Origin of the sequence: Pseudomonas yamanorum (assembly GCF_013386765.1) — a bacterium.
Classification (GTDB): domain Bacteria; phylum Pseudomonadota; class Gammaproteobacteria; order Pseudomonadales; family Pseudomonadaceae; genus Aquipseudomonas; species Aquipseudomonas yamanorum_A.
In genome coordinates, this window is the sequence record NZ_JACARE010000052.1 from 1 (window position 1) to 55370 (window position 55370).

At 60.7% G+C, this 55370-nt stretch carries 61 protein-coding genes and 1 tRNA gene (1 of these 62 running past the window's edge); 41 read left to right on the forward strand and 21 right to left on the reverse strand.

Annotation, left to right across the window (positions count from 1 at the left end):
* Nucleotides 1-207: 207 nt before the first annotated feature.
* From HX875_RS29220 to HX875_RS29235, 4 genes are all read right to left on the reverse strand, one after another.
* Nucleotides 208-1110, reverse strand: a complete 903-nt coding sequence (locus tag HX875_RS29220; RefSeq protein ID WP_177048103.1) for an alpha/beta fold hydrolase — start codon at nucleotides 1108-1110, stop codon at nucleotides 208-210.
* The gene (locus HX875_RS29225; RefSeq protein ID WP_177048105.1) at nucleotides 1110-1892 is read right to left on the reverse strand and encodes a class II aldolase/adducin family protein; all 783 of its coding nucleotides are present in this window, start codon (nucleotides 1890-1892) and stop codon (nucleotides 1110-1112) included. Before HX875_RS29225 ends, HX875_RS29220 begins: the two co-directional genes overlap by 1 nt.
* Before the next feature lie 151 nt (nucleotides 1893-2043).
* Entirely contained in the window at nucleotides 2044-2730 is a 687-nt protein-coding gene (locus HX875_RS29230; protein ID WP_177048107.1) for an LrgB family protein, read from the reverse strand.
* Nucleotides 2720-3106, reverse strand: coding sequence for a CidA/LrgA family protein (locus HX875_RS29235; protein WP_177048109.1), 387 nt, complete (start codon nucleotides 3104-3106; stop codon nucleotides 2720-2722). Before HX875_RS29235 ends, HX875_RS29230 begins: the two co-directional genes overlap by 11 nt.
* A gap of 99 nt (nucleotides 3107-3205) precedes the next feature.
* On the opposite strand from HX875_RS29235, the gene HX875_RS29240 reads away from it, so the two are divergent.
* On the forward strand, nucleotides 3206-4102 hold the full coding sequence (locus tag HX875_RS29240; RefSeq protein WP_088427075.1) for a LysR family transcriptional regulator: 897 nt from the start codon (nucleotides 3206-3208) through the stop codon (nucleotides 4100-4102).
* Here the strand turns inward: HX875_RS29240 and HX875_RS29245 are convergent.
* Entirely contained in the window at nucleotides 4083-4538 is a 456-nt protein-coding gene (locus HX875_RS29245; RefSeq protein WP_003208486.1) for a flavodoxin, read from the reverse strand. The two genes, HX875_RS29240 and HX875_RS29245, sit on opposite strands and share 20 nt — an antisense overlap.
* Nucleotides 4539-4651: 113 nt before the next feature.
* On the opposite strand from HX875_RS29245, the gene HX875_RS29250 reads away from it, so the two are divergent.
* Nucleotides 4652-5119: a PAS domain-containing protein gene (locus HX875_RS29250; protein WP_177048111.1), complete on the forward strand. Its 468-nt coding sequence runs from the start codon at nucleotides 4652-4654 to the stop codon at nucleotides 5117-5119.
* Between the two features lie 58 nt (nucleotides 5120-5177).
* Nucleotides 5178-5783 (forward strand): hypothetical protein, encoded by a 606-nt coding sequence (locus HX875_RS29255; RefSeq protein ID WP_177048113.1) that lies wholly within the window; start codon nucleotides 5178-5180, stop codon nucleotides 5781-5783.
* 2 nt (nucleotides 5784-5785) lie between these two features.
* Here the strand turns inward: HX875_RS29255 and HX875_RS29260 are convergent, their stop codons facing one another.
* Nucleotides 5786-6742 (reverse strand): MerR family transcriptional regulator, encoded by a 957-nt coding sequence (locus HX875_RS29260; protein WP_371321506.1) that lies wholly within the window; start codon nucleotides 6740-6742, stop codon nucleotides 5786-5788.
* A gap of 215 nt (nucleotides 6743-6957) precedes the next feature.
* On the opposite strand from HX875_RS29260, the gene HX875_RS29265 reads away from it, so the two are divergent.
* From HX875_RS29265 to HX875_RS29290, 6 genes are all read left to right on the forward strand, one after another.
* Nucleotides 6958-7518 carry an antibiotic biosynthesis monooxygenase gene (locus HX875_RS29265; protein WP_177048117.1) on the forward strand — a complete coding sequence of 187 codons (561 nt, stop codon included), beginning with the start codon at nucleotides 6958-6960 and terminating at the stop codon, nucleotides 7516-7518.
* Between the two features lie 57 nt (nucleotides 7519-7575).
* Nucleotides 7576-8286, forward strand: a complete 711-nt coding sequence (folM, locus tag HX875_RS29270; RefSeq protein ID WP_177048119.1) for a dihydromonapterin reductase — start codon at nucleotides 7576-7578, stop codon at nucleotides 8284-8286.
* 20 nt (nucleotides 8287-8306) lie between these two features.
* Nucleotides 8307-8867: a GTP cyclohydrolase I FolE gene (gene folE / locus HX875_RS29275; protein WP_177048121.1), complete on the forward strand. Its 561-nt coding sequence runs from the start codon at nucleotides 8307-8309 to the stop codon at nucleotides 8865-8867.
* Between the two features lie 2 nt (nucleotides 8868-8869).
* Nucleotides 8870-9241, forward strand: a complete 372-nt coding sequence (folX, locus tag HX875_RS29280; RefSeq protein WP_177048123.1) for a dihydroneopterin triphosphate 2'-epimerase — start codon at nucleotides 8870-8872, stop codon at nucleotides 9239-9241.
* A 99-nt stretch (nucleotides 9242-9340) separates the two neighbouring features.
* A complete protein-coding gene (locus HX875_RS29285; protein ID WP_177048126.1) occupies nucleotides 9341-9637 on the forward strand; it encodes a DUF1244 domain-containing protein in 297 nt (98 codons plus the stop codon).
* The gene (locus HX875_RS29290; protein WP_177048128.1) at nucleotides 9630-9968 is read left to right on the forward strand and encodes a HopJ type III effector protein; all 339 of its coding nucleotides are present in this window, start codon (nucleotides 9630-9632) and stop codon (nucleotides 9966-9968) included. Before HX875_RS29285 ends, HX875_RS29290 begins: the two co-directional genes overlap by 8 nt.
* Nucleotides 9969-10154: 186 nt before the next feature.
* Here HX875_RS29290 and trxB read toward each other — a convergent pair whose 3' ends face one another.
* Entirely contained in the window at nucleotides 10155-11117 is a 963-nt protein-coding gene (gene trxB / locus HX875_RS29295; RefSeq protein ID WP_177048130.1) for a thioredoxin-disulfide reductase, read from the reverse strand.
* 293 nt (nucleotides 11118-11410) lie between these two features.
* Between trxB and cysZ the strand changes: the two genes are divergently transcribed.
* Both cysZ and HX875_RS29305 read left to right on the forward strand, forming a co-directional pair.
* A complete protein-coding gene (cysZ, locus tag HX875_RS29300; protein ID WP_177048132.1) occupies nucleotides 11411-12166 on the forward strand; it encodes a sulfate transporter CysZ in 756 nt (251 codons plus the stop codon).
* 64 nt (nucleotides 12167-12230) lie between these two features.
* Nucleotides 12231-13409: a glycosyltransferase family 4 protein gene (locus HX875_RS29305; protein WP_177048135.1), complete on the forward strand. Its 1179-nt coding sequence runs from the start codon at nucleotides 12231-12233 to the stop codon at nucleotides 13407-13409.
* Between the two features lie 94 nt (nucleotides 13410-13503).
* On the opposite strand, the gene HX875_RS29310 is transcribed toward HX875_RS29305, so the two are convergent.
* The 3 genes from HX875_RS29310 to HX875_RS29320 all read right to left on the reverse strand — a co-directional run bounded on the left by HX875_RS29310 (nucleotide 13504) and on the right by HX875_RS29320 (nucleotide 15946).
* Entirely contained in the window at nucleotides 13504-14607 is a 1104-nt protein-coding gene (locus HX875_RS29310; protein ID WP_177048137.1) for an NADH:flavin oxidoreductase, read from the reverse strand.
* A gap of 235 nt (nucleotides 14608-14842) precedes the next feature.
* Nucleotides 14843-15325, reverse strand: coding sequence for a glutathione peroxidase (locus HX875_RS29315; RefSeq protein ID WP_177048139.1), 483 nt, complete (start codon nucleotides 15323-15325; stop codon nucleotides 14843-14845).
* Between the two features lie 135 nt (nucleotides 15326-15460).
* Nucleotides 15461-15946: an FKBP-type peptidyl-prolyl cis-trans isomerase gene (locus tag HX875_RS29320; protein WP_003208457.1), complete on the reverse strand. Its 486-nt coding sequence runs from the start codon at nucleotides 15944-15946 to the stop codon at nucleotides 15461-15463.
* Between HX875_RS29320 and HX875_RS29325 the strand changes: the two genes are divergently transcribed.
* From HX875_RS29325 to HX875_RS29335, 3 genes are read left to right on the forward strand one after another with little or no spacing between them, the layout of a single operon-like run.
* Entirely contained in the window at nucleotides 15915-16253 is a 339-nt protein-coding gene (locus HX875_RS29325) for a DUF3565 domain-containing protein (protein WP_177048141.1), read from the forward strand. The genes HX875_RS29320 and HX875_RS29325 overlap by 32 nt on opposite strands.
* A gap of 60 nt (nucleotides 16254-16313) precedes the next feature.
* Complete coding sequence (pta, locus tag HX875_RS29330) at nucleotides 16314-18413, forward strand: phosphate acetyltransferase (protein ID WP_017476010.1); 2100 nt, start codon at nucleotides 16314-16316, stop codon at nucleotides 18411-18413.
* Nucleotides 18414-19313, forward strand: coding sequence for an acyltransferase (locus tag HX875_RS29335; RefSeq protein ID WP_177048142.1), 900 nt, complete (start codon nucleotides 18414-18416; stop codon nucleotides 19311-19313).
* A 191-nt stretch (nucleotides 19314-19504) separates the two neighbouring features.
* Here HX875_RS29335 and cysN read toward each other — a convergent pair whose 3' ends face one another.
* The 3 genes from cysN to HX875_RS29350 form a co-directional block, all read right to left on the reverse strand.
* Nucleotides 19505-21403, reverse strand: coding sequence for a sulfate adenylyltransferase subunit CysN (gene cysN / locus HX875_RS29340; protein ID WP_008432291.1), 1899 nt, complete (start codon nucleotides 21401-21403; stop codon nucleotides 19505-19507).
* 9 nt (nucleotides 21404-21412) lie between these two features.
* Nucleotides 21413-22330 (reverse strand): sulfate adenylyltransferase subunit CysD, encoded by a 918-nt coding sequence (gene cysD, locus HX875_RS29345; protein ID WP_177048144.1) that lies wholly within the window; start codon nucleotides 22328-22330, stop codon nucleotides 21413-21415.
* A 272-nt stretch (nucleotides 22331-22602) separates the two neighbouring features.
* The gene (locus tag HX875_RS29350; protein WP_010177002.1) at nucleotides 22603-23361 is read right to left on the reverse strand and encodes a Nif3-like dinuclear metal center hexameric protein; all 759 of its coding nucleotides are present in this window, start codon (nucleotides 23359-23361) and stop codon (nucleotides 22603-22605) included.
* Between the two features lie 103 nt (nucleotides 23362-23464).
* Here HX875_RS29350 and algW point away from each other — a divergent pair, with 103 nt between their 5' ends.
* The 3 genes from algW to HX875_RS29365 all read left to right on the forward strand — a co-directional run bounded on the left by algW (nucleotide 23465) and on the right by HX875_RS29365 (nucleotide 27571).
* Nucleotides 23465-24619 carry a Do family serine endopeptidase AlgW gene (gene algW / locus HX875_RS29355; RefSeq protein WP_010177003.1) on the forward strand — a complete coding sequence of 385 codons (1155 nt, stop codon included), beginning with the start codon at nucleotides 23465-23467 and terminating at the stop codon, nucleotides 24617-24619.
* Between the two features lie 108 nt (nucleotides 24620-24727).
* Nucleotides 24728-26839, forward strand: coding sequence for a TonB-dependent siderophore receptor (locus tag HX875_RS29360; RefSeq protein WP_177048146.1), 2112 nt, complete (start codon nucleotides 24728-24730; stop codon nucleotides 26837-26839).
* 12 nt (nucleotides 26840-26851) lie between these two features.
* Nucleotides 26852-27571, forward strand: a complete 720-nt coding sequence (locus HX875_RS29365) for a DUF4198 domain-containing protein (RefSeq protein ID WP_177048147.1) — start codon at nucleotides 26852-26854, stop codon at nucleotides 27569-27571.
* 133 nt (nucleotides 27572-27704) lie between these two features.
* Here HX875_RS29365 and hemH read toward each other — a convergent pair whose 3' ends face one another.
* Together hemH and HX875_RS29375 are read right to left on the reverse strand one after the other, a co-directional pair.
* Entirely contained in the window at nucleotides 27705-28730 is a 1026-nt protein-coding gene (hemH, locus tag HX875_RS29370; RefSeq protein WP_177048149.1) for a ferrochelatase, read from the reverse strand.
* A gap of 14 nt (nucleotides 28731-28744) precedes the next feature.
* The gene (locus HX875_RS29375; RefSeq protein ID WP_177048151.1) at nucleotides 28745-29644 is read right to left on the reverse strand and encodes a TIGR01777 family oxidoreductase; all 900 of its coding nucleotides are present in this window, start codon (nucleotides 29642-29644) and stop codon (nucleotides 28745-28747) included.
* Nucleotides 29645-29853: 209 nt separating this feature from the next.
* On the opposite strand from HX875_RS29375, the gene HX875_RS29380 reads away from it, so the two are divergent.
* The 12 genes from HX875_RS29380 to HX875_RS29435 all read left to right on the forward strand — a co-directional run bounded on the left by HX875_RS29380 (nucleotide 29854) and on the right by HX875_RS29435 (nucleotide 39860).
* Nucleotides 29854-30840 carry an NAD(P)/FAD-dependent oxidoreductase gene (locus tag HX875_RS29380; RefSeq protein ID WP_177048154.1) on the forward strand — a complete coding sequence of 329 codons (987 nt, stop codon included), beginning with the start codon at nucleotides 29854-29856 and terminating at the stop codon, nucleotides 30838-30840.
* Entirely contained in the window at nucleotides 30837-31052 is a 216-nt protein-coding gene (locus HX875_RS29385; protein WP_177048156.1) for a TIGR02450 family Trp-rich protein, read from the forward strand. The genes HX875_RS29380 and HX875_RS29385 overlap by 4 nt, the downstream gene beginning before the upstream one ends.
* Before the next feature lie 114 nt (nucleotides 31053-31166).
* Nucleotides 31167-32138: a YbgA family protein gene (locus tag HX875_RS29390; protein ID WP_371321507.1), complete on the forward strand. Its 972-nt coding sequence runs from the start codon at nucleotides 31167-31169 to the stop codon at nucleotides 32136-32138.
* A gap of 3 nt (nucleotides 32139-32141) precedes the next feature.
* Nucleotides 32142-33071, forward strand: a complete 930-nt coding sequence (locus tag HX875_RS29395; RefSeq protein ID WP_177048157.1) for a MerR family transcriptional regulator — start codon at nucleotides 32142-32144, stop codon at nucleotides 33069-33071.
* Entirely contained in the window at nucleotides 33072-34517 is a 1446-nt protein-coding gene (phrB, locus tag HX875_RS29400; protein ID WP_177048159.1) for a deoxyribodipyrimidine photo-lyase, read from the forward strand.
* Nucleotides 34510-34932, forward strand: coding sequence for a nuclear transport factor 2 family protein (locus HX875_RS29405; protein WP_177048161.1), 423 nt, complete (start codon nucleotides 34510-34512; stop codon nucleotides 34930-34932). Before phrB ends, HX875_RS29405 begins: the two co-directional genes overlap by 8 nt.
* Entirely contained in the window at nucleotides 34929-35711 is a 783-nt protein-coding gene (locus HX875_RS29410) for an SDR family NAD(P)-dependent oxidoreductase (RefSeq protein ID WP_177048163.1), read from the forward strand. Before HX875_RS29405 ends, HX875_RS29410 begins: the two co-directional genes overlap by 4 nt.
* Complete coding sequence (locus HX875_RS29415) at nucleotides 35708-36955, forward strand: NAD(P)/FAD-dependent oxidoreductase (RefSeq protein WP_177048165.1); 1248 nt, start codon at nucleotides 35708-35710, stop codon at nucleotides 36953-36955. The genes HX875_RS29410 and HX875_RS29415 overlap by 4 nt, the downstream gene beginning before the upstream one ends.
* Nucleotides 36952-37758, forward strand: a complete 807-nt coding sequence (locus HX875_RS29420; protein WP_177048167.1) for a DUF1365 domain-containing protein — start codon at nucleotides 36952-36954, stop codon at nucleotides 37756-37758. Before HX875_RS29415 ends, HX875_RS29420 begins: the two co-directional genes overlap by 4 nt.
* Nucleotides 37745-39016, forward strand: a complete 1272-nt coding sequence (locus tag HX875_RS29425; protein ID WP_177048169.1) for an SAM-dependent methyltransferase — start codon at nucleotides 37745-37747, stop codon at nucleotides 39014-39016. The genes HX875_RS29420 and HX875_RS29425 overlap by 14 nt, the downstream gene beginning before the upstream one ends.
* Nucleotides 39009-39500: a DUF2878 domain-containing protein gene (locus HX875_RS29430; RefSeq protein WP_177048171.1), complete on the forward strand. Its 492-nt coding sequence runs from the start codon at nucleotides 39009-39011 to the stop codon at nucleotides 39498-39500. Before HX875_RS29425 ends, HX875_RS29430 begins: the two co-directional genes overlap by 8 nt.
* Nucleotides 39501-39554: 54 nt before the next feature.
* Nucleotides 39555-39860 carry a YkgJ family cysteine cluster protein gene (locus HX875_RS29435; protein WP_003208416.1) on the forward strand — a complete coding sequence of 102 codons (306 nt, stop codon included), beginning with the start codon at nucleotides 39555-39557 and terminating at the stop codon, nucleotides 39858-39860.
* A 134-nt stretch (nucleotides 39861-39994) separates the two neighbouring features.
* Here HX875_RS29435 and HX875_RS29440 read toward each other — a convergent pair whose 3' ends face one another.
* The 6 genes from HX875_RS29440 to hemA all read right to left on the reverse strand — a co-directional run bounded on the left by HX875_RS29440 (nucleotide 39995) and on the right by hemA (nucleotide 45361).
* Nucleotides 39995-40513 carry an acyloxyacyl hydrolase gene (locus HX875_RS29440; RefSeq protein ID WP_177048173.1) on the reverse strand — a complete coding sequence of 173 codons (519 nt, stop codon included), beginning with the start codon at nucleotides 40511-40513 and terminating at the stop codon, nucleotides 39995-39997.
* A gap of 112 nt (nucleotides 40514-40625) precedes the next feature.
* Complete coding sequence (murI, locus tag HX875_RS29445) at nucleotides 40626-41420, reverse strand: glutamate racemase (RefSeq protein ID WP_177048175.1); 795 nt, start codon at nucleotides 41418-41420, stop codon at nucleotides 40626-40628.
* Entirely contained in the window at nucleotides 41413-42168 is a 756-nt protein-coding gene (locus tag HX875_RS29450) for a molybdopterin-synthase adenylyltransferase MoeB (RefSeq protein WP_177048177.1), read from the reverse strand. The genes murI and HX875_RS29450 overlap by 8 nt, the downstream gene beginning before the upstream one ends.
* A complete protein-coding gene (prmC, locus tag HX875_RS29455) occupies nucleotides 42165-42992 on the reverse strand; it encodes a peptide chain release factor N(5)-glutamine methyltransferase (RefSeq protein WP_177048179.1) in 828 nt (275 codons plus the stop codon). The genes HX875_RS29450 and prmC overlap by 4 nt, the downstream gene beginning before the upstream one ends.
* Nucleotides 42993-44075, reverse strand: coding sequence for a peptide chain release factor 1 (gene prfA / locus HX875_RS29460; protein WP_177048181.1), 1083 nt, complete (start codon nucleotides 44073-44075; stop codon nucleotides 42993-42995).
* Nucleotides 44072-45361: a glutamyl-tRNA reductase gene (gene hemA / locus HX875_RS29465; protein ID WP_008432265.1), complete on the reverse strand. Its 1290-nt coding sequence runs from the start codon at nucleotides 45359-45361 to the stop codon at nucleotides 44072-44074. The genes prfA and hemA overlap by 4 nt, the downstream gene beginning before the upstream one ends.
* A gap of 303 nt (nucleotides 45362-45664) precedes the next feature.
* Here hemA and HX875_RS29470 point away from each other — a divergent pair, with 303 nt between their 5' ends.
* The 12 genes from HX875_RS29470 to sctJ all read left to right on the forward strand — a co-directional run.
* A complete protein-coding gene (locus tag HX875_RS29470; protein ID WP_177048183.1) occupies nucleotides 45665-47389 on the forward strand; it encodes a tetratricopeptide repeat protein in 1725 nt (574 codons plus the stop codon).
* Nucleotides 47390-47393: 4 nt separating this feature from the next.
* Entirely contained in the window at nucleotides 47394-48011 is a 618-nt protein-coding gene (lolB, locus tag HX875_RS29475) for a lipoprotein insertase outer membrane protein LolB (RefSeq protein WP_177048184.1), read from the forward strand.
* A gap of 1 nt (nucleotide 48012) precedes the next feature.
* The gene (gene ispE / locus HX875_RS29480) at nucleotides 48013-48864 is read left to right on the forward strand and encodes a 4-(cytidine 5'-diphospho)-2-C-methyl-D-erythritol kinase (protein ID WP_076014967.1); all 852 of its coding nucleotides are present in this window, start codon (nucleotides 48013-48015) and stop codon (nucleotides 48862-48864) included.
* A gap of 36 nt (nucleotides 48865-48900) precedes the next feature.
* Nucleotides 48901-48975, forward strand: a tRNA-Gln gene (locus HX875_RS29485).
* A 45-nt stretch (nucleotides 48976-49020) separates the two neighbouring features.
* A complete protein-coding gene (locus HX875_RS29490) occupies nucleotides 49021-49962 on the forward strand; it encodes a ribose-phosphate pyrophosphokinase (RefSeq protein WP_003208392.1) in 942 nt (313 codons plus the stop codon).
* 136 nt (nucleotides 49963-50098) lie between these two features.
* Entirely contained in the window at nucleotides 50099-50698 is a 600-nt protein-coding gene (locus HX875_RS29495; protein WP_177048187.1) for a 50S ribosomal protein L25/general stress protein Ctc, read from the forward strand.
* A 165-nt stretch (nucleotides 50699-50863) separates the two neighbouring features.
* Nucleotides 50864-51448 carry an aminoacyl-tRNA hydrolase gene (pth, locus tag HX875_RS29500; RefSeq protein WP_003208389.1) on the forward strand — a complete coding sequence of 195 codons (585 nt, stop codon included), beginning with the start codon at nucleotides 50864-50866 and terminating at the stop codon, nucleotides 51446-51448.
* Nucleotides 51449-51471: 23 nt separating this feature from the next.
* Complete coding sequence (gene ychF, locus HX875_RS29505) at nucleotides 51472-52572, forward strand: redox-regulated ATPase YchF (protein WP_076014965.1); 1101 nt, start codon at nucleotides 51472-51474, stop codon at nucleotides 52570-52572.
* 411 nt (nucleotides 52573-52983) lie between these two features.
* Nucleotides 52984-53922 carry a sigma 54-interacting transcriptional regulator gene (locus HX875_RS29510; RefSeq protein ID WP_177048189.1) on the forward strand — a complete coding sequence of 313 codons (939 nt, stop codon included), beginning with the start codon at nucleotides 52984-52986 and terminating at the stop codon, nucleotides 53920-53922.
* A gap of 160 nt (nucleotides 53923-54082) precedes the next feature.
* Complete coding sequence (locus HX875_RS29515; protein ID WP_177048191.1) at nucleotides 54083-54289, forward strand: hypothetical protein; 207 nt, start codon at nucleotides 54083-54085, stop codon at nucleotides 54287-54289.
* 223 nt (nucleotides 54290-54512) lie between these two features.
* Nucleotides 54513-54773 carry an EscI/YscI/HrpB family type III secretion system inner rod protein gene (locus HX875_RS29520; protein WP_259197547.1) on the forward strand — a complete coding sequence of 87 codons (261 nt, stop codon included), beginning with the start codon at nucleotides 54513-54515 and terminating at the stop codon, nucleotides 54771-54773.
* Between the two features lie 5 nt (nucleotides 54774-54778).
* Nucleotides 54779-55370: the 5' portion of a type III secretion system inner membrane ring lipoprotein SctJ gene (gene sctJ, locus HX875_RS29525; protein ID WP_177048195.1), read on the forward strand. It continues 209 nt past the right edge of the window; 592 of the gene's 801 nt are visible here — the first part of the coding sequence; it begins with the start codon at nucleotides 54779-54781; its stop codon lies off the right edge, out of view.

The following is a 55370-nucleotide window of genomic DNA, read 5'->3' on the forward strand; positions in this document are numbered from 1 at the left end:
CCGGTTTAGCCGCGACGGGGCAGGGACGCCCCGTCGCGGCGGCCCGCGGAGCAAGCCCGGAGTGAGGGAACGCCGAGCCTAGGCGAGGCGCCGACAGGCGGGGCAGAGCGTTTTGGTTACTTTTGCGCTTTTCAAAAGTGACCCGCTGTAAGAGCGGAACCCTAAGTAGCCGTTACCGCACCAACGGATATGCCCCCCATCAAAACCTCAAGAATAAGCCACCCGAGAAACCCCAACCCCAAGCCCCTCCCGAAACGCCAAGTAATGCTTCAACACCTGCACCGGCGCCTCAATCTGCGGGTAGTGTCCAATATTCGCCAACACCACCGTATCCGCATGCGGCACCAACTCACGATAGCGCTCAACCATGTGCCCCCCGGAAATCGGATCGACCTCCCCATCAATCACCCGCAACGGCACCTGCCCCCGTTGCATCGCCGCCACCCAACGCTCCCGCTGCTGGCGACGCTGGGGAATATAGCCAATCAACTTGTGCAAAATCCGCGGCCCATCCTGGCTCTCAATCAAGCTCCAGAAATCATCCAGCGCACTTTCACTGGGCCGAGTCGCTGGCCCGAAAATCTGCCCAAAACTGTTGGCCAACGCATTACGCCCAAACGCCCGCCCGATCATCCACCCCAACGGGCTCAGCAACAACTTTTGCACCAACGCCGGCCGATGCGTCTCCGGAAACAACCCCCCGTTGAGAAACACCCCGCTGGCCATCTGAAACCGACCTTCGTAATGCCGCGCCAGCAGCTCCTGCGCAACGCTGTCACCGTAATCATGGGCCAACACATGCACCGGCTGCTGCACCCAAAGATGCTCCAGCAACGCCTGCTGCAAATCCGCCTGTTCCAGCAGGCAATAAGTGTGATCCAGCGGCTTGGCCGAATCGCCGAACCCCAGCATGTCGCAGGCAATCACCTGATAACGCTGGGCCAGCGGCTGCCAAAGGTAATGCCAATCCCAACTGGCAGTCGGAAAACCATGGATCAGCAGCAACGGCTCGCCCTGCCCTGCCACCCAGTAACGAATGGTACGGCCGCGAAACTCGAAGCTCTGGGCGCGCTGGCGCCAGATGCGCAGCGGGATCTCGGCGAGTGGCATCAGCTTTTATACCCGGGGTCGAGTGCATCGAGTTTGCGCAGCAACGCCGGCCACGCCAGCGCCCCGCCCATGCCCTGGGCACTTTTGGTGACCCCGGCGATCATCGCCCGGGCACCGGCCAATATCTGTGGCGCAATCGTGATCAATTCAGCGCCACCGTTCTGCGCCATCACCTGGATATCGCAGGTGCGCTGAAAGATGAACATCATCAGGAAGGTGTCGGCGATGCTGCCACCACAGGTCAGCAGGCCGTGGTTGTGCAGCATCAAGAAATTATTTTCGCCAAGGTCGGCCTGCAAGCGGGCCTTTTCCTCGTGGTTCAGCGCCACGCCTTCGTAGGCGTGATAAGCCAGGCTGGACAGCACAAACAAGGATTGCTGGCTGATGGGCAACACGCCCTGCTTCTGCGCGGAAACGGCGATGCCGGAAGCGGTGTGGGTGTGCAGCACGCAAACCACGTCGTGGCGAACTTCGTGTACCGCGCTGTGGATGGTGTAGCCCGCCGGGTTGACGTCGTAGGGGCTGTCCATCAGCTTGTTGCCGGCCTGGTCGACCTTCACCAGGCTCGACGCGGTGATCTCGTGGAACATCAGCCCGTAGGGGTTGATCAGAAAGTCTTCGGTGCCCGACACCTTGGCCGAGATGTGGGTGAAAATCAGGTCGTCCCACCCATGCATCGCCACCAGGCGATAGCACGCGGCGAGGTCGACGCGAGCCTGCCATTCGGCCGCGCTGACCTGATCTTTTACGCTGTGTGTCGATTGAACAGTGGCTAGGCTCACGGCAATGACCTCCTTGGCGCGTTTTCTTATTATTTTTTTGAGTGAAGGCGCAGTCTAGTTCAGAGCTTGAGGCCGCCGTAGTTGCATTGGCAGCCAGCTTGATGGCCGAACGGGTCAGTCCTCAGAATAGTTCGAATTTGTTCAACGCGTGTCAGAGAAGCGACGCCAATAAAGGCGCAGCGAATAAGTTGAGCAACCCGGTGAGCACCATCACCAGCCCCGCCACCGAGCCTTCCTCGCCCCCCACTTCATGGGCCCGGCTGACACCCGCGCCATGGGCGCCCACGCCAAACAAGGCACCCCGCGCCAACGGCGTGCGCAACGGCAGCCACTTGAGCAGTACGCCGCCGAGCATGGCACCGAATACCCCGGTGAACATCACGAACACGGCCGTCAGCTCCGGCACGCCGCCCAGGTCGGAAGACACCGGCATGGCGAACGGTGTGGTGATGGAACGCGGCACCAGCGACATCGTCACCGAGCTGTCCAGCGCCAGGGCCTTGGCCAGGCCATAGGAGGTGGCGACGGACGCCACGCTGCCCGCCACCATCCCCAGCAACAAGGCGGACCAATGGCGCATCAGCAATTGGCGCTGCTGCCAGATCGGAATGGCAAACGCCACGGTCACCGGGCCCAGTACCAGCATCAGCCAGTGGGTGTCGGTGGAGTATTCGGCGTAGGCGGTTTTCATCGGCACGGCTACCGCCAGCAAGAGCGCGGGAACCAGGATCAGCGGCGACAGCAGGTAGCGCCCGGTGCGCCGGTAGATCCAGCGGCTGAAACCGTAGGCGCCCAGGGTCAGCGCGAGCCAGAACATCGGCATCAGCTCAAGCCTCATGGCGCAGCTTCCAGCGGCAGACGAATTCCACGGTAAACGCGGTCACCAGCATCACCGACAAGGTACTGAAACCGATCACCAGCATGATCCGCCAGCCGTCGTGTTTTACCAGGCCGCCGTAGTCCAGAAGACTCATCAACGCCGGAATGAAGAACAGCAGCATCTCCGCCATCAGCACACCGGCGCCCAATTGCAGGGCTGCCGGTTTCACCAGGCCGGTGGCAAACGTCAACAACAGCAGGCCGAGGCCCACCACACCGCCGGGAATAGGCCAGCTCAGCCAGGCGGCCAGTTGGCAGCCCAGAAAGTAAATGGCCAGCAGGACGATCAGTTCAGTCAGCAACCGACCGACGAGTTTGAAGGTAAAACGTTTCATGAGCTTTGGGTCCTCGCAGGGCTCCCATTTTAAAGAGGCCCCTGGCATCCCCACAGCGAATTGTTAGACTGCAAGCTATTCCAAACTGGAATCAGGTCAATGGAATTCAAACAACTGCGCAGCTTTGTCGAAGTGATCCACCGGGGCGGCTTTACCCAGGCCGGCAAAACCCTGCACATCAGCCAGTCCGCCGTCAGCAAGCAGGTGGCACAACTGGAGCAAAGCCTGGGCACACCGCTGCTGGATCGCCTGGGTTCGCAGATTCGCCTGACGGCTGCCGGGCAGGTGGTGTTGCAGCGGGCAGAAGCGATGCTGCGCCAGCAAGCCGAGTTGCTCAGCGAGCTGGATGACTTGAATCAACTGACCCGTGGCGAGCTGCGCATGGGCCTGCCGCAGTTGGGCGGCGACACGCTGTTTGCCGGGCTGTTTGCCGAATACCGGCGGCGCTACCCGAACGTGACCATCCAGTTGCTGGAAGGCGGCAGCCGCAATATCGAGCAGGCGATCTTGAGTGGAGAGTTGGAAGTGGGCGGCAGCCTGATGCCCAGCGACCCGGCGTTCGCCTGGCAGGCATTTTGCGATGAGCCGCTGGACGCCCTGCTGCCGATGGACCATCCGCTGGCTGATAACGCGCAGATTCGTCTGGAGGAGTTGGCTGACACGCCGTTTTTGATGTACCAGCGCAGCTTTGTATTGAACGACCGCCTGCTGCAGGCCTGTCAGCAACTGGGCTTTACCCCGAAGGAAAGCGGGCGCAGCGGCCAGGCGGATTTTCTCGCGGCCCTAGTGGCCGCCGGCCAAGGCGTGGTGCTGCTGCCCAGCGTGGTAGCTCGGGGCCTGGTGCGGCCCGGAGTGGTGCGCCTCACGCTCAAGGCGCCCGACTACCTGCGCTGGGACATTGCCTTTATCTGGCGTGAGGGCGCCTATCTGTCGAAAGCCGCCCAGGCCTGGCTGGCGTTGTTGCGGGAGTTTCCGGTCAACCGCGCAGTGCAGTGACCAGCTCTGCCAGCCACGGCTCGGCGTCGGCTTCCGGGGTCACGCTTTCGCTGGCGTCCAGGCGCAGCATCGGCAGCACTTCGTGCACGCCCAACTCGGCAAACAGCTCGCGCATTTGCTCGCCGCCGCCGCAGAAGGTGTCGCCATAGCTGGCGTCGCCCAGGCCGATCACCGCGCCCGGCAGCCCGCGCCAGGCGGCCGGCAGTTGGTCGCGAATGGTCGAATACAGCGGCTGCAGGTTGTCGGGCAATTCGCCCATGCCGGTGGTGGAGGTCACGGCCAGAAAGGCTTCAGGGGCGAAGCCCTGTACGTCGGCCAGGGTTGCCCGCGGGTTGTGCCAGGCGTCGAAGCCGGCCGCGTTGAGGATGCTGGCAGCGTGACGGGCGACTTCTTCAGCGGTGCCGTACACCGAGCCGGAAAGGATGGCGACTTTCATCAATCTGATCCTGTAGCTGACTAAAAGCCTGGGATATTAACAGCTGAGGCCAGTGGACAGGCGGCCGGCATGTCTTAAACTGCAAACTCCAACAATAAGCCATGGACTGCTCAATGATTAACGCCAAGCTGATGCAACTGGTGATCAACGCTTCCAACGACGGCATCGTGGTTGCCGAGCGGGAAGGCAAGGACAAGCCACTGATCTACGTAAACCCGGCTTTCGAACGGCTGACCGGCTACACCCTCGACGAAATCCTCTACCAGGACTGCCGCTTCCTGCAATCGGGTGACCGTGACCAGCCGGGGCTGATGGCCATTCGCGAAGCCCTGGAGAGTGGCGGCTCCTGCCGGGAAATCCTGCGCAATTACCGCAAGGACGGCACGCATTTCTGGAATGAGCTGTCGTTATCAACGGTTTACAACCAAGCCGACAAGCAGACCTATTTCGTCGGCGTGCAAAAAGACGTGACGGTACAGGTCAAGGCCCAGCAGCGTGTGGCGCAACTGGAAGCTCAACTGGCAGACCTCAGGGCGGAGCTTGAAGCAGTCAAGGCGACGAGCGGATCTAACAAAAACTAGAAAACGCGGTCTTTAGAGAGATAATGGCGTTTTAATACCTCTCCCTTGAGCAAGATCAATGCAACGCGACGCGCTTTTGACGCAGGACGAGCTGGATTTTATTCAGACCATGCACCATAACCCGCAGCTCAACGTGCGGGATGCGTCGTCGAGCCTGACGGTCAATGGCGGCGCGCAGATTCGTGATCTGCTCACACGCCTGGCCGCCCATGACCATGTCACCCTCCAGGCACAATTCGACAACCAGCAAATGACCTTTCCGCTGCAATTGGTGGAAGACGAGTTTCATGCCGTGCATTTGCGCCTGGGCGTGCCGAGTATTTTCGAAGACGGGCCGATGATCCGCCCGTGGCGCCTGGCGCTTGAAGAGCCGGTAGCGCTGGAAAATATCAAGGGGCAGCCCGGTGCACTGAGGGTGCACGAGGTGTCGTTCAAGGGATTGCTGGTGGAAATTCGCGGGCGGCTCAAGGCGCCCAAGACCTTTTCGCTGTGGTTCAGCCCGTCCGGCTACGAGCGCATCTCGGTGCGTGGCACCCTGGAACGGGAAAATGCCCGGGGCCTGTTCGCCTACCGTCTAAGCCAGAATGACGTGGATGAAACCGAGCGCCTGCGCCAGTTCATCCTGCAGCAACACCGCCTGTTTCACCCCGAAGTCCACGCCTGACGTCAGGTATCCAGGTTGCCGCGCAGAAACTGCCGCAGGCGACGCTGCATCAGTCGCCCTTCATTCCCCAGGCAACCGACGGGCGTGCCCTCCAACTGCTCCTGCGCCAGTTCCGACGCATCGCCGGCCAGCAGCAGCGGGCAATCCAGGGTCAAGGCCAGCCGCTCAAGGCGCCGGGGCAATTCGTTGGTCGGCGAGTGATTAGAGAACACCACAAGGGCCTGTGGTTTGGTTTTTTCACAGACAAGGGTCAATTCATCCATCGGCTGCCCCACGGCCAGGACCTTGACCGCCAGCTCGTCCCCGCTCATCAGCAAGCCTGCCACCAATAGTTCAAGCTCCCGGCATTCCCCCGCAATGGCCGCCAGCAACACCCGCGGCGCCGCAGAAGCACAGCCTGTCTGCAGGCGTTTCCAGGTGCGGCTACGCAGGAAACCATCAAAGAACAGCCATTCACTGGTTTGGCCAAAAAGCCCCTGGTGCCGCAATAGCTGCTGCCAGAGCGGCATCAGGATGTCCTGGAACACCACCGCGACCGGGTAGGCCGCGAAAATCTGGCCATACAACCGGTCCAGCTGCCGGTCGTCGAAGGCACCGACGGCCGTTCGCAGTTGCTGCTGCCATTGGCTCCATTCCTGCTCGGCGCCGGCTGGCTGGACGGAAGCCGCGTCGACTGGCGGCTCATCGCGGGCAAGGATTTTCCCAACCTTGCTCACCGCCACGCCGCGCTCAATCCAGTCAAGAATGCGATGAACGGTCTCGATATCGGTGCGCGAATACAGGCGGTGCCCGCTTTCGGTGCGAATCGGCTGGATCAGCCCGTAACGACGCTCCCAGGCACGCAGAGTGACCGGGTTGATGCCTGTCAATCTTGCCACTTCGCGAATCGGGAACAGCTCGCCGGAATCAGCGGGGTCGCCAAACGCAATTTCAGGGGCGGGAGCAGTCATTACGGACATCTGGGCACTGAATCATCGGTGGAATGTTGGATCCCATTTAACGCCCATACAGCTGTCCGATTCAAGGTCTTCAGTTAACCGACCAGTGCCGCTGGCGTATTTTTTCAAAACAGGAATAATCCTTGCCTGTTTTTTCAACGTGGCTGCTTACCCCGCAGCTTCGTTCGTGCGCCACCTACCCGGCCCAGCGCACCTGATCCTTATGGAGATACACGATGTCTACCTCCCCCGTTACCCTGATGGTTGCGCGCCGCGTGGCCAAGGGTCGTTATGAAGAGTTGATGGCCTGGCTGCGCGAAGGCGAGCAATTGGCCACGGACTTTCCCGGTTACCTGGGCTCCGGCGTGCTTGCACCGCCGCCCAACGATGATGAATTCCAGATTATTTTCCGCTTTGCCGATGAAAAGACCCTGCACGCGTGGGAGTTTTCCGCGTCCCGCAGTGCATGGCTCAGTCGTGGCAGTGAGCTGTTTGCTGCACCGTCTGAGCACCGCGTACGCGGTATAGATGGCTGGTTTGGTGCCGCCGCCGCACGACCGCCGCGCTGGAAGCAGGCCGTGGCGATCTGGCTGGCATTTTTCCCGGTGTCGCTGCTGTTCAACTTTGGCCTTGAGCCGCTGCTCGGCGAGTTGGGTTTGTTGAGCCGCGTGCTGGTCAGCACCCTCGCGCTCACGCCATTGATGGTTTACTTCTTTATCCCGTTGTCGACCCACCTGCTGGCCGGCTGGCTGCATCCGACCCCGGCCCGACCTAAGGCCAGCGAAGCCACCGCTTGAGTACAACGGAGGCCGCTCGCTGGTATAGTTTTAGCCTGCCAGCGACCCGAGCCTCCCATGTCTTCCACTCCCGCCCCGATCCTGATCACCGGTGCCGGCCAACGTGTCGGCCTGCATTGCGCCCTGCGCCTGCTGGACGAAGGGCAGCCGGTGATTTTCAGCTACCGCAGCGAACGCCCCGGCGTGCAGACCTTGCGCGAGCGCGGTGCAATCGGCGTGTTTGCCGATTTTTCCAACGAAGCCGGTATTCTCGCGTTCATCGACGAACTGAAGACCCACACCCAAAGCCTGCGGGCGATCATTCATAATGCCTCGGCCTGGGACGCGGAAACACCCGGCAATGAGAGCAGCGCGTTCATCGGCATGTTCAGCGTGCACATGCTTGCGCCGTACCTGATCAACCTGCATTGTGCCCACTTGCTGCAACGCTCCACGCCTGCGGATATCGTGCACATCAGCGACGACGTGACCCGCAAGGGCAGCCGCCAGCACATTGCCTACTGCGCCACCAAGGCCGGGCTCGACAGCCTGACCTTGTCGTTTGCTGCGCAGCTTGCACCGGATATCAAGGTGAACGGCATTGCCCCGGCGATGGTGATGTTCAACGAGGGCGACGACGCGGCCTACCGCGCCAAGGTCCTGGCCAAGGCGGCATTGGGCATCGAGCCCGGCCCCGAGGTGATTTACCAGAGTGTGCGTTACCTGCTGGATAACCCGTATGTCACCGGTACCACCCTGACCGTCAACGGCGGGCGGCATATCAAGTAAGCCGTTTGCGAGGATGTTGTATGACTTTATCCCTGCCCCACTACTACCGCGAGATCCTCAAGGGCCTGGGTGAAGACCCGGAGCGCGAAGGCTTGCTCGACACGCCAAAGCGCGCCGCCAAGGCCATGCAGTACCTGTGTCATGGGTACGAGCAGAACCTGGAGGAAATCGTCAACGGGGCGCTGTTCGCTTCCGACAACGACGAGATGGTGATCCTCAAGGACATCGAGCTGTATTCGCTGTGCGAGCATCACCTGCTGCCCTTTATCGGCAAGGCGCATGTGGCCTATATTCCGACCGGCAAGGTCCTCGGCCTGTCGAAGCTGGCGCGTATCGTCGACATGTTCGCCCGGCGCCTGCAGATCCAGGAGAACCTGACGCGGGAAATCGCCGACGCCATCCAGCAAGTCACCCAGGCATCCGGCGTGGCGGTGGTGATCGAAGCCAAGCACATGTGCATGATGATGCGCGGTGTCGAAAAACAGAATTCAACCATGAACACCTCGGTGATGCTCGGCGCCTTCCGCGAGTCGAACACCACGCGCATGGAGTTCCTGCAACTGATTGGACGGAGCAAGTAGCAATGCCACAACTTCAGCCAGGCATGGCGCGCATCCGGGTCAAAGACCTGTGCCTGCGCACGTTTATCGGGATCAACGAGGATGAAATCCTCAACAAGCAGGATGTGTTGATCAACCTGACCATCCTGTATGCCGCCCAGGAAGCCGTACGCGACAACGACATCGACCACGCGCTGAACTACCGCACCATCACCAAGGCCATCATCGCCCACGTGGAAGGCAATCGTTTTGCCCTACTGGAGCGCCTGACCCAGGAAATCCTCGACCTGGTGATGAGCAATGCGTCGGTGCTGTACGCCGAAGTCGAAGTCGACAAACCCCATGCGCTGCGTTTTGCCGAATCGGTTTCAATTACCCTGGCGGCCAGCCGCTAAGCTTTAAGCTGGAAGCCACAAGCTTTAAGCTAAAAGCCAACCACTATCCAGACTTGCAGCTTCAAGCTTGCCGCTTGAAGCTGTCTCGCAGAGACCCCCATGACCGATCAACAACGCCTCGAACTCGAAGCCGCCGCCTTCCGCCGGCTGGTGGCCCACCTGGACAGCCGCAAGGATGTGCAGAACATCGACCTGATGAACCTCTCGGGCTTCTGCCGCAACTGCTTGTCCAAGTGGTACAAGGCCGAGGCCGACGAGCGCCACATCGAGCTGAGCCTGGATGACGCCCGTGAAGTGGTGTACGGCATGCCGTACGCCGAGTGGAAAGCCCAATACCAGCAAGAAGCCAGTGCCGAACAGCAAGCGGCATTCGCCAAAGGAAAAACCCATGACTGACCTGAACACCCTGCGCGCCAGCCTCAACAGCGGCGAACACGCCTTCGCCGACACCCTGGCCTTCGTGGCCGCCGGTTACGATTACCAGCCACAGGCCTTCACCAATGGCGGCGTGGAGAATGCCGCCGGGCAGAACGAAGGCTCGTGCAAGACCCTGGGCCTGGCGTTGCTGGAAGGCTTGAGCGACCAGCAAGCGCTGTTGGCGTTTGGCGAGCATTACCGCTCGGTACTGGCCACGCCTGAGGGCAGTGACCATGGCAACATTCGTGCGCTGATCGAGCATGGGTTGGCGGGTGTGAAGTTCACTCAGCAGCCACTGACCCGACGCTGATTCAATTGGATAACCCGGTTTAATGTGGGAGCTGGCTTGCCTGCGATAGCGGTGGTGACTGACACACCGCTATCGCAGGCAAGCCAGCTCCCACAGTGATTGGGTTATCACTTCTGGAATGCGGTGCGGCATAAATCGCGGACATAAAAAAACCGGCCTCGCAGCCGGTTTTTTTGTTTCAGCGGTTTAGAACGAAGCGTCCTTCAAACCGTCGAGGTAACGCTCGGCATCCAGCGCGGCCATGCAGCCCGCGCCGGCGGAGGTGATCGCCTGGCGGTAAACGTGGTCGGCCACGTCACCGGCGGCGAAGATGCCTTCGATGTTGGTGGCAGTCGCGTTGCCTTCACGGCCGCCCTGCACGATCAGGTAACCGTCTTTGGCATCCAGCACGCCTTCGAACAGCGAGGTGTTCGGGGTGTGGCCGATGGCGATGAACACACCGTCAACTTTCAGCTCGTCGAAGCTGCCGTCGTTGTTCTTCAGGCGAGCACCGGTCACGCCCATGTTGTCGCCCAGGACTTCATCCAGGGTGGCGTTGAGCTTGAGGATGATCTTGCCTTCGGCAACGCGGGCATGCAGCTTGTCGATCAGGATCTTCTCGGCGCGGAAAGTCTCGCGGCGGTGAACCAGGGTCACGGTGCTGGCGATGTTGGCCAGGTACAGTGCCTCTTCCACGGCGGTGTTGCCACCACCGACCACAGCCACGGGCTTGTTGCGGTAGAAGAAACCGTCGCAGGTCGCGCAGGCGGAAACGCCCTTGCCCATGAACGCTTCTTCCGACGGCAGGCCCAGGTAACGCGCGCTGGCGCCGGTGGCGATGATCAGCGCGTCACAGGTGTACACGCCGCTGTCGCCGGTCAGGCTGTATGGCTTTTTCGAGAAGTCGACTGCGTTGATGTGATCAAACACGATTTCGGTTTCGAAACGCTCGGCGTGTTCTTTCATGCGTTCCATCAGCACCGGGCCGGTCAGGCCGTGGACGTCGCCGGGCCAGTTGTCGACTTCGGTGGTGGTGGTCAACTGACCGCCCGCTTGCATGCCGGTGATCAGCAGCGGCTTGAGGTTGGCCCGGGCAGCGTAGACGGCAGCGCTGTAACCGGCAGGGCCGGAACCGAGAATAATCACTCGCGAATGACGGGTATCAGACATGACTCACTCCTATCGACCGCCCGGACTACAGAACGGCTGGAATAAAAAAGGACCGCGAAGCACTTGGGGAAGGCTTGAACTCGCAGATCCTGAAAATAATGGGTGCAGCGTATAGAGGGTGGCAAGATTAAGGAAATACGGAATAACAATCCAGCTCATAGGTGGTCTCTATCCCGTGCCCTCTATTAATCGACACCTTTGTTACCGTTAATGTCGTGATGCGGGCCGTGCTTTCCCGGTCCTCGCAAAGCCGGTAAGGTCGGCGCGTTCGCCCCCATTGCCCGGAGTTACCCATGCCCGCCCCCGTTCTTTCAGGCCCCCAATACCTGCGCGAAGGCCTCAAACTGGTACTCAGCCCCGGCCTGCGCCTGTTTGTGCTGCTGCCGCTGGCAATCAACCTGATACTGTTCGTCGGGTTGATCTACTTCGCCGGCCATCAGTTCAGCCTGTGGGTCGATACGCTGATGCCGACACTGCCGAGTTGGCTGAGCTTCCTCAACTATCTGTTGTGGCCTTTGTTCGTGGTGCTGGTGGTGCTGATGGTGTTTTTCACCTTCACCATGCTTGCCAATATCATCGCTGCACCGTTCAACGGCTTTCTGTCGGAAAAGGTCGAAGTGGTGGTGCGCGGCACCGATGATTTTCCGGCGTTCAGCTGGGGCGAACTGGCGGCCATGGTCCCGCGCACCCTGGCCCGGGAAATGCGCAAACTGGGCTACTTCCTGCCCCGGGCCATCGGCCTGTTTATCCTTTCATTCATCCCGGTGGTCAACTTGGTGGCCGCGCCATTGTGGCTGCTGTTTGGCGTGTGGATGATGGCGATCCAGTACATCGACTACCCGGCGGATAACCACAAGCTGGGCTGGAACGAAATGCTCGCCTGGCTGCGTCAGAAGCGCTGGCAGAGCATGAGTTTTGGCGGCATCGTTTACCTGGTGCTGCTGGTGCCGGTGGTCAACCTGCTGATGATGCCGGCGGCGGTGGCCGGGGCCACGCTGTTCTGGGTGCGTGAACAAGGCGCCGAGGCTCAGGCCCTTAAAAAGGCCTGAGTCGTCATAAATCCATCATCCAAAAGACACAATGACGACATGGCCCACGCCGACACTGTGGGTCATGACGACAGCTTCGCTCCACATCACCCTGATCACCGAAACCTTCCCGCCAGAGATCAACGGGGTGGCCAATACCCTTGGCCGCCTGTGTGAAGGTTTGCGCGCGCGCGGGCATCAAGTCGAACTGGTTCGCCCGCGCCAGGGCAGCGACCAGAGCCGGCCCAGCGACGACGGCCTGATGCTGTGCCGCGGCTGGCCACTGCCGGGCTACCCGGGTCTGCAATGGGGCCAGTCATCGATGCACAAGTTGCTGCGGCGCTGGACTCGTCAGCGCCCGGATGTGCTGTATATCGCCACGGAAGGGCCGCTGGGTTTGTCTGCGTTGCGGGCCGCGCGGCGCCTGGGCATCAGCGTGGTGAGTGGTTTCCATACCAACTTCCAGCAGTACTCCAACCAGTACGGCCTGGGTATGCTCAGCCGGATGCTGACCCACTACCTGCGCTGGTTCCATAACCGCTCGACCTTGACCCTGGTACCCAGCGCCAGTCAGCGCCTGGAGCTGGAACGCCGCCATTTCGAGCGCCTGGGCATGCTCGCCCGGGGTGTCGACAGCCAGCTGTTTCACCCGGCCAGACGCGACAATGCGTTGCGGGAAAGTTGGGGGTTGAACAGTGAGCAAACCGCGGTGCTGCACGTGGGCCGCCTGGCACAGGAGAAAAACCTCGGGTTGCTCAAACGCTGCTTCGAGACGTTGCAGGACACTTATCCACTGCGCCAGATGAAACTGATCATTGTCGGTGATGGCCCGCAACGGGCAACGCTGGAAAAGGAACTGCCGGAAGCGATTTTCTGCGGCACCCTGCGCGGTGAAGAGCTGGCCCGGCACTATGCGTCCGGGGATCTGTTCCTGTTCCCCAGCCTCACCGAAACCTTCGGCAACGTAGTGCTGGAAGCCATGGCTTCAGGGTTGGGTGTGGTGGCGTACGACCAGGCGGCCGCGACCCAGCACATTCGCCATGGCTACAGCGGCGTGCTGGCGATGCCGGGGGACGAAGAGGCGTTTTGCGATGCCGCCAATTGGCTGCTGGAAGAGCGCGAGAGCCTGCGGCGGGTGCGGCTCAATGCCCGGCAACACGCCAGCCGTCAGGGTTGGCCGGCGATTGTCGAGCAGTTTGAGCGGCAGTTGCGCGGGGTATGTGGCGAGCAGCCGGTGATTGCAGGGGAATCACGCTTGATCTGACGCAGGTATTCGCGGGCAAGCCCGGCTCCCACATTGGAATGCGATTAACTGTGGGAGCCGGGCTTGCCCGCGATAGCGTCAGACCAGACGCCGCTTACACCAACGTCGTCAACGCCTCACGACTGAACGGCAGGATGTCGCCTTCACGGCCTTCGCGAACCTTCAGCGCCCAATCCGGATCCACCAGCAGCGCACGGCCCACGGCGACCAGATCAAACTCGTCGTTGTTCAGGCGCTCCAGCAGGTTTTCCAGGCTGGCCGGTTGCGCAACCTTGTCGGTGTTGACCATGAACTGCAGGAACTCGCCATCCAGGCCCACGCTGCCCACGGTGATGGTCGGTTTGCCGGTGAGCTTGCGGGTCCAGCCGGCCAGGTTCAGCTCGGAGCCTTCGAATTCCGGCTCCCAGAAACGGCGTGTGGAGCAATGGAAAATATCCACGCCGGCGTCAGACAGCGGCTTGAGGAATTCACCCAGCGCTTCTGGGGTTTGCACCAGGCGCGCGGTGTAGTCCTGCTGCTTCCACTGGGAGAAACGCAGGATGATCGGGAAGTCCGGCCCAACGGCAGCGCGGATGGCCTGGATCAACTCGATGGCGAAACGCGAACGGTTGGCCAGGTCGCCACCGTATTCGTCGGTGCGCTGGTTGGTGCCTTCCCAGAAGAACTGGTCTATCAGGTAGCCGTGGGCGCCGTGGATTTCCACGCCGTCCATGCCGATGCTCTGGGCATCCTTGGCAGCTTGGGCGAAGGCGGCGATCACGTCCTTGATGTCTTGCACGGTCATGCCGTGGACGACGACGTTGCCGTCCTTGAGTTTTTCGGTAGGGCCATAGGCCGGCACGCTGGCATCCGGCTCGGTGCCGATGCGCCGTACGCTGCCCACGTGCCACAGTTGCGGAACGATCTTGCCGCCTTCGGCGTGCACCGCGTCGACCACTTTCTTCCAGCCGGCCAGGGCGGCTTCGCCATAGAAGTGCGGGACGTTCGGGTAACCGTTGGAAGCCGGGTGACCGACCACGGTGCCTTCGGTGATGATCAGGCCTACGCCGGCAGCGGCGCGGCGGCGGTAGTACTCGATCACTTTGGAATTGGGCACGCCGCCCGGGGAGAACGAACGGGTCATCGGCGCCATGACCACGCGGCTCGGCAGTTGCAGTGCACCGAGCTGGAACGGTTTGAACAAAGCTTGGACAGGCATGGGAGCACTCCATAAGAAAAGGAATTTATGATGTGGATAATATGGAGTGCGCAGCGTGCTGGATAGCACTATTGATCGGGGTGATTAAGGGGTAAAAGCGGGAGGGCATGGGGGGCTGCTTCGCAGCCCAGCGGGAGCAAGCTCCCTCGCCACAGCAAGCTTCCTTGCCACAACAAGCGCCCTCACCACAGCAAGCTTCCTTGCCACAGAAGCTCACTCGACAGTGCTGAACGTATCAGTTCAAGGCTTTTTCGATGGCCTGCACGATGGCAGGGTCATCCGGTGGTGTGCGCGGGGAGAAACGCGCCAGCACCCGGCCGTCTTTGCCCAGCAGGAATTTTTCAAAGTTCCAGGTGATGTCCCCGGGAAACTCGGCGCCCTCGCCCGCCAGCAAGCGATACAGCTGATGGCGATCGTGGCCATTGACCTCAAGCTTGCTGCCCAAGGGAAAGGTCACGCCGTAATTGAGGCTGCAGAATTCCTGGATTTCTTCTTCGGTACCCGGTTCCTGCCCGGCAAATTGATTGCACGGCAGCCCGAGTACGGTGAAACCCTGGGCTTTGTATTGCTGATAGAGGTTTTCCAGCGCTGCGTACTGTGGGGTCAAACCACATTTGGAGGCGACGTTGACCACCAGCACGACTTGCCCCTTGAAGGGCGCCAGAGGCAGCTCCTGACCATCCAGGGCTTTGAGTTTAAGGTCGTGGAAAGCACTCATGACGAACTCCAGATATCCCATGTTCTTCGTAACGGCCATTCGAGATTACAGCCGCCAAGTCGGCAAGAATAGCCGCCAAATGAAAAAGGCGCCCGAAGGCGCCTTTTTCCAACTGACAGAGCGTCGCTCAGTCAATTAATGGTGGTGACCACCTTCGCCGTGCACGTGGCCGTGGGCCACTTCTTCCTGGGACGCGTCACGGATAGCGACGATCTTCACCTGGAAGTTCAGGCGCTGGCCAGCCAGCGGGTGGTTGCCGTCGACGGTCACGTCGTCGCCGTCCAGGTCGCGGATGGTGACGATTTGCATCTGGCCGTCCGGAGCGGAAGCGTGGAACTGCATGCCCACTTCCAGCTCGTCGACACCTTCGAACATGCTGCGGCTCAGGGTGCTGACCAGTTCGGCAGCGTATTCGCCGTAGGCATCTTCAGGTTCTACGGCAACGGTCAGTTCGTCACCGACCTCTTTGCCTTCCAGGGCCTTTTCCAGGCCCGGGATGATGTTACCTGCACCTTGCAGGTAGACCAGCGGCGCGCCGCCGGCAGAACTGTCGATGACCTCACCAGCGTCGTTGGTCAGGGTATAGTCAATGGAGACAGCCTTATTGGCGGCGATCGGCATGGGGCGAGACCTTTTGCAGAAGAATGAAGAACGGACAAGTCTAAACAAGGATTTGCCCGAAAGCGAACACAACCCGGACGGACGGGGTCGAACAACTGACCCGACGGTCGTCAGATTTCACCAGGACGAAGACCAGCACTGGGTCGTCGAGCTTTCCTGCGGCCACACCCAGCACCTGCGCCACCAGCCGCCCTGGCAATCCCGCGCCTGGGTCACGGACCCGGCGCAACGCCTTGAAAAAATAGGCCAGCCCTTTGCCTGTGGCTGGTGTGCTCAAGGCCCGGTTAGCGATAACCTTAGGGATTGAAATTCGGTTACAGGCCAGACATAGGCCCGGACCCATGCCATGCACCTTTAGAGAATCCGCATGCAGACTTTTTTTATCGCGCCCACCGATTTTGGTGTGGGTCTGACCTCCATCAGCCTTGGGCTGGTGCGCACCCTTGAACGGGCCGGGCTGAAAGTCGGCTTCTTCAAACCGATTGCCCAGCCGCACCCCGGCGACACCGGCCCCGAGCGCTCCACCGAGCTGGTGGCCCGCACCCACGGCCTCAAACCGCCGCAGCCCCTGGGCCTGGCCCACGTAGAGCGGATGCTCGGCGACGGCCAACTGGATGAGCTGCTGGAAGAAATCATCACCCTTTACCAGCAAGCCGCCGTGGGCAAGGACGTGCTGATCGTCGAAGGCATGGTGCCGACCCGCAGCGCCAGCTACGCGGCCCGGGTCAACCTGCACCTGGCCAAGAGCCTGGACGCCGAGGTGATCCTGGTCTCGGCCCCGGAAAACGAAGTGCTCACCGAACTCTCCGGCCGCGTGGAACTGCAGGCCCAGCTGTTCGGCGGCCCGAAAGATCCAAAAGTGCTCGGCGTGATCCTCAACAAGGTGCGCACCGACGAAAGCATGGAAGCGTTCTCGGCGCGCCTCAAGGAGCATTCGCCCTTGCTGCGCAGCGGCGATTTCCGCCTGCTGGGCTGCATTCCGTACCAACCGGAACTCAACGCCCCACGCACCCGCGACGTGGCCGACCTGATGGGCGCGCAGATCCTCAACGCCGGTGATTACGAAACCCGGCGCATGACCAAAATCATCATCTGCGCCCGCACCATGCGCAACACCGTGGAACTGCTCAAGCCCGGCGTGCTGGTAGTGACGCCCGGCGACCGCGACGACATCATCCTCGCCGTCAGCCTGGCTGCCATCAACGGCGTGCCGCTGGCCGGCCTGCTGCTGACCAGCGACACCCTGCCCGACCCACGGATCATGGACCTGTGCCGTGGCGCGTTCCAGGCCGGGCTGCCGGTGTTGTCGGTGAGCACCGGCTCCTACGACACTGCCAACCAGCTCAACAGCCTGAACAAGGAAATCCCGATTGATGACCGCGAACGTGCGGAGATCATCACCGATTTCGTCGCCAGCCACCTCGATGCCCGCTGGCTGCACCAACGCTGCGGCACGCCGCGGGAAATGCGCCTGTCGCCGGCGGTGTTCCGTTACCAACTGATCCAGCGCGCCCAGGCCGCCAACAAGCGCATCGTGCTGCCCGAAGGCAGCGAGCCGCTGACCGTGCAGGCCGCCGCCATCTGCCAGGCACGGGGCATTGCCCGTTGCGTGCTGCTGGCCAAGCCGGCAGACGTGGAAGCCGTAGCCCGCGCCCATGGCATCGAACTGCCCGAAGGCCTGGAGATCCTCGACCCCGACCTGATTCGCCAGCGTTACGTCGAGCCCATGGTGGCCCTGCGCAAAACCAAAAGCCTCAACGCGCCGATGGCCGAGCAGCAACTGGAAGACACCGTGGTGATCGCCACCATGATGCTTGCGCTGGATGAAGTCGACGGCCTGGTCTCCGGCGTCATCCACTCCACCGCCAACACCATTCGCCCGGCCTTGCAGTTGATCAAGACCGCGCCGGGCTGCACGTTGGTCTCGTCGGTATTCTTCATGCTGTTCCCGGAGCAAGTGCTGGTGTACGGCGACTGCGTGATGAACCCGCACCCCAGTGCGGCGGAACTGGCGGAAATCGCCCTGCAAAGCGCCGACTCGGCTGCCGCGTTCGGCATCACGCCACGGGTGGCGATGATCAGTTACTCCAGCGGTGATTCCGCCACGGGCGAAGAAGTCGAGAAAGTCCGCGAAGCCACCCTGCTCGCCCATGAAGCCCAAAGTTCGCTGCTGATCGACGGCCCGTTGCAGTACGACGCCGCTGCCAACGAAACCGTGGCCCGGCAACTGGCGCCCAACAGCCTGGTGGCGGGCAAGGCCACGGTGTTTGTGTTCCCCGACCTGAACACCGGCAACACCACCCACAAGGCGGTGCAGCGCAGCGCCGATTGCGTGAGCCTGGGGCCGATGCTCCAAGGCCTGCGTAAACCGGTAAACGACCTGCCCCGCGGGGCGCAGGTGGACGACATTGTGTACACGATCGCATTGACCGCGATTCAAGCCGCCAACCGACCTATGGATGTCTAAATGCTGGATTTTCTACCTGCCGCCGTGCGCGGGGTGATCGCCTCGCTGTTGCTGGCGTTGAACACGATCCTGCTGTGCTCGTTCCTGTTTATCGTGGCGCTGTTCAAGGCGTTGCCGTTTGCCAAGCGCTTCAGCGAATGGCTGATGAACCAGACCCACGAGGCCTGGATCAGCAACAACAAGGCCTGGATGAACCTGGTACGCCGCACCCGCTGGCACTTGAAGGGCCTGGAAGGCCTCGACTATCAGCACTCGTACCTGGTGACCAGCAACCACCAAAGCTGGGTCGATATCATGGTGCTGCAATACGTGCTCAACCGGCGTATTCGCCCGCTGAAGTTCTTCCTCAAGCAAGAGCTTATCTGGGTCCCGGTGATCGGCCTGGCGTGGTGGACACTGGGCTTCCCGTTCATGAAGCGCTACACCAAGGCGTACCTGGAAAAGCACCCGGAGAAGAAAGGCAAGGATCTGGAAACCACCCGCAAGACCTGCGCGAAGTTTCGCCACAACCCGGTGGGCATTTTCAACTTTGCCGAGGGCACGCGGTTTACCCCGGGTAAACATGCCCAGCAGAAATCGCCGTTTCGCTATCTGCTCAAGCCCAAGGCGGGCGGCATTGCGTTTGTGCTGGATGCCATGGGCGAGCAGTTGAAGTCGCTGGTGAACGTGACCATTCACTATCCTGGCGGGCGCCCCGGTTATTGGGATTTGCTGTGCGGCAATGTGAAGGACGTGGTCGTGCAGTTTGAGGAAGTGCAGATTCCGGCCGAGTTCATCGGCAAGAATTATGAGCAGGATGGGGAGTATCGGTTGGCGTTCCAGGGTTGGATCAACCGGTTGTGGGAAGAGAAGGATGTGCTTCTCGAACAGCTTCACAAAGACTTCCAAGCCCGCCGCTAATCAACATGTGGATGCAAATTTAATGTGGGAGCTGGCTTGCCTGCGATAGCGGTGGGTCAGCTAAAACTGCATGCACTGACAGACCGCTATCGCAGGCAAGCCAGCTCCCACAGTTGACCGAGTTGGCCTTGATGATGTGAAAAAGCCCGCCACCGAGTGATCGGTGGCGGGCTTTTTTGTGCGCGTAAAGCTTAGATCGCGCCGCGCTGACGCAGCAGCTCCAGCACTTGCTTGACGCTGTCTTCCAGCGACAGTGCCTGGGTGTCGATCACCAGGTCGGCATTCAACGGCACGTCATACGGGAAGGACTCACCCGGGATGTTATCCCCGCCCGCCGCGTACAAACCTTGCGGGTCACGCTCGGCGCACACCAGCGGCGAAGCCTGCACGTACACGGTCAGCAAACGATCACCGCCGATCAGCGCCTTGGCCTGCTCACGCCCTTCTGCATCCGGTGCAACGAACGCAGCCAGGGTCAACAAGCCCGCTTCGTTGAACTGACGCGCCACATGCGCGGCACGACGCCAGTTCTCGGTACGCCCGGCACGGTCCTGCGGCAAGCCCTTGTTCAGGTCGTGGCGCAGGTTCTGGCCATCCAGCACAAACACCGCACGGCCCATGTCGAACAGCTTGCGTTCAACCGCGTAGGCCAGGGTGCTTTTGCCAGCGCCCGACAAACCGCTGAACAGCACGGTGGCCGGTTGCTGGCCGAAGCGCTGGGCACGTTCTTCAGTAGCCACGTGCGCCAGCTTGCCATGCTGCGCCGCGCTGCCATGGGTCACCGGCGGTGCGATGATCATGCCGGCGGCCACGGTGCCGTTGGTCAAACGGTCGATGACGATGAACGAACCGGTGGTGCGGTTGCTCGCGTAACCGTCCAGGGCAATCACTGTGTCGAGGCTGACCTTGACCCGGCCGATCTCGTTCAACTGCAAGGCGCTCGCCGGGCCTTCTTCCAGGGTGTTCACATCCACGCGATGCACGATGCTGGTGATGGAACCCGGCACATAGCTGGTGGCGCGCTTGATGTCGTATTTCTTGCCCGGCAGCATCGGTTCTTCGGCCATCCACACCAGCATGGCGTCGAAGGCGTCGGTCACTTGCGGCACGTTGTCGGCGTGTACCAACAGGTCGCCACGGGAGATGTCGATCTCGTCTTCCATGGTCAGGGTCACGGCCTGGCCGGGGCCTGCGTTTTCCAGTTCACCTTCAAAGGTGACGATGGATTTGACGCGGCTGCTCTTGCCCGACGGCAGCACCACCACTTCGTCGCCCTTGTGCACGATGCCGCTGGCCAGGGTGCCGGCAAAACCACGGAAGTTCAGGTTCGGACGGTTGACGTACTGCACCGGGAAACGCAGGTCGGTGTAGTTGCGGTCGTTGGCGATCTCGACGGTCTCGAGGATTTCCATCAGCGACTGGCCGGTGTACCAGGGCGAACGCTCGCTCTTGTTCACCACGTTGTCGCCCTTGAGCGCCGACATCGGCACGAAGGCCAGGGTGCTCGGCTTGAACGCGATACCGTCGGCGAACTTCAGGTAATCGGCCTTGATCGACTCGAATACGCTTTGGTCAAAACCGTTGATGTCCATCTTGTTGACGGCCACCACGATGTGCTTGATGCCCAGCAACGAGGCGATAAAGCTGTGGCGGCGGGTCTGGGTCTGCACGCCGTAGCGGGCGTCGATCAGGATGATCGCCAGGTCACAGGTGGACGCACCGGTGGCCATGTTGCGGGTGTACTGCTCATGGCCGGGGGTGTCGGCGATGATGAATTTGCGCTTGGCGGTGGAGAAGTAGCGGTAGGCAACATCGATGGTGATGCCCTGCTCACGCTCGGCCTGCAGGCCGTCGACCAGCAACGCCAGGTCGATGTCATCGCCAGTGGTGCCGGATTTTTTCGAATCGCGGGTGATGGCTTCCAGATGGTCTTCATAGATCATCTTGGAGTCGTGCAGCAGGCGCCCGATCAGGGTGCTCTTGCCGTCGTCGACGTTGCCACAGGTCAGGAAGCGCAACATTTCCTTGCGCTCGTGCTGGCCCAGGTAGGCGAGGATGTCCTCGCTGATCAAATCAGATTGATGCGACATGACAGCCCCTTAGAAATAGCCTTGACGTTTTTTATCTTCCATCGAGCCTGCACCATCGTGGTCGATGACACGGCCCTGGCGCTCGGAAGTTCGCGTCAGGAGCATTTCCTGAATGATGTCCGTCAGCGTCTCGGCTTCGGACTCCACCGCGCCCGTCAACGGGTAGCAGCCAAGGGTACGGAAACGTACTTTCTTTTTGACGATTCGGGCTTTGTCTTCGTCGGACAAGTGCTCGAGGATCCGGGCGTCGTCGATCATGATCAACGTGCCGTTCTTCTCGATCACTTCGCGTTCGGCGGCGAAGTACAGCGGAACGATCGGGATACCTTCCAGGTAGATGTACTGCCAGATGTCCAGCTCGGTCCAGTTGGACAGCGGGAACACACGGATCGACTCGCCCTTGTTGACGTTGCCGTTGTAGACGTTCCACAGCTCCGGGCGCTGGTTTTTCGGGTCCCAGCGGTGCTTGCTGTCGCGGAACGAGTACACGCGCTCTTTGGCACGGGATTTCTCTTCATCGCGACGGGCACCGCCGAATGCGGCGTCGAAACCATGCTTGTCGAGGGCCTGCTTGAGGCCCTCGGTCTTCATGATGTCGGTGTGCTTGGCGCTGCCGTGGGTGAACGGGTTGATGTTCTGCGCCACGCCATCCGGATTGATATGGGTGATCAAGTCCAGACCAAGCTCTTCGACCATCTTGTCGCGGAACTTGTACATCTCCTGGAATTTCCAGCGGGTGTCGACGTGCATCACCGGAAACGGCAGCTTGCCCGGGAAAAATGCCTTGCGTGCCAGATGCAGCATCACGGCGGAGTCTTTACCGATCGAGTAGAGCATCACCGGGTTATCGAACTCGGCGGCGACCTCGCGGATGATGTGGATGCTTTCCGCCTCCAGCTGTTTCAGATGCGTCAGTTTGTCGACCATGGTTACTCACGGAAAAACGATCTTATGGACGGCCAGCGGGCCGTGTTCGAGCGGGGCATGCTAGCACAGCGCCTGATTCTATTGAGGGAGCCGGCTAGATCGAAACGGTATATGAATATACCTCGGGGTTTGGGGCACAGAGCGCGGTCAATGTGGGAGCTGGCTTGCCTGCGATGGCATCGCCGCGGTGTAACTGACCAACCGCGGTGCCTGCATCGCAGGCAAGCCAGCTCCCACAAGGATTGGGGATTACCCATTGTTGGTGGTGTTCTTTAGATGGGATTGGGGCAATCAATGAAGAGATGTTCCAGGGCAAAACGCCGTGCCAGGTAATCACCCAACGCCTGCACACCATACCGCTCAGTGGCGTGATGCCCGGCTGCGATAAAGCTGATGTCGTTTTCCCGGGCACTGTGGAACGTCTGCTCCGACGCTTCGCCACTCAAGTACAAGTCCACACCGGCGAGTACCGCCTGGTCGATATAACCCTGGCCACCCCCGGTGCACCAGCCGACGCGGCGGATCATCTCGCTGCCCTCGATCAGCAGCGGCTCGCGGCCCATGGCTTCCTGCACGCGGCGGGCGAAGTCGCGGGGCGACACCGGCTCGGCCAGGGAACCCACCAGGCCCACGACCTTGAGGTTGTCCGGGTCCAACGGGCCTTCGACGGTGATGTCCAGTTGCCGGGCCAATTGCACGTTGTTGCCGACTTCCGGATGCAGATCCAGGGGCAGGTGATAGGCCAGCAGGCTGATGTCGTGCTTGAGCAGGGTTTTCAGGCGGCGCTGCTTCATGCCGGTGATGCACGGGCTTTCGCCTTTCCAGAAATAGCCGTGGTGCACCAGCACCAGGTCGGCCTGGGCCTCCACCGCCGCGTCCAGCAGTGCCTGGCTGGCGGTCACGCCGCTGACGATGCGCAGCACCTGCGGCCGACCCTCGACCTGCAGGCCATTGGGGCAGTAATCGGCGATTTTTGCACTATTAAGGTAGCGGTCCGCTTCCTCGACTAAGGTGCTCAGGGCTACGGCCATAAAAGACTCCTAAATATCCCGTTCAGAGGCGCTCACGGCCTCGTATAATGCGCGACATTATGGGCGCTCTCCCGTCCCCTGCAACCTGTCAGGATTTTTCTTAATGCTCAAGGCACTGCGTTTTTTTGGATGGCCATTGTTGGCTGGCGTGCTGATCGCGATGCTGATTATTCAGCGTTATCCACAACTGGTCGGCCTGCCGACTTTCGATGTCAACCTGCAACAGGCACCGCAAACCAGCGCGGTGGTACAAGGCCCGGTGACTTACGCCGACGCGGTGGTGATCGCCGCCCCCGCCGTGGTCAACCTGTACACCACCAAAGTCATCAACAAACCGGCGCACCCGCTGTTTGAAGACCCACAGTTCCGCCGCTATTTCGGCGACAACGGGCCCAAGCAACGGCGCATGGAATCCAGCCTCGGCTCCGGCGTGATCATGAGCCCGGAAGGCTACATCCTGACCAACAACCACGTGACCACTGGCGCCGACCAGATTGTCGTGGCCCTGCGTGATGGCCGGGAAACCCTGGCCCGTGTGGTCGGCAGCGACCCGGAAACCGACCTCGCAGTACTGAAAATCGATTTGAAAGGCCTGCCTTCGATCACCATCGGCCGCTCCGAAGGGCTGCGCGTGGGTGACGTGGCGCTGGCCATCGGCAACCCGTTCGGCGTCGGCCAGACGGTGACCATGGGCATCATCAGCGCCACCGGGCGCAACCAGTTGGGCCTCAACAGCTACGAAGACTTCATCCAGACCGACGCCGCGATCAACCCCGGCAACTCCGGCGGTGCGCTGGTGGATGCCAACGGCAACCTGACCGGCATCAACACGGCGATTTTCTCCAAGTCCGGCGGCTCCCAGGGCATCGGCTTCGCCATTCCGGTGAAGCTGGCCACTGAAGTGATGAAGTCGATCATCGAGCATGGCCAGGTCATTCGCGGCTGGCTGGGGATTGAAGTACAGCCCTTGACCAAGGAACTGGCCGAGTCGTTTGGCCTGACCGGGCGCCCTGGCATCGTAGTCGCCGGGATCTTCCGCGATGGCCCGGCGCAGAAAGCCGGCCTGCAACTGGGCGACGTGATCCTCAGCATCGACGGCGAACCGGCCGGCGACGGGCGCAAGTCGATGAACCAGGTGGCGCGGATCAAGCCGACCGACAAGGTGGCGATCCAGGTGATGCGCAATGGCAAGGAGATCAAGCTGCAGGCAGAAGTGGGCCTGCGCCCGCCGCCTGCGCCGGTGAAAGAAGAGGAATAACGGCGCCGGGAGCCCGTCCGCGGGCTCCTGTTACCTAATATTTCAGTAGGAAATTATTCTCATTAGAGATGTTATATTGTTTCAATATCGCTATTGGAACGCTCTATCATGCCGTCTCGAAGATTTGCCCCACTGGCCGCAATCGCCTTGGGTTTACTGGTAGAACCGGCCTACGCCGAAGACAACACCCCGCTTGAACTGGACGCCACCCGCATCACCAGCGAGGCCTACGAATCGGCCACCGGCCCGGTCAAGGGCTATCGCGCCACCCGCTCCGCCAGCGCCACCAAGACCGACACCGCCCTGCGGGACATCCCGCAATCCATCAGCGTGATTCCCGCCTCGGTGCTCCAGGACCTGGGCAGCACCAACGTCGAGCGCGCCCTGGAGTTCGCCGGCGGCGTCTCCAAACAGAACAACTTCGGTGGCCTGACGCTTTACGAATACAGCGTTCGCGGCTTCACCACTTCAGAGTTCTACGTGGACGGTTTCAGCGCCAACCGCGGTTACCCGAGCACACCGGACGCGGCCAATATCGAACGCATCGAAGTGCTCAAGGGCCCTGCTGCCAGCTTGTACGGCCGTGGCGACCCGGGCGGCACGGTGAATATCGTCAGCAAAAAGCCGCAGCCCGAACCCTTCACCACCGTGCAGACCAGCGCCGGCAGCTGGGACCGCTACCGCACCGCGCTGGACGTGAACACACCACTGGACAGCGAGGGCAACGTGCTGTCGCGGGTCAACCTGGCGGTGGAAGACAACCACAGCTTTCGTGACCACGTCGAGGCCAAGCGGGTGTTCGTCGCGCCCTCCATCAGTTGGCAACTGGACCCGGACACAAGCCTGTTGGTGGAAAGCGAATTCGTGCGCCACCGCTCCACCTTCGACCGTGGCATTGTCGCGCCCAACAACCGCTGGAGCGGCGTCTCCCGCTCGACTTTCCTCGGCGAGCCCAACGACGGCGATATCCGCAACCACAACAACCGCCTGCAAGCCACCCTCGAACATCACCTCAACGATGCCTGGCAGCTGCGCCTGGCCAGCCACTACAAACAAGGCAGCCTGTGGGGCGACGCTTCGGAAAACCGCCCACTGGATACCGATGGCCACACCCTCAACCGCCGCTACCGCGAACGCTCCACCGGTTGGCACGACAGCATCACCCAACTCGAACTGCGCGGGCGGTTCGACATCGGCAGCTGGCAGCACGAACTGCTGGTCGGCACCGAATACGAGGACTACCGCAAGAAAGAACGGGTGACCGCCATCGCCGGCGGCCCCTATACCATCGACATCTACAACCCGGTCTACGGCCAGCCCAAACCCAACGGCGCACGCTCCGGCACCGACTTTTTCGAACAGGTGAAAAGCCAGGCGCTGAACCTGCAGGACCAGATCATCTTCACCGACCGCCTGCGCGGGATGATCGGCGCGCGTTTCGAACACTTCGAGCAGCGCACCAACGACTTCGCCCGCAACCATGCGAAAAGCCGGCAGACGCATGACGCCCTGACCCAACGCGCCGGCCTGCTCTATCAACTGACACCTGAAGTAGGCCTGTTCGCCAACGCGTCCACCTCGTTCAAGCCCAACAATGGCCTGGACGCCGGCGGCAAATCCTTCAAGCCGGAGGAAGGCGTGGGTTATGAAATCGGGATCAAGAGCGAGCTGTTCGACGACCGCCTGAGCACCACCCTCGCCGCCTTCCATATCGAGAAGGAAAATGTCCTGGCCCTGGACCCGGCCACCGACACCAACCGCGCCATGGGCAAGGCTCGCAGCCAGGGTTTTGACCTGCAACTGACCGGGCAAGTGACTGACGCCGTACGGGTGATCGGCGCCTTTGCCTACATCGACGCCGAAGTGACCAAGGGCGACAAAACCATCCCTACCGGCAGCCGGATTCTCGGCGTGGCCAAACGCAGCGGCAGCTTGCTTGGGGTGTATGAATTCCAGGATGGCCTGCTGCGCGGCTCAGACCTTGGCGCGGCCTTTACCTACGTGGGCGATCGCTCGGGTGAAGCCGGGGGCCGCTTCGAACTGCCGGCTTACCACACCGTCGATTTGCTCGCGCACTACAAAGCCAGCGACAACGTCACCGTGGGCCTGAACCTCAACAACCTGTTCGATGAAAAGTACTACGAGCGCTCCTACAGCAATTACTGGGTCAACCCTGGTGAGCCGCGCAATTTCACCGTCAGCCTGACCCTCAACCTGTAAAAGGACGTCACCATGCAAGCCTTCAAATCCCTGGCCGTACTCGGCCTGCTGTTTGCCACCCAAGTCTCGGCCCACGGCCTGTGGACCGAACAACGGCGCGGCAATATCGAAGTGATCTACGGCCACGGTGCCGAAGACAACGCGTTCAAGGCGCAGAAAATCAGTGGCGCCTGGGCCTATGACGCCAGCGGCAAAATGATCCCGGTAACGGTGGAACGCCTGCCCGACCATGCGCGCCTGAAGCCGCTCAAGTCACCCGCGGTGTTGGCCGTGGCGCTGGATAACGGGATGTGGTCGCAGACCGCTGACAAGAAGTGGATCAACCAAGGCCGCAGCAAGGTGCCGGGGGCGATCGAGTCGACCCAGACCTTCAAGTACAGCCTGGCGATTTACCAGCCGGGGGCGAAGTTGCCGAAGCTGGATCAGATCAAGCTGCTGATCTTGCCGGAGGTTGATCCACTGACCGTAGGCCCGGGCAAGTCACTGCCGGTGCGGGTGCTGCTGGATGGCAAGCCGGCGGCGGGGATCAAGCTGATTGGGGATTATCGCAATGCACCTGGCACGCTGAGCACCGAGACCGATAAAGACGGCCGCGCGCAGGTGCTGGTGAGGAATGAAGGGTTGAATGTGATTGCGGCGCAGGTGGAAATCCCGCTCAAGGACAATGCTGATGTAGCGACTCGCGGGCTGTTCAGTTCTCTGACCTTCCTGGGCGAGCCGCATCACGAGTAAACACCGCAAACAATGTAGGAGCCGGGCTTGCCCGCGATGGCGATTTTTCAGTCGAGGCATCTGGTGACTGATCCACCGCTATCGCGGGCAAGCCCGGCTCCCACATTTGATCTCTATCGTTTCGACAATCGGATCACAGCGATACCGGCGCTCTTTCGCACAACGTATTCAGCGCCACAGCCCACTGCTCACTGTCATTCAAGCAAGGCACCAACACCAACTCCTCGCCCCCCGCCTCGCGGAACTGTTCCAACCCGCGATCGCCAATCTCTTCCAGCGTTTCAATGCAATCCGCGACAAACGCCGGGCACATCACCAGCAGCTTCTTCACACCTTGCTGAGCCAACGCTTCAAGGCGTGCCTCGGTGTAGGGTTCGATCCACTTGGCCCGGCCCAATCGCGACTGGAACGCCACCGACCACTTGCCCTCCGGCAAACCCAGGCGCTCGGCAAAATCCCGCGCAACGCTGAAGCATTGGGCGCGATAGCAGGTGGCAAGCACCTCGGGAGAGGCGTTCTGGCAACAGTTGGCGTCCTTGAAACAGTGTTGCCCGGTAGGGTCGAGCTTTTTCAGGTGACGCTCGGGCAAGCCGTGGAAACTCAGCAGCAGATGATCAAAATCCTGCTCCACGTAGGCCCTGGCACTGTTGGCCAGCGCATCGAGGTATTCCGGCTGATCGTAAAACGGCTGCAAGATCGAAAACTCAATCGCCAGCTTCTTGTCCCGCACCACGCGCCGGGCTTCTTCAATCACCGTGGTCACGGTGCTGTCGGCGAACTGCGGGTACAACGGCGCCAGAGTGACTTTCTTGATGCCCTGGGATGCCAAACGAGTCAGTACGCTTTCAATCGACGGCTCGCCATAACGCATCGCCAGTTCCACCGGGCCCTGGGTCCATTGCGACGTCATCTGTTGTTGCAGGCGACGGCTGAGGACTACCAGCGGCGAGCCTTCGTCCCACCAGATCGAGGCGTAGGCATGGGCCGATTGCTCGGGGCGCTTGATCAGGATCAGCGACACCAGCAAACGCCGCACCGGCCACGGCAGGTCGATGACGTAAGGGTCCATCAGGAACTGGTTAAGGTAGCTGCGCACATCCGCCACCGAAGTGGACGCCGGTGAACCCAGATTGACCAGTAACAACGCGTGATCCGTCATGCAACATCCTATCTCTAGAGGCGGCTGGACAAGTCGTCCAGGGCCGCGTGCAACTCAGTGAACTGGAAAGTGAAACCGGCCGCCAACAGCCGCTGGGGCAACGCCCGCTGGCCGCCCAGCAACAAGCCGGACAACTCACCCAGGCCGATGCGCAAGGCAAACGCCGGCATGGGCATGAACGCCGGGCGGTGCAGCACCTTGCCCAGGGTCTTGGCAAACTCAAGGTTGCGCACCGGGTGTGGCGCGCACGCATTATAAGGACCGCTGGCATCGCTCTTGTGCAGAAGAAAATCAATCAGGGCGATTTGATCCTTTATATGGACCCACGGCATCCACTGCCGACCATTGCCGATAGGCCCGCCCAGCGCAAGTTTGAACGGCAGCAACAGGCGCGACAAAAAGCCGCCCTCGGCCGCCAGCACCAACCCGGTACGCACCAGTACCACGCGGATACCCAATGCCTCGGCGCGCTGGGCCGTTTCTTCCCAGGCGATCGATAGCTGGCTGCCGAAATCGTCCTGCACCGGGCCACTGTCTTCGGTCAGCTCACGCTCGCCGCCGTCGCCATACCAGCCGACCGCAGAGCCGGAGATCAGTACCGCCGGTTTTTGCTCGAGGCCCTCAAGCCAGGCCAACAAGGTTTCGGTCAGGCCGATGCGACTGCTCCACAGCAACGCCTTGCGTTTATGGGTCCAGGGGCGGTCGGCAATCGGCGCGCCGGCCAGGTTGACCACCGCGCCCACCGGCTCGTTTATGTCTTGCAGGCGGGCGATGCCGCGCACTTGGGCGCCGCACAGTTTCGCCACTTGCTCGGGATGGCGGCTCCAGACCGTAAGTTGATGGCCTTGGGCAAGCCAGTGTTGGCAGAGTTGACGGCCGATCAAACCCGTACCGCCGGTCAGCAAAATGTGCATGAGTTGTTCCTCGTGTAACGTTCGCCGACCACCGTTAGTCTATTTTATAGACAGGGATGTTTTAATCGGGCGCAACGGTGGTTAAACCCTCAGGTTTAACCATAGGTCACGCCAAACGATCAGGTACGCCAAAACTTATACCAAAAAACAATATTGTACAGCTATTGGTGTCGGCGTAGTCTGTACCCAACGGTAAAACGAGGCCTCCCATGACTGTTCCCATCGCGATCATTGGCACCGGCATCGCCGGTCTCTCCGCCGCCCGAGCGTTGAAAGACGCGGGGCACGCTGTACAACTCTTCGATAAAAGCCGCGGCAGTGGCGGTCGCATGTCCAGCAAGCGCAGCGATGCCGGGGCACTGGACATGGGCGCACAGTACTTCACCGCCCGCGACCGGCGCTTCGTCAACGAAGTGCAACGCTGGCAGGCGCAGGGTTGCGCCGAGCAATGGAAACCCCAGCTGTACAACTTCAAGTCCGGGCAACTCACGCCCTCCCCCGATGAACAGATTCGCTGGGTCGGCACGCCGCGCATGAGTGCGATCACCCGTGCCCTGCTGGATGACCTGCCGGTGCACTTCGGATGCCGCATCACCGAAGTGTTCCAGGGCAAACACCACTGGAACCTGCTGGACGCCGACGGCGAAAACCACGGCCCCTTCAGCCACGTGATCATCGCCACCCCGGCGCCGCAGGCCACCGCCTTGCTGGCCGCTGCGCCCAAGCTGGCGAGTGCCGCAGCCGGGGTAAAAATGGACCCGACCTGGGCCGTCGCCCTGGCCTTCGACAAGCCGTTGGATACGCCCATGGAAGGCTGCTTCGTGCAGGACAGCCCGCTGGACTGGCTGGCCCGCAACCGCAGCAAACCGGGGCGCGACACCACCCTCGACACCTGGGTTCTGCACGCCACCAGCACCTGGAGCAAGCAACACCTGGACCTGTCCAAGGAAGCGGTGATCGAACACCTGCACGGCGCCTTCGCCGAACTTTTGCACAGCGCGATGCCTGCACCCTCCTTCACTCTCGCCCACCGCTGGCTGTACGCGCGGCCGTCCACCAGCCACGAATTTGGCGTGCTGGCCGACGCCGACCTGGGCTTGTACGTGTGCGGTGACTGGTGCCTGTCAGGCCGTGTGGAAGGCGCCTGGCTCAGCGGCCAGGAAGCGGCCCGGCGGCTGATCGAGCACCTGCAATGAACCGCATCAATCCCGCCAAGTTGCTGCTGTCGAAGTGGACAGCAGCCCGCCCGCAGCACAAGGAAAAACACTTCCTGGTGACCCAGTTGCTGCGCGACGACGATGGCGATGTGCAGGAGATCGAGCTGGAAGCCATCATGAGCCATCGCGTGCAGCGCCTGGCCTGGCAAACCCTGCAAAACGCCGAAGACTGGAAAATCGGCTGGAAATAGCCGCCCCCGAAAAAACCTGTACAAATTATTTGACTTGTACAGCTTCAAACCTATGATGAGATTAAGTTGTACAGAAATTTAACTCTGTACAGGATTTTTCATAGAGGTTTGGCCATGCCCAGCACCCTGCCCGCCACCGGCAAACCGAAAATCGCCATCAGTGCCTGCCTGTTGGGCGAGAACGTGCGGTTCAACGGCGGGCACAAACAATCACATCTGTGCAGCCACACCCTCGCCGATTACTTCGACTTCGTGCCGCTGTGCCCGGAAGTGGCCATCGGCCTGGGCATTCCCCGCGAGCCGATTCGCCTGGTGGGCGACCCGCTCAACCCCCAGGCCGTTGGCACGGTGCACCGCGAACTCAACGTGACCCGGCCGCTGGACGACTACGGCCAACAAATGGCCGCTGAACACACCGACCTCTGCGGTTACATCTTCATGCAGAAATCCCCGTCCTGCGGCCTGGAGCGGGTCAAGGTCTATCAGGAAAACGGCATGCCCATCGACGGCGGCGGGCGCGGCATCTATGCCCAGGCGTTTTGCGCGCGCCACCCCAACCTGCCGGTAGAAGAAGACGGTCGGCTGAATGACCCGGTACTGCGGGAAAACTTCCTGACCCGGGTATTCGTCTACGCCACCTGGCAGCAACTGCTCGCCGAAGGCCTGACCCGCCACCGCCTGCTGGAATTTCACGCTCGCTACAAATACCTGCTGATGGCCCACAGCCCGGTGCATTACAAAAGCCTCGGCAACCTGCTGGGCAGCATGCCCAGGGACGTCGACCTCGACGCCCTGGCCGCCGGCTATTTCAGCGAACTGATGACCGCCCTGACCAAGTGCGCCACACGCGGCACCCACACCAACGTGTTGCAACACATCAGCGGCTACCTCAAGCAAGCCATCAGCGCCGAAGACAAACAGGAAGTGCAGACCCTCATCGGCCAATACCGCCAGGGCATCGTGCCGCTGGTGGTGCCGTTGACCCTGCTCAAGCACCACTTTCGCCAGCATCCGGACCGCTACATCGCGCAGCAGGCTTACCTGCAACCGCACCCGGAAAACCTCAGCCTGCGTAATGCGATTTAACCTATGACTCTCCCCCTGCAAGAACCTGTCGAAGACATCGCCGAGGCCATCGAACAAGGCTGGCTGCCGATCCGCGAAGTGGCGCGCCAGACCGGCGTCAACGCTGTGACCCTGCGCGCCTGGGAGCGGCGCTATGGCCTGATCGTGCCCCAGCGCACGCCCAAGGGGCACCGGCTGTTTTCTGCCGAACACGTGCAACGTATCCACACCATCCTGACCTGGCTCAACCGCGGCGTGCCCGTCAGCCAGGTCAAGAGCCTGATCGACACCGCGCAACCCGCCAGCGAGCCGCCGGTGGAAAACGAATGGCACAACCGTCGCCAGCACCTGATGCAGGCCATCAGCGAATTGGCCGAACGCCGAGTGGATGACGCCTTCAACCAGGCCATGGCGCTGTACCCGCCGCGCACCTTGTGCGAGCAGTTGTTATTGCCGTTGCTCAAGGAGCTTGAACTGCGCTGGCAAGGCCAATTCGGCGCGCAGATGGAGCGGGTGTTTTTTTACTCCTGGCTGCGCAGCAAATTCGGCGCGCGGATGTACCACAACAACCGCCAGCTCAATGGCGCGCCGTTGCTGCTGGTCAACCAATCCGACCTGCCGCTGGAGCCGCATCTGTGGCTCACCGCCTGGCTGGCCAGCAGCGCCGACTGCCCGGTGGAAGTGTTCGACTGGCCACTGCCGGCCGGCGAACTGGCCCTGGCCGTCGAGCACCTGCAACCCCGGGCGGTGCTGCTGTATTCGAGCAAGGCACTCCATACGTCGGCACTGGGCAAACTTTTGAGCGGCTTCAGTTGCCCAAAACTGATAACCGGACCAACGGTATGCATCCACCAGGCCGAGCTGTCCGTATTAACCCAAGACATTCCTGATTTGCTGCTGGCCGAAGACCCGTTATCGGCCCATCAGGTACTGATCCAGCAGGGACTTATTTAAATGCACTTGATCTGGCTGCGCACCGACCTGCGCCTGCATGACAACACCGCCCTCGCCGCCGCCGCACAGCGCGGCCCGACAGCGGCTGTCTACCTGATCAGCCCGCAGCAGTGGCTGGCCCACGATGACGCGCCGTGCAAAGTCGACTTCTGGCTGCGCAACCTCAAGCGCTTGAGCGTGGCATTGGGCGAGTTGAACATCCCGCTTTTGGTCCGCCCCGCCGCTACCTGGGACCAGGCACCGCAAGTCCTGGCAGACCTGTGCCAGGAACTGTCGGTCGAGTCGGTGCACGTCAATGACGAATATGGCATCCACGAAGAGCGCCGCGACGCCGCCGTCGCCCAGGCCCTCGAAGCCCGGGGCGTAACCTTCCACAACTACCTGGACCAGCTGCTGTTCCAGCCCGGCAGCGTCCTGACCAAGACCGGTACGTACTTCCAGGTGTTCAGCCAGTTCCGCAAGGTCTGCTACAGCCGCTTGCACGGCGCGCTGCCCCGCCTGGTCGCAACACCCAAGGCCCAAGCGCCGCTCACACTCAAAAGCGACCCGGTCCCGGATCACGTCGACGGTTTTGCCTCGCCAACCGAGGCCCTGCGCGCCCTGTGGCCAGCCGGTGAAGCCGAAGCCCGGCGCCGTCTCGAGCAGTTTGCCGACGGGCAAATCAGCTACTACAAGGACGAACGCGACTTCCCGGCCAAGCCCGGTACCAGCCAGCTCTCGGCTTACCTGGCCGCCGGTGTGGTTTCGCCGCGCCAGTGCCTGCACGCCGCACTGCAAAGCAACCAGGGTGAGTTCGAAAGCGGCGACATCGGCGCCATCACCTGGATCAACGAACTGCTGTGGCGCGAGTTCTACAAACATATCCTGGTGGGTTACCCACGGGTCTCGCGCCACCGCGCGTTCCGCCCGGAAACCGAAGCCGTGGCCTGGCGCAACAGCCCCGACGACTTGAAGGCCTGGCAGGAAGCCCGCACCGGCCTGCCGATCATCGATGCGGCCATGCGCCAATTGCTGGAAACCGGCTGGATGCATAACCGCCTGCGCATGGTGGTGGCGATGTTCCTGACCAAAAACCTGCTGATCGACTGGCGCGAAGGCGAGCGTTTTTTCATGCGCCACCTGATCGACGGCGACCTGGCCGCTAACAACGGCGGCTGGCAGTGGAGTTCGTCCACCGGCACCGACTCGGCGCCGTATTTCCGGATTTTCAGCCCCTTGAGCCAGTCGGAAAAATTCGACGGCGAAGGCGTGTTCATCAAGCACTGGCTGCCGCAACTGGCGGCGCTGAACAAAAAGGAAGTGCACAACCCCGACGCCGTGGGCGGCCTGTTCGGCGTGGCCGACTATCCTCGTCCTATCGTCGATTTGAAAAAATCCCGCGACCGCGCCCTCGCCGCCTTCCGCAGCCTGCCTTCACGCCAGGCGGTCGGGGGTGGTTATGAGTGACTTCCTGCGCCGCTTCGCCCAGGCCTTTGCCAGTGTGGACAAGCACAACCTGCACCTGCTCGACAGCCTGTACAGCCAGGACATCAGCTTTACCGACCCGCTGCATGAAGTGCACGGGCTGCCGGCGCTGCACCGTTACTTCGCCGAGCTGTACGACAACGTCACCCAGCTGCGCTTTGACTTCCATGGCTTCGATCAAGTGGCTGAAGGCGAAGGCTACCTGCGCTGGAAAATGAGCTTCTGCCACCCGCGCCTGGCCAAGGGCGAAGTGATTCGCGTCGAAGGCTGCTCGCACCTACTGTGGCGCGACAAGGTGTACCAGCATCGAGACTATTTCGACGCAGGTGCACTGCTGTATGAACACGTGCCGGTCCTCGGTGGCGTGGTCAGTTGGTTGAAAAGGAGAATGGGATGAGCCTTATACCCCCACGCCGTTATTGGTTGACCGGCGCCAGCAGCGGCATCGGTGCCGAACTGGCCAAGGCGCTGCTCGACAGCGGCGCCCACGTGGCCGTCAGCTCCCGCTCCAAGGCGCCGCTGGACCAACTCGCAACGCAATACCCCGGGCAAGTGCTGGTAGTGGCAGGCGACCTGACCAACAGCCAGACCGTGCGCGAAATCGGTGAACACATCGCCGTGGTCTGGGGCTCGCTGGACACTGTGATCCTTAACGCGGGCACCTGCGAATACGTGGATGCCAAGCAATTCGACGCCTCGATCATCGAACACGTGGTGCGCACCAACCTGCTCGCCAGCAGTTACTGCATCGAGGCTGCCCTGCCGCTGTTGCGCGCAGGCAATACCCCGCACCTGGTCGGCGTGGCCAGCGCAGTGACCTACCTGCCGATGCCCCGGGCGGAAGCCTATGGTGCCTCCAAGGCCGGCCTGCGTTACCTGTTCGAATCCCTGCGCATCGACCTGTCACCCGAAGGGATTGACGTCACGGTGGTCAGCCCGGGGTTTGTCGACACACCGCTGACGGCCCGCAATGATTTCCCGATGCCCTTGAGCTGGCCGGCGGACAAGGCCGCGCGGCATATCTTCGCCAAGCTGAAAAACCGTCCCTTGGAAATTGCCTTTCCGGCCCTGTTTATTGCCGCGTTGTGGCCGCTGTCGAAGTTGCCGAACCGGGTGCAACTGATCATCGGCAAACGCATGCTGCGCAGCCCGCCACCGCTCAAGGACGACCTGTGAAGATCGCCATTATCGGCAGCGGCATTGCCGGGCTGACCAGTGCCTACCTGCTCAGCCGCCGCCATGACATCACCCTGTTCGAGGCGGGCGACCGCATCGGCGGGCACACCCACACGGTGAATGTCACGGTGGATGGCAAAAGCTATGCGGTGGACACCGGCTTCATCGTGTTCAACAACTGGACCTACCCCAACTTCATCAAGCTGCTGGGGCAGGTAGGTGTGACGTTCAAACCCACCGAGATGAGCTTTTCGGTGTGCGACCCGAACGCCGGGTTCGAATACAACGGCAACAACCTCAACAGCCTGTTCGCCCAACGCAGCAACATTCTGTCGCCGGGGTTCTGGGGCATGTTGCGCGACATCCTGCGCTTCAACCGCCAGGCGCCGCTGGACCTGCAAGAGCAACGCATCAGCGCCGAGATGACCCTCGGCGAGTACCTGCAAGCGGGCGGCTACGGCCAGCGGTTTATCCAGCACTACATCGTGCCGATGGGCGCGGCGATCTGGTCGATGTCCCTGGCGGACATGCTCGGGTTTCCCCTGCAATTCTTCGTACGGTTCTTCAAGAACCATGGTTTGTTGTCGGTGAGCAACCGGCCGCAGTGGTGCGTGATCGAAGGCGGTTCCAGCCGCTATATCGAGCCGCTGACCCAGTCCTTTCGCGAAAAAATTCGCCTCAACTGCCCGGTCACCCGGGTTGAACGCACAGCGATCGGCGTGGTGATCCACAGCGCCGCCGGCAGCGAGGCCTTCGACAAGGTGGTGTTCGCCTGCCACAGCGACCAGGCCCTGGCATTGCTGGGCGATGCGAGCGTGGCCGAGCAACAGATCCTCGGCGCCTTGCCCTACGCCGACAACGACGTGGTCCTGCACACCGACACCCGCTTGCTGCCCGAGCGCAAACTGGCCTGGGCCAGCTGGAACTATCGCCTGGACGGCAGCGCGCACAAGCAGGCGGCCGTGACCTACGACATGAACATCCTGCAAGGCATCGACAGCGCCACCACCTTTTGCGTGAGCCTCAACCAGACGGCGATGATCAACCCGCTCAAGGTTCTCGCCCGCTACACCTATGCCCATCCGCAATACAGCCTGGCCGCCGTGGCCGCGCAAGCGCGCTGGGAAGAATTGCACGGCGCGCAGCACACCTATTATTGCGGCGCCTACTGGGCCAACGGTTTCCACGAAGACGGCGTGGTCAGCGCGTTGCGCGTGGCCAAGGCATTTGGGGAAATCCTGTGAACAGCGCCCTCTACAGCGGCTGGATCGCCCATCGGCGGTTTACGCCCAAGGGCCATGCCTTCCGCTACCGGATCGGCCTGCTGTACCTGGACCTCAGCGAACAGCACGACGTGTTCGGCTTGTCGCCACTGGCGGGCGAGCGCTGGGCGCCCTTCGCGTTTCGCCAGCAGGATTACCTGCGAGAATTCACCCGTCACGGCATGAGCTTGACCGATGCCGTACGCCAAGAAGTCGGCAAGGCCCTGGGGCGCATCCCCCTGGGCGCAATCTGCCTGCTGACCCAGGCTCGCAGTTGGGGCCTGGCTTTTAATCCGGTGAGTTTCTTCTACTGCTTCGAGGCCGATGGAACACTGGCCGCGATCCTCTGTGAAGTGACCAACACCCCGTGGCGCGAGCGTTATCACTACGTGCTGCCGGCCCAGGCGTTGCCGGCCGACGAGCACCAGCACTTCGCGGTGGCCAAGGCGTTTCATGTGTCGCCGTTTCTGCCCCGGGACCTTGAGTACCGCATGAGCTTCAGCCCGCCCGCCGCCAGGCTCGGCGTGCACATGGCCGACTGGCAGGGCGAGCTGAAAGTCTTCGACGCCACCTTGAGCCTGCAACGCGAAGCCTTGAACCGCGCCAGCCTGCACCGTTACCTGTGGCGCTTCCCGTGGATGACCGCCAAGACCTGCCTGGCCATTTATTGGCAAGCCTTGCGCCTTCTGCTTAAACGCACGCCGATTTTTTCCCATCACGCCGCCGAAGGCGCTTCTCGCACCGCAGTCGGGTACACCAAGGATCGCCGCCATGAAATCCCCTAGCTTATCGGTCAAATCCAACCGCTTGAACGTCAACGGCATGACCGCCGCACTGCTGCGCAAAGCGGTGCTGCGCCAGCTCGGCCAACTGCGCCACGGCCAGTTGGTGGTGGTGGAGGACGGCGAACGGCAAGTCTTCGGCGCACGGGAAGCGCACCTGCTGGGGGAAATCCAGATCCTCGATTCAGCCGTGTGGGGCCTGGTGGCGGCCAACGGTTCCATCGGTGCGGGCGAAGCATTTATTCATGGTTACTGGAGCAGCCCGGACCTCACCGCCGTGGTGCGGGTGATGGTCAGTAACCTCGATGTGCTGGATGCGCTGGAAGGTGGCCTGGCCAAACTCGCGCGGCCCTTCACCCAGGGCCTGCACTGGCTCAACCGCAATACGCGCAAGGGCTCGCAGAAAAACATCGCTGCCCACTACGACCTGGGCAACGACCTGTTCGAAGAATTCCTCGACCCGACCATGATGTATTCGGCCGCGCAGTTCCTCACCGCCGACGACACCCTGGAACAGGCGCAGTTGAACAAGCTGGAACGTATCTGCCAGAAGCTCGCCCTGAAACCGTCCGACCACCTGCTGGAAATCGGCACCGGCTGGGGCAGCATGGCGATTTATGCGGCGCAGCAATATGGCTGCAAGGTCACCACCACGACCTTGTCCAAGGAGCAGTTTGCCTACACCGAAAAGCGCATCGAGGCCCTGGGTTTGCAGAGCCAGGTGACGCTGCTGCTTGAGGACTACCGCGACCTGACCGGGCAGTACGACAAGCTGGTGTCCATCGAGATGATCGAAGCGGTGGGCCATCGCTTCCTGCCCACCTATTTCAAGCAGTGCGCGCAGTTGCTCAAGGGCAACGGCCTGATGTTGCTGCAAGCCATCACCATTCGTGAGCAACGCTACGAACAGGCCAAGAGCAGCGTGGACTTTATCCAGCGCTACATCTTCCCCGGCGGTGCCCTGCCCTGCGTGCAGAAGATGCTCGAGATCGTCAGCCGCGACACCGACATGAACCTGCTGCACATGGAGGATTTCGGCCTGCATTACGCGCGTACCCTGCGCCTGTGGCATGAGAACTTTCGCCGCGCCCACAGCCGCCTGACGGAGATGGGCTACGACGAATACTTCCTGCGCCTGTGGGAGTTTTACCTGTGCTACTGCGAAGGCGGCTTCATGGAGCGCACCATCGGCACCGCACAGATGCTGCTGGCCAAGCCGGCGGCGCTGACCCAGCCGCTGCTCGGGCGTTTTGATGCTTAAACCGCTGGCGAACGCCGTGCTGTTCCAGTGCGGCTGGTTCGCCTGCGTACTGGGCGGCAACAGCCTGTGGCTGTTGGTGGGAGTGGCCGTGCTGGCGGTCCATCTGCTGTGGATAAGTTCGTGGTCCGAGGAGGGCCAGGTGATCCTGGCCGTCACCCTGCTGGGCACGGTGATCGACACCGCGTTGCGCGGGTTTGGCGTGTTTCATTTCAGCATGCCGGGACCGCTGGCGCCTTTATGGCTGATCCTGTTGTGGGCGCTGTTGGCAACCACGCTGCGCCATTGCCTGGCCTGGAGCGCGCAGCCCTGGTGGCGCGCGAGCCTGTTGGGTGCGGTGGGCGGGCCGTTGTCTTATTACGCCGGCAGCCAGTTGGCCGGGGTCAGTTTCGGCTACGGCACCGTGGCGACCATCCTCGGCCTGGCGTTGCTCTGGGGCATGATTTTTCCATTGCTGCACTGGGTCGCCAGGCAGTTGGCACACTGACGTCCGTCAGGCCTTTCACACACGCATAAGCCGCTTGCCTTACACTGCGCGCCTATGACCAACATCCCCCACACCCAAATCGCCGAACCCGCCGTCACCTGCTCCACCTGCGCCGCGTGCTGCTGCCAGCTGGAAGTCATGCTGATCACCGATACCGGCGTGCCTGATCGCTTTATCGATACCGACGATTGGGGCGGCGAAGTCATGCTGCGCCTGGATGACGGCTGGTGCGCGGCGCTGGATCGCGACACGATGATGTGCACGATCTATGAGAAGCGACCGCTGATTTGCCGGGAGTTCGAGATGGGCGCGCCGGAGTGCATTGATGAGCGCCAGGGGATTGCGACGGTGTATCGCTGATTTTGAAACCGATATAGATCAACTGTGGGAGCTGGCTTGCCGGCGATAGCATCAACTCGGTGTAACTGATGCACCGAGGTGCCTGCATCGCTGGCAAGCCAGCTCCTACAAGGGTTTTGCGGTGTTCTTGAGCGTTACAGCGGCATCGTGTAGTGCAGCGAATAGCTCTCGACACCATCGTTATTGCTGCTGATCCCGGCATTGGAGTAATGGGTGGCACGAATACCCACTTCACTCCCACCGACAAAGCGCAAGCCAAAGCCCAGTCGGTCTTCAAACTGGAAAGCCTGGCCGATGTTGTTGTCTTCCACCCGCGTGCGGGAGAACACCGCCACGCCAACCCCGGCCTCGATGTACGGCTTCACCCGCTCCCCGGCAAACTCATACACAAACACCGGCGAGAACGACAGGCTGCTGACGCTGGCGCGCTTGTCACCGTCCCAATAGGTGTAGGCCCCACTCCAGTACCCGGTCACGCGGCCCGTATCGGTCTGCCACCAGCTTTTGTCCCAATTCGAGGTCAGCCCCAACCGATAGGTCATGGTCGAATCGCTCGTACTCCCCACTCCAAATTCCAGGCCCGCAGCCTGCGCAGAAAAAGAGTGCCCCAACATTGCAGCCGCAATCGCAGCCAAACAGAACAAGCGCTTCATAGAGAAACATCCCTTCCGAACGAAGTTGTATGATTTTGTACCGGCTAACTTGCTATAGAAGCTGCCGTGTAGCCAGAAGTTCAGCGGATAAAGGCGTTATTTCACGTTTTTTTCACACGCCAAAACTACGCACAACGCCAGGAGATTTCCATAGGGTTGGTAGGATTTTTCTTAGGTGATCCGGATCGCCGCTGGTCCAGAACTGTGCAGGCTCGGGATTGCCGGTGGCCAGCAGTTCGCGATCACTCAGCAGGCGCTGTAACTGACGGGCGACTGCCGCGCCCGTGTCGATCAGAATGATCGTCGGCGGGAGCATTTCGGCAAGCAAGGGCTTGAGGAAGGGATAGTGGGTGCAGCCCAGGATGATGGTGTCGCAACCGGCCGCAATCAGCGGCTCGACATAGCCTTGCAACAGCCGGCGCAACGCCAGGCTGTTCAAGTCGCCGGTCTCGATCAACTCCACCAGGCCCGGGCAGGGCTGGGTCATCACCCGCACATCTGTAGCGAAACGGTCGAGCAAGGCGGCAAACTTGGCGCTTTGCAGGGTGCCGGTGGTCGCCAGCACGCCGACCACGCCACTGCGGGTCGCGGCGGCGGCGGGTTTAACCGCAGGCTCCATGCCCACCAGCGGCCAGTCTGGATAGTCCTGGCGCAAATCGGCGACGGCGGCGACGGTCGCCGTGTTGCAGGCAATCACAAAGGCCTTGGCGCCTTTCTCCCGGAAGAACTGCGCCACCCGTCGCGAGCGATCAAGGATGAACGCCGGAGTTTTTTCGCCGTAGGGAATATGGCCGCCATCCGCCACGTACAGCAGCGATTCATGGGGCAGCAGACGCTGGATTTCGTCCAGCACCGACAGGCCGCCGACACCGGAGTCGAACACACCAATCGGCGCGTCCTTAACCATGCTGGCTACCGCAGACGCTGCAACCGGGATCGCGCTTGACCCGCAGTTCACGGAACCGGCTGGTAAGAGCGTCGATCAACAACAGCCGCCCCACCAGCGGCTCGCCGAAACCGGCGAGCAACTTCAAGGCTTCCAGGGCCTGCAGGCTGCCGACCAAACCCACCAGCGGGCCGATGACGCCGGCTTCGCTGCAGGTCAGTTCGGCTTCGCTGCCGTGCCCGTATAAACAGTGGTAGCACGGGCTTTCGGCGCGGCGCGGGTCGAACACCGACAACTGGCCCTCCAGGCGAATCGCGGCGCCGCTGACCAGCGGCTTGCCGGCAGCCACACACGCAGCATTGACTGCCTCGCGGGTGGAGAAGTTGTCGCTGCAATCCAGTACCACGTCGACCGCCGCCACGGCGGCCGCAAGGGAATCCACATCCAACGCGCTGCGATGGGCGACCAGCTGTATCTCAGGATTGATCGCGCTCAGGCGGCGAATCGCCGAGTCGACCTTGCTCAGGCCGACGCTGTCGGTGTCATGAAGGATCTGGCGCTGCAAGTTGGTCAGGTCGACGGTATCGAAATCCGCCAAATGCAGCTCACCCACACCCGCCGCCGCCAGGTACAGCGCCACGGGCGAACCAAGGCCACCGAGCCCGACGATCAGCGCGCGGCCGTTTTTCAGGCGCAACTGGCCATCGATGTCGACATGCTGCAACAGAATCTGCCGGCTATAGCGCAACAGCTCCTGGTCGTTCATCACGGGCGGCGTCCCAACGTGATGCGTTCGTGGCCGCCCAGGTCGATGCGGCTGTGGACTTCTTCAAAGCCCTCCCCCAGCAGCAGGTCGCGAACGGCAGGCGCCTGGTCGTAACCGTGTTCCAGCAACAACCAGCCGGCGGCGTCGAGGTGCGCAGGCGCCTGGGCGATGATCAGCCGCAGGTCGTCCAGGCCATCGTGCCCGGCCACCAGCGCACTGGCCGGCTCAAAGCGCACATCACCGGCCACCAGGTGCGGATCGGTGTCGGCGATATAAGGCGGGTTGCTGATGATCAGGTTGTAGGTGTGGCCTTCGAGGGCGCTGAACCAATGGCTGTTCAGCACCGTGGCGTTGTTCAGGTGCAGGCGCTGGCGGTTGCGCTCGGCCAGGGCCACGGCTTCCAGCACGCGGTCGACGGCGGTGACTTGCCAGGCCGGGCGCTCACTGGCTAGGGCCAGGGCAATCGCGCCGCTGCCGGTGCCCAGGTCGAGGACCTTGGCCGGGGTGGCCGGCAGCAATTCCAGGGCGGCTTCCACCAGCATCTCGGTTTCCGGACGCGGGATCAGCGTGTGGGGTGCCACTTCCAGGTAGAGCTTCCAGAAGCCCTGCTGGCCGAGGATGTAGGCCACCGGCTCGCCGGTGCGGCGGCGTTGCAGGTAGTCGGCAAAGGTCAGTGCGTCTTCGCTGCTGACGATTTTTTCCGGCCAGGTGTGCAGGTAGCTGCGGGACTTGCCCAGGGCAGCCGCCAGCAACAATTCCACGTCCAGGCGCGCAGTGGGCGAGTCCGGCAGGTCGGCGGCGCGTAACAGGCTGGCAATAATGGTCATTTATTCACCTATCGCCGCCAGCTGGTCGGCCTGGTATTCGGCCAACAATGGCTCGATGACTGCATCAACGCCACCGGCCAGGATTTCGTCCAGGGAGTACAGCGTCAGGTTGACGCGGTGGTCGGTGACCCGGCCCTGGGCAAAGTTGTAAGTACGGATGCGCTCGGAACGGTCGCCCGAACCCACCAGCAACTTGCGCTCGCTGGCAATCGCGTTGGCGGCAGCGCTGGTCTGCTGGTCGTTGAGCTTGGCCGACAGCCAGGACATGGCCCGCGCACGGTTCTTGTGCTGGGAACGTTCTTCCTGGCACTCCACCACGATGCCCGAAGGCAAGTGGGTGATACGGATCGCCGAGTCGGTCTTGTTGACGTGCTGACCACCGGCGCCCGATGAACGGTAGGTGTCGACCCGCAGGTCCGCCGGGTTGATCTCGATGGCTTCCTGTTCGTCCGGCTCGGGCAACACGGCCACGGTGCACGCGGAGGTGTGGATACGGCCCTGGGATTCCGTCGCCGGCACCCGCTGCACGCGGTGCACGCCAGACTCGAACTTCAGCTTGCCGTAGACATTCTCGCCTTCCACCCGGGCGATGACTTCTTTATAGCCACCGTGTTCGCCTTCGTTCTCCGACAGGATCTCGACCCGCCAGCCACGACGTTCGGCATAGCGCGAGTACATGCGGAACAGGTCGCCGGAAAAAATCGCCGCCTCGTCACCGCCGGTGCCGGCACGGATTTCGAGGAACACGTTGCGACCGTCGTTAGGGTCCTTGGGCAGCAGCATGCGTTGCAGGTCGCCTTCCAGTTCGATCAGCTTGTCCTTGGCTTCACGCACTTCTTCAACGGCCATTTCGCGCATGTCCGGGTCACTGTCCTTGAGCAGCGCCTGGGCGCCTTCGAGGTCAGCCTGAACCTTGAGCAACTGTGTATAGGCGCCCACAATCGGTTCAACTTCCGCGTATTCCTTGGAATAGGTGCGGAACTTGGTTTGATCGGAGATGACTTCGCCATCGCCGAGCAAGGCGGTCAGTTCTTCGAAACGGTCCTGAAGGACGTCCAGTTTATTGAGCAGTGACGCTTTCATTGCGGTTTTTTATCCGAAGAGCTTTCTGTCGCGCCCTCACCGAGGGCAAAGAGTTCCTGGGCCATGGCCAGCGCATCGAGGCGGCCTTCGGCGGTAAGCTTTTTCAACTGGACACTGGGGGCGTGCAGCAATTTGTTGGTCAGGCCGCGCGCCAGTTGCATCAGCACGTCTTCGGCGCTGCTGCCGTTGGCGAGCATACGCTGGGCCTTGATTAATTCCTCGTCCCGCAGCCGTTCGCCTTGCTGACGATAGGCCTTGAGCACGTCCACCGCCGCCAGTTCACGCAGGCGCACCATGAAATCGTCGGCACCGGTGCTGACCATTTCCTCGGCGGCCTGGGCTGCGCCCTGGCGACTCTTGAGATTTTCGGCGACCACTTCGTGCAGGTCGTCGACGCTGTAGAGGTAAACGTCGTCCAACTCGCCGACTTCAGGCTCGATATCCCGGGGAACGGCGATATCCACCATGAAGATCGGCTTGTGCTTGCGCAGTTTCAGGGCGCTTTCCACCGCGCCTTTACCCAGGATCGGCAACTGGCTGGCGGTGGAGCTGATAACGATATCGCTGCGCACCAGTTCGGCCGGGATGTCGGAGAGCAACACCGCGTGGGCACCGAATTGCTCGGCGAGGATACTCGCGCGCTCCAGGGTGCGGTTGGCGACGACGATACGCTTAACCCCCAGCTCGTGCAGATGGCGGGCGACCAGGGTGATGGTCTCGCCGGCGCCGATCAGCAGGGCCTGGCTGCGTTGCAAGTCACTGAAAATCTGTTTGGCCAGGCTGACGGCGGCAAACGCCACGGACACCGGGTTTTCACCGATGGCGGTGTCGGTGCGCACTTGCTTGGCCGAATTGAAGGTGGCCTGGAACAGGCGCCCCAGCAACGGGCCGATGGTGCCGGCCTCGCGGGCCACGGCGTAGGCCGACTTCATCTGGCCGAGGATCTGCGGTTCGCCCAACACCAGCGAATCAAGCCCGGAGGCGACGCGCATCATGTGACGAACTGCCGCATCCTCTTCATGCACATATGAGCTTTGGCGCAGCTCGTCGAGGCTCAAATGGTGGTAATCGGCCAGCCAGCGCAGCACCACATCGGCTGAAAGATGCTCCTGCTCTATATAGAGCTCGCTGCGATTGCAGGTCGAAAGGATCGCAGCTTCGCGACTGTCGGTGAGCCGGCAGAGCTGCTGCAAGGCCTCAACCAACTGCTCGGGAGTAAAAGCCACGCGCTCGCGGACGTCTACAGAAGCAGTCTTGTGGTTAATACCGAGTGCAAGGAAGGCCATTCAATATCGCTGATGATGTCGGGAAGCCGACAATTGTCCTACTTCGAATGATTCAGAACAACCACCGTAGGCTATTGTCCTAATGCCTTGTGTCTATAAAGGCATCCTGCAGGAGCGAGCTTGCTCGCGAAAAACGCTCAGGCAACGCGTCAATCCAGAATGAACGCGTTATCGTTGACGATCTTCGCGAGCAAGCTTGCTCCTACAGGGAAAGCAATAAGCGTATTACGGGCGCCCCGGTTATGTTTGGCCGAAGGCTTGTGTCATGATGATCCGACCGCAGGTTAGTCGTCCTCTTCCTATATGAATAGATCTTCCGCGTTGCTCCTTGCTTTTGTCTTCCTCAGCGGCTGCCAGGCCATGGCACCCGTGTCGCCGGACGGTACGCCGCCGGTAGAAGACAGCACTCCCGCCCCTGAAAAGCCCAAGGTTTATTCCTCGTTCAGTGAAGAGACGATCTTCAGTCTGCTGAGCGCGGAGCTGGCCGGCCAGCGCAATCGTTTCGACATTGCCCTGGATAACTATGTGACCCAGGCCATCAATACTCAGGATCCGGGGATTTCGGAGCGGGCGTTTCGCATCGCCGAGTACCTGGGCGCCGATCAGGCAGCCCTGGATTCCTCGCTGATCTGGGCGAAGAACGCCCCGGACGATCTTGAGGCGCAACGGGCAGCGGCCATTCAACTGGCCCGCGCCGGGCGCTATGACGACTCCATGGTGTATATGGAGAAGGTTCTGCAGGGCAAGGGCGACACGCATTTCGACTTCCTCGCGCTGTCGGCCGCCGACACCGATCAGGACACCCGCAACGGCCTGATGAAGAGTTTCGACCGCCTGCTGCAAAAACACCCGAACAACAGCCAGCTGATTTTCGGCAAGGCGCTGTTGCTGCAACAGGATGACGAGCCCGAGGCCGCCTTGAAGCTGCTGGAGCAACACCCGCCGGAAGACGGCGAAATCGCGCCGATCCTGCTGCGGGCCCGCCTGCTGCAAAACCTCAACCGCGGCAAGGAAGCGATTCCGCTGCTGGAAAAAAGTATCAAGAAGTACCCAGGCGACAAGCGCCTGCTGCTGACCTATGCGCGCATGCTGGTTGAACAGGACCGCATGGAAGACGCCAAGGTGCAGTTCGCCAACCTCGTCCAGCAATACCCGGACGATGACGAGTTGCGTTACTCCCTGGCGCTGGTGTGCCTGGAAGCCAAGGCGTGGGATGAGGCCAAGGGTTACCTGGAAGACTTGATCGCCCGCGAAAGCCACGTTGATTCGGCGCACCTGAACCTGGGCCGCATCGCTGAAGAGCGCAACGACCCGCAGGCTGCGCTGCTCGAGTACGCCCAGGTCGGCCCCGGCAACGATTACCTGCCGGCGCAGCTGCGCCAGGCCGATATCCTGATGAACAACGGCCGCACCGACGAGGCGGAAAAACGCCTGGCTGCCGCACGGGATGCCGAACCGGACTATGCAATCCAGCTGTATTTGATCCAGGCCGAGACCTTGTCGGCCAACAAGCAGGGCGACCGCGCCTGGAAAATCCTGCAGCAAGCCTTGCTGCAATACCCGGACGACCTGAACCTGCTGTACACCCGCGCCATGCAGGCGGAAAAACGCAATGACCTGGCGCAGATGGAAAAAGACCTGCGCCTGATCATCAAGCGCGACCCGGACAACGCCATGGCACTGAACGCCCTGGGATACACCTTGTCCGACCGTACAACGCGCTACGCCGAAGCCAAGGAGCTGATCGAAAAGGCTCACCAGTTGAACCCGGAAGACCCGGCCGTTCTCGACAGCCTCGGCTGGGTGAACTACCGCCTGGGCAACCTGGACGAAGCTGAACGTTTGCTGCGCCAGGCGCTGGAGCGCTTCCCCGACCAGGAAGTGGCCGCACACCTGGGCGAAGTGCTCTGGGCCAATGGCAAGCAACGCGAAGCGCGACAAATCTGGGAGAAGTTCCTCAAGGAGCAGCCCGAAAGCCCAATCCTGCGCAGCACCATCAAGCGCCTGACCGGATCCGAGACCCTTTAATTCTATGTTTTTGCGCCACGTCATTGTTTTCAGCTTTATCGCCCTGCTTGCCGGCTGTTCGGGCCTTGGCACCCGTGAATCTGTCGAAGGCCCGGGCAACCCGGCGCAATGGCAGCAGCACAAGGACCAACTCAGCAGCCTCGACGGCTGGCAGATTGAAGGCAAGGTCGGCATTCGTGCGCCGAAGGATTCGGGCAGCGGGACCTTGTTCTGGCTGCAACGCCAGGACTATTACGACATTCGCCTGTCAGGCCCGCTGGGCCGCGGTGCGGCACGCCTGACCGGCCGGCCGGGCCAAGTCAGCCTGGAAGTGGCCAATCAGGGCCGCTTTGAGGCACCGACGCCCGAAGCCCTGCTGGAAGAACAGATGGGCTGGAAGCTCCCCGTCTCGCACCTCGTATGGTGGGTGCGTGGCCTTCCCGCACCGGACAGCAAGAGCCGCCTGAGCCTCAACGGCGACAGCCGCCTGGCGTCGCTTGCGCAGGATGGCTGGCAGGTCGAGTACCTGAGCTATGTGCAACAGAACGGTTACTGGCTGCCCGAGCGCATCAAGCTGCATGGCACCGACCTTGACGTCACGCTGGTGATCAAGGACTGGCAACCTCGCAAGCTGGGGCAGTGACATGACCGCACAACGCCTGACCCTGCCCTCCCCGGCCAAACTCAATTTGATGCTGCACATTCTCGGTCGCCGTGAAGACGGCTATCACGAGTTGCAGACGATTTTTCAGTTTCTCGACTACGGCGATGAGCTGACCTTCGCCGTTCGCGATGACGGCGTGATTCAACTGCACACCGAATTCGAAGGCGTGCCTCACGACAGCAACCTGATTGTGAAGGCCGCGAAAAAACTTCAGGAACAATCCGGTTGCCCGTTGGGCATCGACATCTGGATCGAAAAAATCCTGCCCATGGGTGGCGGCATCGGTGGCGGCAGCTCGAATGCCGCAACGACGCTGCTCGGCCTGAATCACTTGTGGCAACTGGGTTGGGACCACGATCGCCTGGCCGCGCTGGGCCTGACACTGGGCGCGGACGTCCCGGTTTTCGTGCGTGGGCACGCCGCTTTTGCCGAGGGCGTGGGCGAGAAACTCACCCCTGTAGACCCCGAAGAGCCGTGGTATGTCGTGCTTGTTCCGCAAGTATCTGTAAGTACAGCAGAAATTTTTTCAGATCCACTGTTGACACGTAACTCTCCTCCCATTAAAGTGCGCCCCGTTCCCAAGGGAAACAGTCGAAATGACTGCTTACCGGTTGTAGCAAGGCGTTATCCAGATGTACGTAACGCTTTGAATTTGTTAGGTAATTTTACCGAAGCAAAATTAACCGGAACTGGAAGTTGTGTGTTTGGGGGCTTCCCAAGCAAAGCTGAAGCTGATAAAGTCTCGGCCCTTCTTACAGAGACCCTTACAGGGTTTGTAGCAAAGGGAAGCAACGTTTCGATGTTGCATCGCAAGCTGCAAAGTCTGCTCTAAAGGAACCGAGTACTGGGTACTCGTTGCAACAGATACAGGGGCGTCGCCAAGCGGTAAGGCAGCAGGTTTTGATCCTGCCATGCGTTGGTTCGAATCCAGCCGCCCCTGCCATTTTCTATACTCATCCAGGTTACCCTCAGCCTCTAGGTACTGCGCGTGTCCAAGATGATGGTCTTTACGGGGAATGCTAACCCCGATCTGGCTCGGCGTGTTGTACGTCAGCTGCATATCCCTCTCGGTGACATCTCTGTCGGTAAGTTCTCCGACGGCGAAATTACAGCCGAGATCAATGAAAACGTCCGCGGTAAAGACGTCTTCATTATTCAGCCGACTTGCGCTCCGACCAACGATAACCTGATGGAACTCGTCGTGATGGCTGATGCCTTCCGCCGCTCCTCAGCGACTCGAATCACAGCTGTAATCCCTTACTTTGGTTATGCCCGTCAGGATCGCCGTCCGCGTTCCGCACGTGTGGCTATCAGCGCGAAAGTCGTTGCTGACATGCTGACCGTGGTAGGCATCGACCGTGTTCTCACGGTTGACCTGCACGCTGACCAAATCCAGGGGTTCTTCGATATTCCGGTAGATAACATCTACGGCTCCCCCGTCCTGGTGGATGACATCGAAGACCAGCGCTTTGAAAACCTGATGATCGTGTCCCCGGACATTGGTGGCGTCGTGCGTGCACGGGCTGTTGCCAAATCCCTGGGCGTGGACCTCGGGATCATCGACAAACGCCGCGAGAAAGCCAATCACTCTGAAGTGATGCATATCATCGGTGATGTCGAAGGGCGTACCTGTATTCTGGTTGATGACATGGTCGACACCGCCGGCACCCTGTGCCACGCGGCGAAAGCCCTGAAAGAGCACGGTGCAGCAAAAGTCTTCGCCTACTGCACACACCCTGTGCTGTCGGGCCGAGCGATCGAGAACATCGAGAACTCAATGCTGGACGAACTGGTGGTGACCAACACCATCCCGTTGTCCGCTGCAGCTCAAGCCTGTTCGCGTATCCGTCAACTGGATATCGCACCGGTAGTTGCCGAAGCGGTTCGCCGCATCAGCAACGAAGAATCGATCAGCGCGATGTTCCGTTAAGGGTCACACCTTAGGCATCAACCTGACGAAAAGCGCCCCGCCCCAGCATTCTGTTGGGGCGGGGCTTTTTTGCCCATATCGCCTTTAGCGCTGGTCGCAAACGCTAGGGCGAATGTGGTTATTTTGGAGATACAACATGAACGATTTTACTTTGAATGCTGAACTGCGTTCCGACCTGGGGAAAGGTGCGAGCCGCCGCCTGCGTCGTCTCGCAAGCCTGGTTCCAGCTGTAGTTTACGGTGGCGAAAAAGCCCCTGAATCCATCAGCATGCTGGCTAAAGAAATCGCCAAACTGCTCGAAAACGACGCGGCTTACAGCCACATCATCGAGCTGAACGTTGGTGGTTCCAAGCAGAACGTCATCATCAAGGCACTGCAACGTCACCCAGCTAAAGGCCACGTGCTGCACGCTGACTTCGTTCGCGTAGTAGCCGGTCAGAAACTGACCGCTATCGTGCCTGTGCACTTCGTTGGCGAAGCTGCTCCGATCAAGAAAGGCGGCGAAATCTCGCACGTTGTAGCCGAGATCGAAGTGACCTGCCTGCCGAAAGACCTGCCTGAGTTCATCGAAGTCGACCTGTCGGCTGCTGAAATCGGCGACATCATCCACCTGTCCGACCTCAAAGCCCCTAAAGGCGTTGAGTTTGTTGCACTGGCTCACGGTGATGACAAAGCTGTTGCAAACGTACACGCTCCACGCGTTGCACCAGAAGCTGAAGAAGGCGCTGCAGAGTAATTCACTCTGTAATGCCGGAGCTTGAGGAAACATCGCGGACCGGAACGTAGCGAGAAAGCGGGCGAGAATGCGAGGTTGGCCTCTAACGGTTGATAAGCGTTTGTCGTCCACTTTCGCCGCACCAACGGCGATGTTATCCACAACTCCAAAGGAAGGGCCCCTGTCGTGACTGCCATTAAACTGATCGTTGGCCTGGGAAATCCAGGCGCCGAATACGAACAGACCCGGCATAACGCAGGGGCCCTTTTTGTTGAGCGCATCGCCCACGCCCAAGGCGTCAATCTTGTGGCCGATCGCAAATATTTCGGCCTGACCGGGCGCTTTTCGCATCAGGGTCAGGATGTTCGTCTGTTGATTCCCACCACCTACATGAACCGCAGCGGCCAGGCTGTCGCGGCGCTTGCGGGCTTCTTCCGGATCAAACCCGAAGAAATCCTGGTGGCCCATGACGAACTTGACCTGCCACCCGGCGTTGCCAAGCTCAAGCAAGGCGGCGGCCATGGCGGGCATAATGGCCTGCGGGACATCATCGCGCAGTTGGGCAATCAGAATACGTTCTACCGCTTGCGGCTTGGCATTGGCCACCCGGGCGTTGCCAGTATGGTTTCAAATTTCGTCCTGGGTCGTGCGCCACGCGCCGAACAGGAAAAACTCGATGCCAGCATCGATTTTGCCCTCGGCGTGCTGCCGGATATCTTCGCCGGTGAATGGAACCGCGCGATGAAAAACCTGCACAGCCAGAAGGCCTGACTCTTTACCCGAGGGGAAACACCATGGGATTCAATTGCGGCATCGTCGGCCTACCTAACGTCGGCAAGTCCACCCTGTTCAACGCCCTGACCAAATCCGGCATTGCGGCGGAGAACTTCCCCTTCTGCACCATCGAACCGAACACCGGTATCGTGCCGATGCCCGATACACGCCTGGACGCCCTGGCGGCCATCGTGAATCCAAAGCGCATCCTGCCGACCACCATGGAGTTCGTCGACATCGCAGGCCTGGTAGCCGGCGCGTCGAAAGGTGAAGGCCTGGGCAACAAGTTCCTCGCCAACATCCGTGAGACCGATGCCATCGCTCACGTGGTCCGCTGCTTTGAAGACGAGAACGTGATTCACGTCTCCAACAGCGTCGACCCGAAACGCGACATCGAGATCATCGACCTGGAACTGATCTTCGCCGACCTCGACAGCTGCGAGAAGCAACTGCAAAAGGTCACGCGCAACGCCAAGGGCGGCGACAAGGACGCAGTGGTCCAGAAAGCCTTGCTGGAGCAGTTGATTGCTCACTTCACCCTGGGCAAGCCGGCACGCAGCCTGATGAAGAGCATGAGCACCGACGAAAAAGCGGTGATCAAGGGCTTCCACCTGCTGACCACCAAGCCTGTGATGTACATCGCCAACGTGGCTGAAGACGGTTTCGAAAACAACCCGCTGCTGGACGTGGTCCTGGCCATTGCCGAAGAAGAAGGCGCGATCGTTGTACCGGTGTGCAACAAGATCGAAGCAGAAATCGCCGAGCTGGAAGACGGCGAAGAGAAGGACATGTTCCTTGAGGCCCTGGGCCTGGAAGAGCCTGGCCTGAACCGCGTGATCCGCGCCGGCTACGAAATGCTGCACCTGCAGACCTACTTCACCGCCGGTGTTGAAGAAGTCCGCGCCTGGACCGTCAAGGTCGGTGCCACTGCCCCGCAAGCGGCTGGCGTGATCCACACCGACTTCGAAAAAGGCTTTATCCGCGCCGAAGTCATCGCCTACAACGACTTCATCCAGTTCAAGGGTGAAGCCGGTGCCAAGGAAGCCGGTAAATGGCGCCTGGAAGGCAAGGAATACATCGTCAAGGATGGCGACGTGATGCACTTCCGTTTCAACGTCTAAGCGTCACCTGCGGCCTATGCCGCAAAACAAAAAGCCGATGCAGTGCATCGGCTTTTTTGTGGGCGCTCACTTCCAAACTTAACAAAAAAGCATCACGACACATTAATTAACTTTATATATTAAAAATATAAAACACTCAAAACGCCGATTTCCCCCCACCCCCAATAGTAACCCACCCCCCTCCATAAAAAGACAAGCCGTCTTTAGGATTTATCCTTCAAACAAAAAGAAAATAACAGCATAGAAACACTTGAACTTTGATCAGCCTCTTGAACTATAGATTTCAATACCCCTCCGACATTTCTTGACCAAGGTGACAAAATAAACAATTTCCGGTTTACTTCTCTGTATTCGAATGGACTCAAATAGTCTGAAAATAGTGATGCGATCCAATATTGGAGCAATAGCAATATGTCGCTTTCCTATCACCCTAAGTATGTTACAGACGCACCACTTACCGAATGCCCAGCGATCGAGGCTACTGTTCAGAACACGGCCGCACTTAATATCGATATGCTACTGCTGGGTGAAACAGGGACAGGTAAAGATACGTTGGCACAACGCATACATCTGTTATCCGGAAGAAAGGGAAACTTTGTTGCCGTCAACTGCGCGGCGATCCCGGAAAGCCTGGCTGAAAGCCAACTGTTTGGTGTCAACAGCGGTGCCTATACCGGTGCGATGCAATCACGGGCCGGGTTTGTCGAAGCCGCCCACCTGGGCACCTTGTACCTCGACGAAATTGACAGCATGCCCCTCAACCTGCAGGCCAAGTTGCTGCGAGCACTGGAGTGCCGGGGCGTTGAGCGTCTGGGCTCCACTCGTTTTATCCCGGTGGACATGCGAGTGATCGCCTCCGCACAGCAATCACTGGAGGAGATGGTCGAACAAGGGGCCTTCAGGCGCGACCTGTACTTTCGGCTGAACGTTGTCGATATCCGGCTCCCGCCCCTGCGCGAACGCCGTGAGCAGATCATTCCATTGTTCTTGAACATGATTCAACAAGAGGCAGAGCACTTCAAGTGCACCTTCCCTGCCCCATCCAGCGCACTGCTGCACCGGTTGCTCTGCCACCCCTGGCTGGGAAATGTTCGCGAACTGCGTTCGACCGCCAAGCGGTTTGTGCTGGGTCTGCCACCGATTGCAACCCCGATAAGCGAACAACAGGATACCCAGACAGGCCTGAAGGCACGTCTACGACACATTGAAAAAGCACTGATTCAGGAATCGCTGAGCCGCCATCACCACTGTGTGGACACTGTGGCGGCTGAACTGGGGGTTGCAAGGCGCACGCTGTATTACAGGATTAAACAACTGGGCATCGTCACTCTCCAGGCACCCACTGCGTAACAGCCAAACATTTGGAAAAATCTAAAAAACGCTGGAACGCTTTAGTCGTATCGACCACACAGTCGTAGCGTGATTACAAAATGCGAGAAGCACGGAACCCGTATCACTGATCACGACCAAAAAACCAACGACTAACGATCGAAGAACCTGGAGTTTAAATATGTCAAGTGTTGGATCCTACAATGCCGTCAGCAACGCTTTTTCTCCATTGGAGAATACCCTTAACAACGGAACGGATGCTGGTAGTGGTGGCAGTACTTCTGCGTCTGATCGAGCAGAAGCCGTTGCCGAAGCAACTTTCCAAGAAAGTTTAAAAGCAAAAATGATCTCGGGTTTATACGCCGCAGCTAAAGAGATCCGTTCGTAACACAACGGCCTCCCCTGCTCATCTGCCGGGGAGGCAGTCCTATGCGCTGAAGCAGAAAATTCGGCATCAGCCATTATTAGCAAATGGTTTCACACACTCACGCAGCAGGCCTTATATGCAGATAGAAGCATTTGCCCCTTCAACACTTTCTAATCGCCGAGAAGGTGCCAACAGCGCGCGAGAACCTTCAGCGTCCACGACAGATGTTGCCTTTTTCACGTCAATGCTCGAGCCCTCAACAGCGAGGTCAGCTGCCTCCGTTAACAACAGTGTATCGACGATGCTGACGGAGACATCGAACCACCTCACTGCGGCGAAAAGCCGCCTCGCGCGAGCGTTGAAAGCTTCAACCAACGGCCTGGACGCAGACACACTCAGAAAATACCCACGGGAACTGTCTCACACGACCCTCACTTCCCAGTTGCTGACCAAGAGCCTTGGCAAGGCAACCCAATGCATCGACAAAATTTGCAACTTGCAATAGTGAACATGACCCGATCCCTGCCTGTCGCTTTACTTCTGACGGTGGCATTTATGTTGACCGGTTGCGGCGACCGCGTTGAACTTCATCGCCAGCTCTCTGAGCAAGAGGCTAATGAAGTGATCGCCGAGTTGGCGGACAAGCATATTCGTGCCCAGAAGATTCCGGCCAAAGACGGTGTCGTCGTAGCGGTTAACGCTATCGATATCGGACGCGCCGTGCGCACACTGGAAGCCGCCGGGCTACCCAGAGTGGCGCGGACCACACTGGGCGATACGTTTCGCAAGGAGGGGGTTATTTCAACTCCGCTGGAAGAGCGGGCACGCTACATCTATGCCTTGTCCCAGGAGCTTGAGGCCACACTGTCCAACATTGACGGCGTCATCGTAGCCCGAGTGCACGTGGTACTGCCCGAACGCATCGCACCGGGAGAGCCTGTCCAACCCGCATCCGCATCCGTATTCATCAAGCATGATCCGCGCCTGGATCCCGACAACATTCGCGCACGGGTTCGCAGGATGGTCGCGAGCAGCATTCCGGGCATGACCACCGCGGTGGACAACCCGCAAAAACTGACCGTGATATTCGTGCCTGCCACCG

Bases quoted from the DNA above. Each gene is read 5' to 3' on its own strand.
- murI (WP_177048175.1), bottom strand. From the start codon at position 41,420: ATGGTTAAGGACGCGCCGATTGGTGTGTTCGACTCCGGTGTCGGCGGC.
- HX875_RS29495 (WP_177048187.1), top strand. From the start codon at position 50,099: ATGAACGATTTTACTTTGAATGCTGAACTGCGTTCCGACCTGGGGAAA.
- cysD (WP_177048144.1), bottom strand. From the start codon at position 22,330: ATGGTCGACAAACTGACGCATCTGAAACAGCTGGAGGCGGAAAGCATC.
- cysZ (WP_177048132.1), top strand. From the start codon at position 11,411: ATGCCCGCCCCCGTTCTTTCAGGCCCCCAATACCTGCGCGAAGGCCTC.
- HX875_RS29310 (WP_177048137.1), bottom strand. From the start codon at position 14,607: ATGCCTGTCCAAGCTTTGTTCAAACCGTTCCAGCTCGGTGCACTGCAA.
- HX875_RS29360 (WP_177048146.1), top strand. From the start codon at position 24,728: ATGCCGTCTCGAAGATTTGCCCCACTGGCCGCAATCGCCTTGGGTTTA.
- HX875_RS29285 (WP_177048126.1), top strand. From the start codon at position 9,341: ATGACCGATCAACAACGCCTCGAACTCGAAGCCGCCGCCTTCCGCCGG.
- HX875_RS29220 (WP_177048103.1), bottom strand. From the start codon at position 1,110: ATGCCACTCGCCGAGATCCCGCTGCGCATCTGGCGCCAGCGCGCCCAG.
- HX875_RS29320 (WP_003208457.1), bottom strand. From the start codon at position 15,946: ATGCCGATCGCCGCCAATAAGGCTGTCTCCATTGACTATACCCTGACC.
- HX875_RS29245 (WP_003208486.1), bottom strand. From the start codon at position 4,538: ATGAAAGTCGCCATCCTTTCCGGCTCGGTGTACGGCACCGCTGAAGAA.
- cysN (WP_008432291.1), bottom strand. From the start codon at position 21,403: ATGTCGCATCAATCTGATTTGATCAGCGAGGACATCCTCGCCTACCTG.
- HX875_RS29440 (WP_177048173.1), bottom strand. From the start codon at position 40,513: ATGAAGCGCTTGTTCTGTTTGGCTGCGATTGCGGCTGCAATGTTGGGG.
- HX875_RS29255 (WP_177048113.1), top strand. From the start codon at position 5,178: ATGCAACGCGACGCGCTTTTGACGCAGGACGAGCTGGATTTTATTCAG.
- HX875_RS29515 (WP_177048191.1), top strand. From the start codon at position 54,083: ATGTCAAGTGTTGGATCCTACAATGCCGTCAGCAACGCTTTTTCTCCA.
- trxB (WP_177048130.1), bottom strand. From the start codon at position 11,117: ATGTCTGATACCCGTCATTCGCGAGTGATTATTCTCGGTTCCGGCCCT.
- HX875_RS29265 (WP_177048117.1), top strand. From the start codon at position 6,958: ATGTCTACCTCCCCCGTTACCCTGATGGTTGCGCGCCGCGTGGCCAAG.
- HX875_RS29380 (WP_177048154.1), top strand. From the start codon at position 29,854: ATGACTGTTCCCATCGCGATCATTGGCACCGGCATCGCCGGTCTCTCC.
- lolB (WP_177048184.1), top strand. From the start codon at position 47,394: ATGTTTTTGCGCCACGTCATTGTTTTCAGCTTTATCGCCCTGCTTGCC.
- prfA (WP_177048181.1), bottom strand. From the start codon at position 44,075: ATGAAAGCGTCACTGCTCAATAAACTGGACGTCCTTCAGGACCGTTTC.
- algW (WP_010177003.1), top strand. From the start codon at position 23,465: ATGCTCAAGGCACTGCGTTTTTTTGGATGGCCATTGTTGGCTGGCGTG.
- HX875_RS29240 (WP_088427075.1), top strand. From the start codon at position 3,206: ATGGAATTCAAACAACTGCGCAGCTTTGTCGAAGTGATCCACCGGGGC.
- HX875_RS29230 (WP_177048107.1), bottom strand. From the start codon at position 2,730: ATGAGGCTTGAGCTGATGCCGATGTTCTGGCTCGCGCTGACCCTGGGC.
- hemH (WP_177048149.1), bottom strand. From the start codon at position 28,730: ATGACGGATCACGCGTTGTTACTGGTCAATCTGGGTTCACCGGCGTCC.
- HX875_RS29430 (WP_177048171.1), top strand. From the start codon at position 39,009: ATGCTTAAACCGCTGGCGAACGCCGTGCTGTTCCAGTGCGGCTGGTTC.
- HX875_RS29520 (WP_259197547.1), top strand. From the start codon at position 54,513: ATGCTCGAGCCCTCAACAGCGAGGTCAGCTGCCTCCGTTAACAACAGT.
- HX875_RS29385 (WP_177048156.1), top strand. From the start codon at position 30,837: ATGAACCGCATCAATCCCGCCAAGTTGCTGCTGTCGAAGTGGACAGCA.
- HX875_RS29250 (WP_177048111.1), top strand. From the start codon at position 4,652: ATGATTAACGCCAAGCTGATGCAACTGGTGATCAACGCTTCCAACGAC.
- HX875_RS29425 (WP_177048169.1), top strand. From the start codon at position 37,745: ATGAAATCCCCTAGCTTATCGGTCAAATCCAACCGCTTGAACGTCAAC.
- HX875_RS29390 (WP_371321507.1), top strand. From the start codon at position 31,167: ATGCCCAGCACCCTGCCCGCCACCGGCAAACCGAAAATCGCCATCAGT.
- HX875_RS29395 (WP_177048157.1), top strand. From the start codon at position 32,142: ATGACTCTCCCCCTGCAAGAACCTGTCGAAGACATCGCCGAGGCCATC.
- HX875_RS29365 (WP_177048147.1), top strand. From the start codon at position 26,852: ATGCAAGCCTTCAAATCCCTGGCCGTACTCGGCCTGCTGTTTGCCACC.
- HX875_RS29350 (WP_010177002.1), bottom strand. From the start codon at position 23,361: ATGGCCGTAGCCCTGAGCACCTTAGTCGAGGAAGCGGACCGCTACCTT.
- prmC (WP_177048179.1), bottom strand. From the start codon at position 42,992: ATGACCATTATTGCCAGCCTGTTACGCGCCGCCGACCTGCCGGACTCG.
- HX875_RS29335 (WP_177048142.1), top strand. From the start codon at position 18,414: ATGCTGGATTTTCTACCTGCCGCCGTGCGCGGGGTGATCGCCTCGCTG.
- HX875_RS29435 (WP_003208416.1), top strand. From the start codon at position 39,555: ATGACCAACATCCCCCACACCCAAATCGCCGAACCCGCCGTCACCTGC.
- folM (WP_177048119.1), top strand. From the start codon at position 7,576: ATGTCTTCCACTCCCGCCCCGATCCTGATCACCGGTGCCGGCCAACGT.
- folX (WP_177048123.1), top strand. From the start codon at position 8,870: ATGCCACAACTTCAGCCAGGCATGGCGCGCATCCGGGTCAAAGACCTG.
- HX875_RS29235 (WP_177048109.1), bottom strand. From the start codon at position 3,106: ATGAAACGTTTTACCTTCAAACTCGTCGGTCGGTTGCTGACTGAACTG.
- hemA (WP_008432265.1), bottom strand. From the start codon at position 45,361: ATGGCCTTCCTTGCACTCGGTATTAACCACAAGACTGCTTCTGTAGAC.
- ispE (WP_076014967.1), top strand. From the start codon at position 48,013: ATGACCGCACAACGCCTGACCCTGCCCTCCCCGGCCAAACTCAATTTG.
- HX875_RS29375 (WP_177048151.1), bottom strand. From the start codon at position 29,644: ATGCACATTTTGCTGACCGGCGGTACGGGTTTGATCGGCCGTCAACTC.
- folE (WP_177048121.1), top strand. From the start codon at position 8,307: ATGACTTTATCCCTGCCCCACTACTACCGCGAGATCCTCAAGGGCCTG.
- phrB (WP_177048159.1), top strand. From the start codon at position 33,072: ATGCACTTGATCTGGCTGCGCACCGACCTGCGCCTGCATGACAACACC.
- HX875_RS29410 (WP_177048163.1), top strand. From the start codon at position 34,929: ATGAGCCTTATACCCCCACGCCGTTATTGGTTGACCGGCGCCAGCAGC.
- pta (WP_017476010.1), top strand. From the start codon at position 16,314: ATGCAGACTTTTTTTATCGCGCCCACCGATTTTGGTGTGGGTCTGACC.
- HX875_RS29325 (WP_177048141.1), top strand. From the start codon at position 15,915: ATGGAGACAGCCTTATTGGCGGCGATCGGCATGGGGCGAGACCTTTTG.
- HX875_RS29470 (WP_177048183.1), top strand. From the start codon at position 45,665: ATGAATAGATCTTCCGCGTTGCTCCTTGCTTTTGTCTTCCTCAGCGGC.
- HX875_RS29405 (WP_177048161.1), top strand. From the start codon at position 34,510: ATGAGTGACTTCCTGCGCCGCTTCGCCCAGGCCTTTGCCAGTGTGGAC.
- HX875_RS29315 (WP_177048139.1), bottom strand. From the start codon at position 15,325: ATGAGTGCTTTCCACGACCTTAAACTCAAAGCCCTGGATGGTCAGGAG.
- ychF (WP_076014965.1), top strand. From the start codon at position 51,472: ATGGGATTCAATTGCGGCATCGTCGGCCTACCTAACGTCGGCAAGTCC.
- HX875_RS29510 (WP_177048189.1), top strand. From the start codon at position 52,984: ATGTCGCTTTCCTATCACCCTAAGTATGTTACAGACGCACCACTTACC.
- HX875_RS29290 (WP_177048128.1), top strand. From the start codon at position 9,630: ATGACTGACCTGAACACCCTGCGCGCCAGCCTCAACAGCGGCGAACAC.
- HX875_RS29260 (WP_371321506.1), bottom strand. From the start codon at position 6,742: ATGTCCGTAATGACTGCTCCCGCCCCTGAAATTGCGTTTGGCGACCCC.
- HX875_RS29305 (WP_177048135.1), top strand. From the start codon at position 12,231: ATGACGACAGCTTCGCTCCACATCACCCTGATCACCGAAACCTTCCCG.